This is a genomic window from Spongiactinospora sp. 9N601 (assembly GCF_044326295.1).
Lineage (GTDB): Bacteria > Actinomycetota > Actinomycetes > Streptosporangiales > Streptosporangiaceae > Spongiactinospora > Spongiactinospora gelatinilytica.
The window spans coordinates 55,246-101,105 of the sequence record NZ_JBIRBB010000026.1; the positions used below are offsets into that span (position 1 = coordinate 55,246).

The 45,860-nt window shown below is 71.9% G+C and carries 44 protein-coding genes and 1 pseudogene (1 of these 45 running past the window's edge); 19 read left to right on the plus strand and 26 right to left on the minus strand.

All coding sequences use genetic code 11. The features are described from left to right. Positions 1-392 carry the beginning of a gamma-glutamyltransferase family protein gene (locus tag ACH34R_RS40540; protein ID WP_397566927.1) on the minus strand. The gene continues 1,348 nt to the left of window position 1, outside the view, so the window shows 392 of its 1,740 coding nt (coding positions 1-392); its start codon is at positions 390-392; the stop codon falls past the left edge of the window. 144 nt (positions 393-536) lie between these two features. Between ACH34R_RS40540 and ACH34R_RS40545 the strand changes: the two genes are divergently transcribed. The 3 genes from ACH34R_RS40545 to ACH34R_RS40555 all read left to right on the plus strand — a co-directional run bounded on the left by ACH34R_RS40545 (position 537) and on the right by ACH34R_RS40555 (position 3,781). Beyond that, entirely contained in the window at positions 537-1,664 is a 1,128-nt protein-coding gene (locus ACH34R_RS40545) for a sensor histidine kinase (protein ID WP_397566928.1), read from the plus strand. Next, complete coding sequence (locus ACH34R_RS40550; RefSeq protein WP_397566929.1) at positions 1,661-2,329, plus strand: response regulator; 669 nt, start codon at positions 1,661-1,663, stop codon at positions 2,327-2,329. Before ACH34R_RS40545 ends, ACH34R_RS40550 begins: the two co-directional genes overlap by 4 nt. A gap of 75 nt (positions 2,330-2,404) precedes the next feature. After that, complete coding sequence (locus ACH34R_RS40555; protein ID WP_397566930.1) at positions 2,405-3,781, plus strand: tetratricopeptide repeat protein; 1,377 nt, start codon at positions 2,405-2,407, stop codon at positions 3,779-3,781. Here the strand turns inward: ACH34R_RS40555 and ald are convergent, their stop codons facing one another. Next, positions 3,782-4,897, minus strand: coding sequence for an alanine dehydrogenase (gene ald, locus ACH34R_RS40560; protein WP_397566931.1), 1,116 nt, complete (start codon positions 4,895-4,897; stop codon positions 3,782-3,784). It abuts the gene before it with no gap. A 329-nt stretch (positions 4,898-5,226) separates the two neighbouring features. Here ald and ACH34R_RS40565 point away from each other — a divergent pair, with 329 nt between their 5' ends. Genes ACH34R_RS40565 through rarD form a run of 3 tightly spaced genes read left to right on the plus strand, consistent with a single transcriptional unit; the run spans position 5,227 to position 7,958 of the window. Beyond that, entirely contained in the window at positions 5,227-6,576 is a 1,350-nt protein-coding gene (locus ACH34R_RS40565) for a M20/M25/M40 family metallo-hydrolase (protein ID WP_397566932.1), read from the plus strand. Beyond that, entirely contained in the window at positions 6,573-7,052 is a 480-nt protein-coding gene (locus ACH34R_RS40570; protein ID WP_397566933.1) for a DUF5946 family protein, read from the plus strand. Before ACH34R_RS40565 ends, ACH34R_RS40570 begins: the two co-directional genes overlap by 4 nt. A gap of 33 nt (positions 7,053-7,085) precedes the next feature. Continuing rightward, entirely contained in the window at positions 7,086-7,958 is an 873-nt protein-coding gene (gene rarD / locus ACH34R_RS40575) for an EamA family transporter RarD (RefSeq protein ID WP_397566934.1), read from the plus strand. Positions 7,959-7,964: 6 nt separating this feature from the next. Here rarD and ACH34R_RS40580 read toward each other — a convergent pair whose 3' ends face one another. Further along, on the minus strand, positions 7,965-8,111 hold the full coding sequence (locus ACH34R_RS40580) for a hypothetical protein (protein WP_397566935.1): 147 nt from the start codon (positions 8,109-8,111) through the stop codon (positions 7,965-7,967). Between the two features lie 27 nt (positions 8,112-8,138). After that, positions 8,139-9,035, minus strand: a complete 897-nt coding sequence (locus tag ACH34R_RS40585; protein ID WP_397566936.1) for a LysR family transcriptional regulator — start codon at positions 9,033-9,035, stop codon at positions 8,139-8,141. A 75-nt stretch (positions 9,036-9,110) separates the two neighbouring features. On the opposite strand from ACH34R_RS40585, the gene ACH34R_RS40590 reads away from it, so the two are divergent. Continuing rightward, the gene (locus ACH34R_RS40590) at positions 9,111-9,644 is read left to right on the plus strand and encodes a cysteine dioxygenase (RefSeq protein WP_397566937.1); all 534 of its coding nucleotides are present in this window, start codon (positions 9,111-9,113) and stop codon (positions 9,642-9,644) included. 1 nt (position 9,645) lies between these two features. Here ACH34R_RS40590 and ACH34R_RS40595 read toward each other — a convergent pair whose 3' ends face one another. The 6 genes from ACH34R_RS40595 to ACH34R_RS40620 all read right to left on the minus strand — a co-directional run bounded on the left by ACH34R_RS40595 (position 9,646) and on the right by ACH34R_RS40620 (position 16,733). Further along, positions 9,646-10,392: an SDR family NAD(P)-dependent oxidoreductase gene (locus ACH34R_RS40595; protein WP_397566938.1), complete on the minus strand. Its 747-nt coding sequence runs from the start codon at positions 10,390-10,392 to the stop codon at positions 9,646-9,648. Beyond that, positions 10,389-11,741 carry an FAD-binding protein gene (locus ACH34R_RS40600; RefSeq protein ID WP_397566939.1) on the minus strand — a complete coding sequence of 451 codons (1,353 nt, stop codon included), beginning with the start codon at positions 11,739-11,741 and terminating at the stop codon, positions 10,389-10,391. Before ACH34R_RS40600 ends, ACH34R_RS40595 begins: the two co-directional genes overlap by 4 nt. Then, complete coding sequence (locus ACH34R_RS40605; protein WP_397566940.1) at positions 11,738-12,640, minus strand: decaprenyl-phosphate phosphoribosyltransferase; 903 nt, start codon at positions 12,638-12,640, stop codon at positions 11,738-11,740. The genes ACH34R_RS40600 and ACH34R_RS40605 overlap by 4 nt, the downstream gene beginning before the upstream one ends. A 104-nt stretch (positions 12,641-12,744) precedes the next feature. Then, positions 12,745-12,969, minus strand: coding sequence for a hypothetical protein (locus ACH34R_RS40610; RefSeq protein WP_397566941.1), 225 nt, complete (start codon positions 12,967-12,969; stop codon positions 12,745-12,747). A gap of 309 nt (positions 12,970-13,278) precedes the next feature. Then, positions 13,279-15,510, minus strand: a complete 2,232-nt coding sequence (locus ACH34R_RS40615) for an acyl-CoA dehydrogenase (RefSeq protein ID WP_397566942.1) — start codon at positions 15,508-15,510, stop codon at positions 13,279-13,281. A 98-nt stretch (positions 15,511-15,608) separates the two neighbouring features. Beyond that, entirely contained in the window at positions 15,609-16,733 is a 1,125-nt protein-coding gene (locus ACH34R_RS40620) for a hypothetical protein (RefSeq protein ID WP_397566943.1), read from the minus strand. Positions 16,734-16,853: 120 nt separating this feature from the next. Between ACH34R_RS40620 and ACH34R_RS40625 the strand changes: the two genes are divergently transcribed. Next, a complete protein-coding gene (locus ACH34R_RS40625; RefSeq protein ID WP_397566944.1) occupies positions 16,854-18,011 on the plus strand; it encodes a S1C family serine protease in 1,158 nt (385 codons plus the stop codon). 3 nt (positions 18,012-18,014) lie between these two features. Here ACH34R_RS40625 and ACH34R_RS40630 read toward each other — a convergent pair whose 3' ends face one another. Together ACH34R_RS40630 and ACH34R_RS40635 are read right to left on the minus strand one after the other, a co-directional pair. After that, entirely contained in the window at positions 18,015-19,868 is a 1,854-nt protein-coding gene (locus tag ACH34R_RS40630; protein ID WP_397566945.1) for an ABC transporter ATP-binding protein, read from the minus strand. Next, positions 19,865-21,682: an ABC transporter ATP-binding protein gene (locus ACH34R_RS40635; protein WP_397566946.1), complete on the minus strand. Its 1,818-nt coding sequence runs from the start codon at positions 21,680-21,682 to the stop codon at positions 19,865-19,867. Before ACH34R_RS40635 ends, ACH34R_RS40630 begins: the two co-directional genes overlap by 4 nt. A 412-nt stretch (positions 21,683-22,094) precedes the next feature. Here ACH34R_RS40635 and ACH34R_RS40640 point away from each other — a divergent pair, with 412 nt between their 5' ends. Next, on the plus strand, positions 22,095-23,627 hold the full coding sequence (locus ACH34R_RS40640) for an SLC13 family permease (protein WP_397566947.1): 1,533 nt from the start codon (positions 22,095-22,097) through the stop codon (positions 23,625-23,627). A 193-nt stretch (positions 23,628-23,820) separates the two neighbouring features. On the opposite strand, the gene ACH34R_RS40645 is transcribed toward ACH34R_RS40640, so the two are convergent. The 5 genes from ACH34R_RS40645 to ACH34R_RS40665 all read right to left on the minus strand — a co-directional run bounded on the left by ACH34R_RS40645 (position 23,821) and on the right by ACH34R_RS40665 (position 28,298). Next, the gene (locus tag ACH34R_RS40645) at positions 23,821-24,414 is read right to left on the minus strand and encodes a YbhB/YbcL family Raf kinase inhibitor-like protein (protein ID WP_397566948.1); all 594 of its coding nucleotides are present in this window, start codon (positions 24,412-24,414) and stop codon (positions 23,821-23,823) included. A 184-nt stretch (positions 24,415-24,598) separates the two neighbouring features. Next, positions 24,599-25,615 carry an alpha/beta fold hydrolase gene (locus ACH34R_RS40650; RefSeq protein WP_397566949.1) on the minus strand — a complete coding sequence of 339 codons (1,017 nt, stop codon included), beginning with the start codon at positions 25,613-25,615 and terminating at the stop codon, positions 24,599-24,601. A 1-nt stretch (position 25,616) separates the two neighbouring features. Further along, positions 25,617-26,864 carry a formamidase gene (fmdA, locus tag ACH34R_RS40655; protein ID WP_397566950.1) on the minus strand — a complete coding sequence of 416 codons (1,248 nt, stop codon included), beginning with the start codon at positions 26,862-26,864 and terminating at the stop codon, positions 25,617-25,619. 19 nt (positions 26,865-26,883) lie between these two features. Further along, positions 26,884-27,171, minus strand: coding sequence for an FmdB family zinc ribbon protein (locus ACH34R_RS40660; protein WP_111171254.1), 288 nt, complete (start codon positions 27,169-27,171; stop codon positions 26,884-26,886). Positions 27,172-27,245: 74 nt separating this feature from the next. Continuing rightward, on the minus strand, positions 27,246-28,298 hold the full coding sequence (locus tag ACH34R_RS40665) for a substrate-binding domain-containing protein (RefSeq protein WP_397566951.1): 1,053 nt from the start codon (positions 28,296-28,298) through the stop codon (positions 27,246-27,248). A 55-nt stretch (positions 28,299-28,353) separates the two neighbouring features. Here ACH34R_RS40665 and ACH34R_RS40670 point away from each other — a divergent pair, with 55 nt between their 5' ends. After that, entirely contained in the window at positions 28,354-28,809 is a 456-nt protein-coding gene (locus ACH34R_RS40670) for a MarR family winged helix-turn-helix transcriptional regulator (protein ID WP_397566952.1), read from the plus strand. A 378-nt stretch (positions 28,810-29,187) separates the two neighbouring features. Then, on the plus strand, positions 29,188-30,528 hold the full coding sequence (locus ACH34R_RS40675; RefSeq protein ID WP_397566953.1) for an MFS transporter: 1,341 nt from the start codon (positions 29,188-29,190) through the stop codon (positions 30,526-30,528). A 45-nt stretch (positions 30,529-30,573) separates the two neighbouring features. Here the strand turns inward: ACH34R_RS40675 and ACH34R_RS40680 are convergent, their stop codons facing one another. From ACH34R_RS40680 to ACH34R_RS40715, 8 genes are all read right to left on the minus strand, one after another. Continuing rightward, a complete protein-coding gene (locus ACH34R_RS40680) occupies positions 30,574-31,806 on the minus strand; it encodes a Dyp-type peroxidase (RefSeq protein ID WP_397566954.1) in 1,233 nt (410 codons plus the stop codon). Then, complete coding sequence (locus ACH34R_RS40685; RefSeq protein WP_397566955.1) at positions 31,799-32,362, minus strand: copper chaperone PCu(A)C; 564 nt, start codon at positions 32,360-32,362, stop codon at positions 31,799-31,801. The genes ACH34R_RS40680 and ACH34R_RS40685 overlap by 8 nt, the downstream gene beginning before the upstream one ends. Positions 32,363-32,509: 147 nt before the next feature. Next, complete coding sequence (locus ACH34R_RS40690; RefSeq protein WP_397566956.1) at positions 32,510-33,073, minus strand: MFS transporter; 564 nt, start codon at positions 33,071-33,073, stop codon at positions 32,510-32,512. A 607-nt stretch (positions 33,074-33,680) separates the two neighbouring features. Beyond that, the gene (locus tag ACH34R_RS40695) at positions 33,681-34,286 is read right to left on the minus strand and encodes a GTP-binding protein (RefSeq protein WP_397566957.1); all 606 of its coding nucleotides are present in this window, start codon (positions 34,284-34,286) and stop codon (positions 33,681-33,683) included. Beyond that, on the minus strand, positions 34,267-34,617 hold the full coding sequence (locus tag ACH34R_RS40700) for a DUF742 domain-containing protein (protein WP_397566958.1): 351 nt from the start codon (positions 34,615-34,617) through the stop codon (positions 34,267-34,269). Before ACH34R_RS40700 ends, ACH34R_RS40695 begins: the two co-directional genes overlap by 20 nt. After that, entirely contained in the window at positions 34,614-35,039 is a 426-nt protein-coding gene (locus ACH34R_RS40705; protein WP_111171268.1) for a roadblock/LC7 domain-containing protein, read from the minus strand. Before ACH34R_RS40705 ends, ACH34R_RS40700 begins: the two co-directional genes overlap by 4 nt. Then, complete coding sequence (locus tag ACH34R_RS40710; RefSeq protein WP_397566959.1) at positions 35,020-37,422, minus strand: nitrate- and nitrite sensing domain-containing protein; 2,403 nt, start codon at positions 37,420-37,422, stop codon at positions 35,020-35,022. Before ACH34R_RS40710 ends, ACH34R_RS40705 begins: the two co-directional genes overlap by 20 nt. 317 nt (positions 37,423-37,739) lie before the next feature. Beyond that, positions 37,740-38,072: a helix-turn-helix transcriptional regulator gene (locus ACH34R_RS40715; protein WP_397566960.1), complete on the minus strand. Its 333-nt coding sequence runs from the start codon at positions 38,070-38,072 to the stop codon at positions 37,740-37,742. Between the two features lie 149 nt (positions 38,073-38,221). On the opposite strand from ACH34R_RS40715, the gene ACH34R_RS40720 reads away from it, so the two are divergent. Next, positions 38,222-38,593, plus strand: coding sequence for an STAS domain-containing protein (locus ACH34R_RS40720; RefSeq protein ID WP_397566961.1), 372 nt, complete (start codon positions 38,222-38,224; stop codon positions 38,591-38,593). 307 nt (positions 38,594-38,900) lie between these two features. Here the strand turns inward: ACH34R_RS40720 and ACH34R_RS40725 are convergent, their stop codons facing one another. Continuing rightward, positions 38,901-39,299 (minus strand): winged helix-turn-helix transcriptional regulator, encoded by a 399-nt coding sequence (locus ACH34R_RS40725; RefSeq protein ID WP_397566962.1) that lies wholly within the window; start codon positions 39,297-39,299, stop codon positions 38,901-38,903. A 182-nt stretch (positions 39,300-39,481) separates the two neighbouring features. Between ACH34R_RS40725 and ACH34R_RS40730 the strand changes: the two genes are divergently transcribed. From ACH34R_RS40730 to ACH34R_RS40760, 7 genes and pseudogenes are all read left to right on the plus strand, one after another. After that, a complete protein-coding gene (locus ACH34R_RS40730; RefSeq protein ID WP_397566963.1) occupies positions 39,482-40,207 on the plus strand; it encodes an alpha/beta fold hydrolase in 726 nt (241 codons plus the stop codon). A 263-nt stretch (positions 40,208-40,470) separates the two neighbouring features. Beyond that, entirely contained in the window at positions 40,471-40,953 is a 483-nt protein-coding gene (locus ACH34R_RS40735; protein ID WP_397566964.1) for an HAD family hydrolase, read from the plus strand. 103 nt (positions 40,954-41,056) lie between these two features. Next, positions 41,057-41,554: a hypothetical protein gene (locus tag ACH34R_RS40740; protein WP_397566965.1), complete on the plus strand. Its 498-nt coding sequence runs from the start codon at positions 41,057-41,059 to the stop codon at positions 41,552-41,554. A gap of 84 nt (positions 41,555-41,638) precedes the next feature. Continuing rightward, positions 41,639-42,322, plus strand: a complete 684-nt coding sequence (locus ACH34R_RS40745) for a hypothetical protein (RefSeq protein WP_397566966.1) — start codon at positions 41,639-41,641, stop codon at positions 42,320-42,322. A 412-nt stretch (positions 42,323-42,734) separates the two neighbouring features. Further along, a pseudogene (locus ACH34R_RS40750) lies at positions 42,735-43,505 on the plus strand (IS256 family transposase); the annotation flags it as partial. Positions 43,506-43,560: 55 nt separating this feature from the next. Continuing rightward, a complete protein-coding gene (locus ACH34R_RS40755) occupies positions 43,561-45,648 on the plus strand; it encodes an ISAzo13 family transposase (RefSeq protein ID WP_397566967.1) in 2,088 nt (695 codons plus the stop codon). Further along, positions 45,620-45,860 (plus strand): transposase (locus ACH34R_RS40760; RefSeq protein ID WP_397566968.1); only part of this gene is annotated, 241 nt, incomplete at its 3' end. The genes ACH34R_RS40755 and ACH34R_RS40760, both read left to right, overlap by 29 nt.

Sequence of the window (45,860 nt, forward strand, 5' to 3'; positions counted from 1 at the left end):
GACAGGCCGCTGGTGATCGCCTCGTCCGCGGGGATCGCCGCGCCGTTCTCCTGGAGGGAGGTCGCGGTCATGGCGCGCGGGGCGGTCTCCCTGCCGTCGATGGTGTGGACCCTGCCGCGGCGGGCGTCGTAGTAGAGGAGGAAGCCGCCGCCCGCCATTCCGGCGGAGTAGGGCTCGGTGACGCCGAGCGTGGCGGCGGCGGTGATCGCCGCGTCGATCGCGTTGCCCCCGCGGCGCAGCACCCCGACGGCCGCGCGGCTCGCGTCGAGGTCGACGGTGGCGACGGCTCCGCCGTACCCCTCGGCGACCGGCGTCTTTTCCGGCGCGGGGACGGTCGCCGGCCCGCCGAGCAGCAGCAATGCGGCGGCCGGTACGGCAAGGCGGGCGATCATAGGGCGCTCCTTCCCCGGCGGACCCTCAGCATGACCCAATCGGCGGGGCGACTCAACAGGGCACGCTCCTACACCCGATGGGGTATCGGGGCCTGCCCCCGTCGGCCGACGCGACCGCCGGGACCGTGGCGTACGGTTGCGCATGTGCGAGCACCGAACCGCTGGGCGGACATCGCCCCCGCCGTCCTGGTGGGCGTCTTCCAGCTCGGCACCGGGCGGGGCGCCTCGATGGTGCAGCCCGAGCGGGTGCCCACCAACGCCCTCGGCTTCGCGCTGCTGGCGATCGGCCCGGCCATGGTGTTGCTGCGGCGGGTCTGGACCACGCCCGCGCTGGTCGTCACGACGGTCGCGACCTGCCTGTACCTCCTGGCCGGGTACGCCTACGGGCCGGTGTTCGCGGCGCCGATCGTCATGCACTTCACGGCGGTCATCCGGGGCCACCGGCGGGCGGCCTGGCTGTCGGCGCTCGGGTTCTCGGCGTTCATCTTCGCCTACACGAGGTGGATCGCTCCGGCGCCGCACGTCGACTGGCTCCACAACCTGTCCGCGTTCGCGTTCGTGCTGCTGATCCTGACCGTCGCCGAGATCGTCAAGGCGCGGCGCGAGCGGCTGGCCGAGCGGCGCAGGGTGGCCATGGAGGAGAGCCGCCGCCAGGCCAGCGAGGAGCGCCTGACCATGGCCCAGGAGCTGCACGACGTGCTCGCGCACAACATCTCGCTGATCCACGTGCAGGCGTCCACCGCGCTGCACCTCATCGACGACCACCCCGAGCAGGCCCGTACCGCGCTGGCCACGATCAAGCAGGCCAGCAAGGACGTGCTCGGCGAGATGCGCTCGGTGATCAACGTGCTGCGCGAGGACGCGCCGCGCTTCCCCACCGCCGGCCTGGACCGGCTCGACGACCTCATCGCGCGCACCGGGCTCGACGTCACCAAGCATGTCGAGGGCGACCGGCGGCCGGTCCCGCCCAGCGTGGAACGCGCCGTCTTCCGCATCATCCAGGAGTCCCTGACCAACGTCGCCAGGCACGCGCCCGGCGCGAAGGTCGCCATCACCTTGGAGTACGGCCCGCGCGAGCTGGCCATCCGGGTCGCCGACACCGGATCGGCCGAGCCGGGCGCGCTCACCGACGCGGGCGGCGGCAACGGCATCCCCGGCATGCGCGAACGCGCCCACGCCCTCGGCGGCACGCTCACCGCCGCCCCCGACGCGGCGGGCTTCACCGTCGTGGCCAGGCTGCCGCTGCCCGCGGCTTCCCCGGAGGACCGATGATCAGGATCATTCTGGCCGACGACCAGGGGCTGGTCCGGGCGGGGTTTCGGGCGCTGCTCGACGCCCAGCCGGACATGGTGGTGGTCGCCGAGGCCGCCGACGGGGCCGAGGCGGTACGGCTGGCCCGCGAGCACCGCCCCGACGTCGTGCTGATGGACATCCGCATGCCCGGCACCGACGGGCTGACCGCGACCCGCACGATCGGCCGTGACGAGACGCTGGCCGAGGTGCGGATCGTCATCCTGACGACGTTCGAGCTGGACGAGTACGTCTTCGAGGCGGTACGCGGCGGCGCGGCCGGGTTCCTGGTCAAGGACACCGAGCCCGCCGAGCTGATCCAGGCCGTGCGGGTGGTGGCGGCGGGCGAGGCGCTGCTGTCGCCCAGCGTGACCCGCCGGCTGATCGCCGAGTTCGCCTCCCGGGCCAAGGAGCCCCTGGTCAAGGAGGAGCTGAAGCTGCTCACCGACCGCGAGCGCGAAGTGCTCGCGCTGGTGGCCGCCGGGCTGACCAACGACGAGATCGGGGCCCGGCTCTACATGTCGCCCGCCACGGCGAAGACCCACGTCAGCCGCACCATGACCAAGCTGCACGCCCGCGACCGCGCCCAGCTCGTGGTGATCGCGTACGAGTCGGGGCTGGTCAGGCCGGGTTGGTCGGCGGGCTAGCGGTAAGCGCGCGGATCGATTACTCTCTGTTGCCATACGCTTACCGCTCTCTTGGTGCGGGCGCGGGAGGGGCACATGAGAGAGCAGGCCGGCCTTTACGCCGGGGAGATCGAGCACGAGCTGCTGGCCGCCGCCAGCGGCGGCGACGCCGACGCGGCGCACCGGCTGGGCCGGGTGCACGCCAGGCGCGGCGACCAGGAGGGCGCGCGCCACTGGTGGGAGCGGGCGGCGATCACCGGCAACATCGACAGCGCCTACAACCTCGGCGTGTGGCACGAGCGGCACGGCACGTTCGACGAGGCGCTGCGGTGGTACGAGATGGCCGCCGGGCTGGGCGACGCGGAGGCGGCGGCCAACCTGGCCACCCTGCTGCTGGAGCGGCGCGGCGACGTGGCCGCGGCGCGGTGCTGGTTCGAGCGCGCGGCGCAGCGGGGGTCGCGTCCGGCCGCGCGGCGGCTCGCGCTGCTGTGCGAGCGCGACGGCGAGACCCGCACGGCCCGCGAGTGGCACCGCGAGGCGGCGCTGCGCGGCGACGCCGCCTCGGCGTTCGACCTCGGGTGCCTGGCGTACGAATCGGGCGAGGACACCGAGGCGCTGCACTGGTGGGAGGTCGCCGCCAGGGGCGGCCACACCGACGCGGCCTGCGCCACCGGCCTGCTGTTGCAGGCGACCGGCGACCCCGAGGGCGCGGAGGCGTTCTTCCGCCTGGCCGCCGCGGCCGAGCATCCGGCCGCCGCCTCCCATCTCGGCGGCATCGCGCTGGCCCGGCGCGACCTGACGAGCGCCCGCGCCTGGTTCGAGCGGGCGGCCGACGCCGGGCGGGTCGGCGACCAGCGGATGGCCGGGTTCGTCTGCGTGGAGCTGGGCGACGCGGCGGCGGCGAGCCACTGGTTCGGCCGCGCGGCGGCCAGCGGCGACGCCGAGGCCGCCTACAACTTCGGGCTGCTGCTGATCGCCGAGGACGGCGACCTCGCGGCCGGGCAGCAGTGGTTCCGCCAGGCGGCGCTCGGCGGGCACCACCGCGCCGCCCGCGAGCTGGGCACGCTGTTGTCCATCACCGGCAACGCCGAGGAGGGCGAGCGGTGGCTCGCCGAGGCGCCGCCGCCCGGCCTCGGCCGGGTGTGCGACACCGCCCTCGTGGCCAGGGCCGAGCTGGCCGCCACGATCACCGGCCGCCACGGGGACGCGCCGCTCGACGCCGGGAAGCTGGTCGAGATCCTCGGCACCTGGGACCAGATCACCAGAGACCTGCCCGACCACGCGGGCGCGGTGGCCTGGCTCGGTGATCTGGCGGTGCTGCCGGAGAGCGCGATCGACCGGCTGTCATCGGCCCGCGCGACGCTGCTGCGGCCGGGCAGCGCGCCCTGGCCGGGCCCCACGGAGATCGAGGAGGCCCTCGCCACCGCCCGGCTGCTGCGCCGGCGGCTCACCCCCGAAACGTGCGGCGGCTGATCAGCCGGTCAGCACCTCGGTCGTGGTGGTCCACGGCAGGCCGTGCGCCTGGGCCACCGGCTCGCTGGTCAGCACGCCGGCGTGGGTGCTGAGGCCGTGCGCGAGGGCGGGGTCGGCGCGCAGCGCGTCCCGCCAGCCCTGGTCGGCCAGCTTGACGGCGTACGGCAGGGTGGCGTTGGTCAGCGCGTAGGTGGAGGTGTTGGCCACCGAACCGGGCATGTTCGCCACGCAGTAGAAGATCGAGTCGTGGATCGGGAACGTCGGGTCGGCGTGCGTGGTCGGCCGTGAGTCCTCGAAGCAGCCGCCCTGGTCGATCGCGATGTCCACCAGCACCGAGCCCGGCTTCATCCGGGAGACCAGTTCGTTGGAGACCAGCATCGGGGCCTTGGCCCCCGGGATCAGCACCGCGCCGATGACCAGGTCGGCGGCCAGCACTTCCTGCTCGATCGTGTAGGCGGTGGAGACCACGGTCTTGAGCCGTCCCTGGTAGATCGCGTCGATCTCGCGCAGCCGGTCGAGGCTGACGTCCAGGATGGTGACGTCGGCCCCCATGCCGACGGCGATCTGCGCCGCGTTCAGGCCGGAGACGCCGCCCCCGATGATCACGAACTTGGCCGGGGCGACGCCCGGCACGCCGCCGGGCAGCACCCCGCGCCCGCCGTTGAACCGCATCAGGTTGTAGGCGCCGACCTGCGGGGCCAGCCGCCCGGCCACCTCGGACATGGGGGCGAGCAGCGGAAGGGTCCGGCCCACCTGGACGGTCTCGTACGCGACGGAGGTCACGCCACGGGTGAGCAGCGCGTCGGTGCAGGCGCGGGAGGCGGCCAGATGGAGGTAGGTGAACAGCACCTGCCCATCCCGCATCCGTGGATATTCCTCGGCTATCGGTTCTTTGACCTTGAGTATCATCTCGCCCTGCGCCCAGACTTCGTCGGCGGAGTCCAGGATCTTGGCACCGGCGTAGAGATACTCCTCATCCGGGATGTGCGAGCCCTTGCCCGCGCCGCGCTGGAGGTACACCTCGTGTCCGTGGCGTACCAGTTCATGGACGCCCGCAGGCGTGGCGGCGACGCGGTACTCGTGGTTTTTGACCTCGGCGGGCACACCGATCTTCATGGTGGTCCTTTCGTGGCGCGTACGGCGGGCACCCCGTTGGGCCGGCCGTGGGCGCGAATGGTCGGAGCTCTTCAAGTGTGCATCGCAACCACACCCCTGCCAAGGGAAAGCGTGGCATCAGTGTGAAAGAACTTCGGTAATCGTGGTATCTACATGTAACGACCACGGAATCCGCGTGAAGATTCCGCGCTGTAACCAAGCCGGTAACCTACCCGGCGGGGGCGTACGGCCGGTCCGCCGCCGCCTGTGATCCAATGAGCCGGGACGGCACAGCGGACCGACAGGCAAGATGAGATGACACATGTTCCGTTCCGACCCGGAGAGACGTCGTGACTCCTGACCAGATCGAGGGTGCCGTCGCCGCGGGCATGCCCCAGGCCGTGGAAGACCTCAGGCGGCTCGTCGCCATCCCCTCGGTGGCCTTCCCCGGCCACCCCGAGGAGCCCGTGTACGCCGCCGCCGCCCTGACCGAGGCGTTGCTGCGCGACGCCGGGCTGCCGGAGGTCCGCCAGATCCCGGTGGAGGGCAGCTTCCCCGCCGTCTACGGCGAGGCCCCCGCCCCGCCCGGCGCGCCGACCGTGCTCCTTTACGCGCACTACGACGTCCAGCCCGCGGGCGACCCCGCGCTGTGGAAGACCCCGCCGTTCGACCCCACGCTGATCGACGGCGCGCTGTACGGCCGGGGCGCGGCCGACGACAAGTCCGGCGTCATCTCCCACGTCGCCGCGCTGCGGGTGTTCGAGGGGCGGTTCCCGGTCGGCATCAAGGTCATCATCGAGGGCCAGGAGGAGTACGCGGGCGAGCGCCTGGAGGCGTTCGTCGAGCGCAACCCCGAGTTGCTGCGCGCCGACGCCATCGTGGTCGCCGACACCGGCAACCAGCGGCTCGGCGATCCCGCCGTGACCACCTCGCTGCGTGGCATGGGGGCGTTCACCATCGAGGTGCGCAGCCTGCACGAATCCGTGCACAGCGGGCAGTTCGGCGGCGTGGCCCCGGACGCGCTCGCCGCCCTGATCCGCATGCTGGCGGCGCTGCACGACGACAACGGCGACATCCGCGTCCCGGGGCTGCCGCGCGGCGCGTTCCTCGGCACCGGCCCCATGGAAGAGGACTTCCGGGCCAGCGCCGGGGTGCTCGACGGCGTCTCGCTGGTCGGCTCGGGGTCGATCGCCGACCGGCTGTGGGCCTCCTACGCGATCACCGTGACGGGCGTGGACGCGCCCTCGGTCGCGCACGCCATCAACGCGGTCCAGCCGGGGGCGCGGGCTCGTGTCACGGTACGCGTGCCCCCGGCGGGCGACCCGCGCCTGACGGTCGAGGCGGTCTGCGACTACCTGCGCCAGGTCGCGCCCTGGGGGGTGCAGGTATCCTTCGGCGACGAGATCTACGGCACCGGCTTCCTGGCCGACGCGGGCGGGCGGGCCCGCGCCGCGCTCAACAAGGCCATGGAGCACGCCTACGGCCGCACTCCGCGCGACATCGGCGCCGGTGGTTCCATTCCGCTGGTGTCCACGCTGGTCAAGCAGTTCCCGGCGGCGGAGATCCTGCTGTTCGGCGCGGAAGACGACAACGCCTCCATCCACGCCCCCAACGAGCGTCTCAACCTGGACGAACTGCGCCGCACCGCCACGGCCGAGGCCCTGTTCCTACAGCGGTACGCCGCCACCGCGCTGCGATGACCGGCGACGGTCCCCGCTGCGATGACTGCGGCGGTCCCGGCGGCGCGGAGTGGTGTGCGGCGCTGTTCGGGGAGCTGCTGACGCTCGACTACTCGCGGCGGGAGCCGTGGGGGCCGCTGCACGCGGTGTCGGTGGCCTGCTACCACTTCCAGCACCCGTCGCGGGCGGTCAGCGGGTCCGGCCCGTTCTACTGGTCCCTGCTGCACTTCTACCTGCGGGAGGGCCGCGATCCGCTGATCGCCGTCACCCAGCGGGCCCGCCGGTACAACACCCACCGCACCGGCGGGCGCAAGCCGGGCCCGGACGACTTCCCCGGCGCGCCGCCCTTCCCGTCGCCGGCGGCCCCGCCGGCCGTCTACGACACCACGATCGCCGACGTGGCCGTGGGCGGCGACTTCCCGGCCGAGGGCTTCGAGGACCGGGTCCGTTCCTGGGCCACCGCGACCCTCTCGGCCTGGGCCGCGACCGGCCCGTGATCCCGGGCGGCCCCCGGGGTTAGAGTTGCCGATGTGTCGGAGGCGCGGCGCGGGGCGGTGCTCGGGGCCGTGGCCTATGCGCTGTGGGGGCTTTCGACCCTGTACTGGCCGCTGCTGGAGCCGACCGGGCCGGTGGAGATCCTGGCCTGCCGGGTGCTTTGGTCGCTGGTGGCGATCGTCGCGCTGGTCAGCGTGCTCGGGCGGTGGGGGCGGGTGCGGGCGCTGGCGGGCGGCGGCGGGACGCTGCGGCTGCTCGCCGTGGCCGGGGTGCTGACCGGCGTCAACTGGGGGATCTTCCTTTTTGCGGTGCTGAACGGCCAGGTGGTGGAGGCGTCGCTCGGGTTCTTCGTGACGCCGCTGGTCAGCGTGGCGTTCGGGGTGGTGTTCTATCGTGAGCGGCTGCGGCCGGGGCAGTGGGCGGCGGTCGGGCTGGGGGCGGCGACGCTGGGGGTGCTCGCCGTGGAGTACGGCAGGCCGCCCTGGATCGCGCTCGGCCTGGCCGCGACCTTCGGCACCTACGGCCTGATCAAGAAGCACCTGGGGGTCGGCGCGGCCGAAGGGCTCTTCGTGGAGACGTCGGTGCTGTTCCCGTTCGCGCTGGTCTACACGGTCGCGTTGCAGTCCGCCGGGCAGGCGACCTTCGGTCACGTCTCCGCGCTCAACACCGCCCTCGGCGTCGGGGCGGGGCTGGTGGTGCTGGTGCCGCTGCTGCTGTTCAGCGCCGCCGCGCCGCGCATCCCGCTGACGGTGACCGGGATGCTTCAGTACATCGAGCCCGCCGTGCAGTTCCTGCTCGGCGTGCTGGTCTTCCGCGAGGCCATGCCGGGGCTGCGGTGGGCCGGGTTCGCGCTGCTGTGGGCGGCCCTGGCGATCTTGGCGATCGACGGGCTGCGGGCCGCCCGGTGAGCGGGTTCAGGTGGAGCGGCCATCACCGCTGAGCGCCGCGCCCCGGCCCTGCGCGACCCCGCGCGTCACGATGTAGAGCACGGCGGGCCCGGGCGTGAGCAGCAGCGCCAGGCTGGCCGCATAGAAGACCAGGAGGGTTGATGTATCCGGCATGTCGCGGATGTTAGGCCCGCGGGCGGATCATCGCATCGCGGTTTCCGGCAGGTGGACATCCTGACCGCACTCCGCGGCCAGCGCGGCGAGCAGCGCGACGGTGGGCGGCGGGTCGGGGGGCTCACCGTACCGGGCGGCGAGGACGCGGCGGGCCGCGCCGGGCAGTTCCCTGACCCGTACGCCGGGCGCGCGGTGCGCGGCCAGCGCCAGGCCGGGCAGCACGCTCGCGCCCATGCCCGCGGCCACCATCGCCTGCACGGCCACATAGTCGTCGCTGGTGAAGACGATGTCCGGGGCGAAGCCGGCCGCCCGGCACAGGTCCAGCAAGTGGATGCGGCAGCGTTCGCAGCCGGCGATCCACGGCCGGTCGGCCAGGTCGGGAAGGTCGCCGGCCTCCTCGCGGGTGAGCAGGTGGCTCGGGTCGTCCAGCAGGTGGGTGAGCCGGACGCCGTTGTCCTCGGGCGCGGTGTCGGCGTACCGGAAGATGACCGCCACGTCCACGTAGCCCGCCCGCAGCATCCGCAGCGCCTCGGGGGGTTCGGCCTCGGTGATCCGCAGCGCGAGGCCCGGGTGCTCGCGGGCCAGGCGGGCGGCGGCGCGCGGCACGAAGGTGCCGAGCGCGGAGGGGAAGGCGGCCAGCCGTACCCGGCCGGAGCGCAGGCCGATGTGGGCGGCGAGTTCGTGTTCGGCGGCGTCGAGCCGGCCGAGGATCTCCCCGGCCCGCTCGGCGAGCAGCCGCCCGGCCTCGGTGAGCCGGATGCCGCGGCCCGCCCGCTGCACCAGCTTGGCTCCCGTCTCGGCCTCCAGTTTGGCCAGGTGGTGGCTGACCGAGGGCTGGGAGTAGTGGAGTTCTCTGGCGGCGGCGGTGACCGAGCGGTGCCTGGCCACCGCGGCGAGCACGCGAAGCCGCACGATGTCGAGCATGTATCAACGCTATCTATAGGTCGGCGCGGATATCCGCATTGGACGTGATGTATCGCCGCTGGCGACCCTGAAGGTATGAAGACGACAGCGATCGCACGACCGGATCTGGCCGAGTTCACCCGCGCCGTCGGCGCGATCGTGGCCCGCGGGCTCGCGCCCCGGGACACCGCCCGCACGGTCGCGGCGCTGCTGCGCGAGGGCATGCCGCCGGTGTCCGCCCTGCTCACCGAGGAGCGGCGGGCGGGCGACCCGGCGGGGTACGTCTCCCACGTGCTGCACGCCCGGCCGGAGTTCTCCATCGCCGCGGTGGTGTGGCGGCCCGGCCAGGCCACGGTGATCCACGACCACGTCGCGTGGTGCGCGTTCGGTGTGCTCAGCGGCATCGAGCACGAGACCCTGTACCGTCTCGACGGCGACCGCCTGGTGGAGACCGGCCACGCGGACAACCGGCCGGGCGAGGCGGGCGGCTTCGCCCCGCCGGGCGACATCCACATGGTCCGCAACACCAGCGCGGAGGTCGGGGTGTCCCTGCACGTCTACGGGGCCGACCTGGGCAGGCTCGGCGGCAGCATCCGCCGGGTCTACGACCTGCCGGTCACCAGGCCCTGACCTATCGGGGCAGCCGCCGCCAGGCGGCGCGGGGCAGCAGGGTCAGCGCGGTGAACACCGGGCCCAGGAGTTTCGGGACCCACACGGTGGAGTCGCGCCCGGAGCGCAGCGCGGCCACCACCGCGTCGGCGACCTGGCCGGGGGTGCTGGACAGCGGGGCCGGGCGCATCCCGGCCGTCATCCGGCCGCGCACGAACCCAGGGCGTACCAGCAGCACCCGCGCGCCCGTGCCGTGCAGCGAGTCGCGAAGCCCCTGCGCGAACCCGTCGAGCCCGGCCTTGGCCGAGCCGTACACGAAGTTGGCCCGTCGTACCCGCACGCCCGCCACCGACGACAGCACCACCAGCGTGCCGTGCCCCTGCTCGCGCAGCCGGCGCGCGGCGCTCAGCCCGGCGGACACGTGGCCGGCGAAGTTGACCACGACGTCGGCCGCCGCGGCGGCCGGATCGGCGTCGTAGTCGCCCTGCCTGCCCAGCACGCCGAACGCGCCGATCACCACGTCCAGGTCGCCGACCAGCCCGGCCGCCGCCTCGATCACCCCAGGGTGGGTCTGCGGCCGGGCCGCGTCGAACTCCAGCAGGTGGACCTCGGCGGGAAGGTCCGGAGGCACGGCGTGCTCCGCGTCCCGGAGGGCGAGCACCACCCGCCGCGCGCCGCCCCGGACCAGCCGCGCCACGACGGCCAGCCCGATCTCGCTGCGCCCGCCCAGCAGCAGCACGGTGTCCACGCCGCCGAGTGAGTTCTTCACAGGTCGAGTCTCCTTGCCAGGTCGGACCGGAACACGCCGCGGGGGTCCACATCGTGGCGGATCCGCCGCCACTCGGCAAGGCGCGGGTACATGGCGGGCAGCAGGGCGGCGTTCAGCCGGGAGTCCTTGGCCAGGTAGACCCGACCGCCCGCGGCGGCGACCCGCTCGTCGAAGGCGCGCAGCAGCCCGGCCAGCCCGGGGCGGCCCACCGGGATGTCCAGGGCGAGCGTCCAGCCGGGCATCGGGAACGACAGCGGCGCGTCCGTACCGGGGCCGAACCGCTTGAGCACGGTCAGGAACGACACCACGCCGGCCCGCGAGAGCCGGTTCACGATGTGCCGCAGCGTCTCCTCGGCCCCGTCGGGCACCACGAACTGGTACTGCACGAACCCGCGCGGCCCATAGACCCGGTTCCAGCCCGCCACGGCGTCCAGCGGGTGGAAGAAGGGCGCGATGTGCTGGATCGTGCCGTGGGCCGCACGCGGCGCGCGCCGGTACCAGACCTCGTTGAAGGCCCGCACGGTCACCGGGTTGAGCAGCCCGCCGGGGACCCGCCTGGGGGCCGACAGCCGGGTGCGCGGCGCGAACGCCAGCGGGTCCGCGACCGCGCCGGGGAGGTCGGCGCGGCGGGCGTGGTCGCCCAGGGTGAGCACGCCGCGCCCGGTCCGCGCGCCCCCGGCCAGCAGGTCGATCCAGGCGACCGTGTAGCGGTGGCGGCCGTCGGCGGCGACCATCTCGGCGAGGGTGTCGTCCAGGCCGGTGGTGCGGCGGACGTCCACCAGCATCCGGGAGGTCTCCACGGGGACGCAGCCGAACTCGGCCTGCGCGATCACCCCGGTCAGGCCCATCCCGCCGACCGTGGCCGAGAACAGCGGGTCGCCCGGCCGCAGTGTTCGCACCGAGCCGTCGGCGGTGACCAGGTCGAGCGAGCGCAGGTGGGCCCCGAAGGAGGAGTCCACGTGGTGGTTCTTGCCGTGTACGTCGGCGGCGACGGCCCCGCCCACGGTGACGTGCCTGGTGCCGGGGGTGACCGGGACGAACCAGCCGCGCGGCACCAGCGCGGCCATCAACTCGTCCAGGCCGACGCCGGCGGCGGCGGTCACGACGCCCGTCGCGGGGTCCAGCCGCCAGGACGTCAGCGCGGTGCAGTCGATCACCAGGCCGCCGGCGTTCTGGGCGGCGTCGCCGTACGCGCGGCCGAGGCCGCGGGCGATCAGGCCCCGCGGGGCCGGGCGGGCGACCAGCGCGGCCAGTTCGGCGGTGCTGCGGGGCCGCCGGACGTCGGCCGGGGTGGGGGCGGTACGGCCCCAGCCGGACAGGAAGGCGGACGAGGGGGGCGAGGCGGTCATGTCAGATGAATCCCGAGCACGAGGAGGGCGAGCTGGACGGCGATGAAGATCTGCAACGGCCGGTCGCGCAGGGCCAGTTCCTCCGGCTCCTCTCCCGCGCCCTGGTCGACCAGGAGGTTGTGCCGGAGTACGACCAGCACGAACGGCACGATGCTGAGCGCGTGGAAGGGCCCGGGGTGATCGTTCAGTGCCCACAGGCAGTAGGTGACGATCATCGCGCCGGAGCACATGGTGCGGACCTGCGCGAGGTAGCCGGGGGTGTAGGCGGCCAGGGTCGCCCGGGTGGCCGAGCCGGCGTTCGCCCGTCGTTCGGCCTCGCGCTTGCCGGCCACGAGCTGGAGCGAGCCGAGCGAGATCACCACCAGGAACCAGCTCGTCACCGGGACCTCCACCGCGACGGCTCCGGCGAGGGCCCGGACGACGTGGCATCCGGCGACCGCGACCAGGTCCACGACCGGCTGCCGCTTCAGCCAGAACGTGTAGCCGAGAGTGAGGGCCAGGTACCCGGCCACCACGGCGGGGAGCCGCCAGCCGCCGGTCAGCGCGGCGACGGCGGGGGCGCTCGCGGCCAGCACCGCCCCGGCCGCCCTGGCCAGCGGGACGGAGATCAGGCCGGAGGCGACGGGGCGGTGCCGCTTCCTCGGGTGCAGCCGGTCGGCGGCGGCGTCGGCGGCGTCGTTGATCAGGTACGCCCCGGAGGCGGCCAGGCAGAACGCCGCGAAGGCGATCAGCGCGGCCCGCGCGCCGGTGGGGGTGAACAGTTCCCCGGCGGCCAGGGGGGCGGCGAGCACCAGCCCGTTCTTCACCCACTGCCGTGGCCGCAGGGCCCGAACCAGCCCGGCCGCCCGCGAGCGGCGGGATACGGCGGGCCGCCGCGTCAACGCCGGCCCGGCGCTCACCCGCGGACCGTCCGGGCGGAGAGGGATGTGCCTGGGGAGAAATGGGACACCAGCGGAGCTTATCGAGCTTGGCTCGACAACTCCGTTAAACCCGACATAACGGCTTATGATCCTATTTCCCACGCCCGGCCGTTGCACAGCGGCGGCCCGTACGTGTAGGTCCTGCCATCCCCTGCCGTCGCCACCAGCGAATTGCCCGGGGCACGCTCCTCGCACATCCACCCGGGAAACCTGATCGAGGTCCCCTCCCCCGGCCCCAGCACCGCGAACGGCCGCACCTGCAACCGCCCCCGCACACTGATCGTCCCCCCGGTGTCATTCGCGATCACCAACCCCTCCCCATCCCCCGAAGCACACCCCACCAACACCCCCACCCCGACCCCCCACAATCCCACCCACCACAGCCCCCGCCGGCCCCTCGCCACCGGGCGGACACCCGGTGCCACCGGTTCCACCAGGCGGGCCGGTGCACTGCGTACTGCACGCTTCACCGGGACCACCAGGTCGGCCGGTACCGGCGGCCGATGGGAGCCGGCGGGTGGGTGTTGGGCATGGTGGGCCTTTCTGGGCGGGGGGCTGGGTGCCCGCCGCCGTAAACGGCTCATTCCCTCCTGCCGGGTGGTGCCACTCCTGCCGGGTCAGCCGCCCGGTTCGGGGTCGCGGGGGAGGCCGAGCATGCGTTCGGCGATGATGTTGAGCTGGACCTCGGTGGTGCCGCCGTAGATGGTCATGGCGCGGGTGGCGAGGATCGCGCGGGTCCAGTAGCCGGCGTCGCCGAGTTTGGCGTCGGCGGCGGTCACCGCGGCCGTGCCGAGCAGCGTGACCGCGCACTCGGCCACGCGCTGGGCGTGCGCGGTGGACAGCACCTTGCGTACCGACGCCTCCGCGCCCGGCTCGCCGCCCGCGAGCTGCTTGAGGGTCACCCGCAGCGCCAGCGCCTCGATGGCGTGCGCCTCGCCGACCACCGCGGCGATCTCGGCGCGCTCGGCGGGGGACGGTTCGCGGCCGAGCCGCCCGACCAGCCCGAGCAGGTCCGGTACGGCCGCGCCGGACCGCCCCGGCCCCGACGACAGCAGCACCCGCTCGTTGGACAGCGTGTTGCGGGCCACCCGCCACCCGTTGTCCACCGCGCCGACCACCTGGTCGTCGGGCACGAAGACGCCGTCCAGGTAGACCGCGTTGAACAGGGCCTCGCCGGTCATCTCGGTCAGCGGGCTGACCGTCACGCCGGGGGACTTCATGTCCACCAGGAAGTAGGTGATGCCCTCCCGCTTGGGCTTGTCCGGGCTGGTCCTGGCCAGGCAGATGGCCCACTCGGCGGTCTTGGCGAAGGACGTCCAGACCTTCTGCCCGGTGAGCCGCCAGCCGCCGGGCGCGCGCTCGGCCCGGGTGGCCAGCGACGCCAGGTCCGAGCCCGCGCCCGGCTCGCTGAACAACTGGCACCAGGCCAGCTCACCGCTCAGCGTGCGCGGCAGGAAGCGCTCCTGCTGCTCGGGCGTGCCGTACGTCGCGATGGAGGGCACCACCCACGCGCCGATGAGCATGTGCGGCGTGCGCACCTTGGCGGCCCGCAGCTCCTGGGCGATGAGAACCTGTTCCAGCGGGCTCGCCGCGCGGCCCCACGGGCGGGGCAGGTGCGGCATGACGAACCCGGCCGCCGCGACCGCCCGGCGCTGCGCCGCGCCGGACAGGCGGGCGACCTCGGCGACCTCCTCGCGCAGCCGGGCCCGTACCGGCTCCGCGCCGGACGGCAGGTCGATCCGCATGGAACGGCTCACGCCGCCCAGCGCGTGCCCGGCCACCGCCGAGGCCCACCCCGCCGAAGGGCCGAGCAGCGCGCGCAGCGTCAGCGCGCGGCGGTAGTACAGGTGCGCCTCGTGGTCGTAGGTGTAGCCGATGCCGCCGAAGGTCTGGATGGCGTCGGCCGCGCAGCGGACCGCGGCGTCGGGGGCGGTTACCCCGGCCACCGCGGCGGCGAAGGCAGCCTCGTCGCTCTGCCCGGCGGACCTGGCCGCGTCCCAGACGGTGGCGCGGGCCTGTTCGAGCGCCACCAGCATCCGCGCGATCTTGTGTTTGACCGCCTGGAACTGCCCGATCGGGCGGCCGAACTGCTCGCGCGTCCTGGCGTGCCCGGCCGCCGCCGACACGCACCAGGCGGCGACCCCCGCAGCCTCCGCGCCGAGCAGGATCGCCGCGAGGTCGTCCATCCGGGCTCGGGTCAGCCCGTCGAGCACCCGCTCGGCCGGTACGACGAGCGAAGGCACCGCGACCATGGCCACGCCGCGGGTGAGGTCCAGGGCGGGCAGCGGCGTGACCGTCACGCTCTCCCGGGGCAGCGCCACCCACTCCTCGCCCTGCTCGGTGCGCACCGGCAGCACCAGCACGTCGGCCTGCGCGCCGCCCGCCACCGGCTCGGCCCTGCCGTCGATGGTGAGCGTGCCGTCGTCGTTCCTGGTGCCGGTGAGGCCGCCGCCGCTCAGCGCGACCGCGCCGGTCAGGCCGCCGCCGGCCAGGCCGGGCAGCAGCTCGGCGGGCGCCTTGCCGGTCGCGGCCCAGATCGCGGCGGAGGCCAGGACGGTGGGCAGGTAGGGGCCGGGGGTCAGGCGCTCGGCGAGGGCCTCGACGACGATGGCGGTCTCCAGCAGGCCGTAGCCGGAGCCGCCGTACTTCTCCGGCAGGTGCAGGCCGAGCAGGCCCTGACCGGCGAGGGAGTTCCAGAACGCGGGCCGCGCGGTCGCGTCCTCCGGCCCGGCCTCGGCGGAACCGGCGGCGACCGCGGCGCGGACCGCCTCGGCGGGGACGTGCCTTTCCAGCCAGCCGGACACCGAATCCCGTAGGGCCTGGTGTTCCTCGCTGAATCCGATCGCCATCGTCCACCTTCCCCGCGTGCTACTGCGGCCGGGCATACCGGCGCTCGCAGAATCATATTCTGGTGCGGGCTTCCCCGGGAGGCGTCCGGAAATCCCGCTCAGCCCGGTCTGACGCCGTTGACCACCTTAGAGATGTCCGGCCACAGTGCCTTGCGGGTGTCCGGAACGCTCATCAGGAGCATGCCGGGCCTGCGCTTGCCGGTGTCGGCCACGACGATCGCGGCGCGCGAGGTGTGCTTGGCGCCGCCCGTCCGGTAGGTCACCGTGTAGGTGAGCACCCATCCCTTGCCCGTGGTGAGCCGGCGCGAGCCGGTCCAGGCCAGCGTGGAGCCCGGCGGATGGTGGGCGCCCAGCGACCACCTGGCCCCGGCGGCGGCTGCCGCGCGCAGCGCGGCCTCCCCGGACGGCGAGGCGTGCGCGGTACCGGGGAGCAGGCCGGACACCACCATCGTGTAGGGCGCGCGCCACTTGCCCGCCCGCTGCGCCCGGGAGAAGGGAGAGGAGTCGGGGATGGCCCAGGGGGCGGCCAGCCGGGGATAGGCGAGCCCGGCCTTGGGGTCGTCCACCAGGCCGATCACCGTGCTGCCCGCTCCGGCGTGGGCCGGCAGGCCCTTGGACTTCGGAACCGGTGGCACGGGCGGCACGCTCGGCGAGGCGGCGGGCGTGGGGGACGTCGTCACCTCGGCGCTGCGGACCGTCGAGCGCCCGGCGTACTCGTCGCCGCCGAACACCACGAAGATCAGCACCACGACGATCACGGTCGCCACGGTGGCCGCGATCGTGTAGGCCACCCGCATCGGCAGCTCGGCCAGCCGGGCGAACGGGCCGGTGCGCCTGGCCCGGCCATCGTCGGCGGGGCGCTCGCGGGGCAGCAGGGAGTAGACCTCGGCGGCGGGCCGCGCGGGCACGGCGGGCGGCAGCCGGCGCGGGAACGATCCAGTCTGCTTCAGGCTGCGCAGGTCGGCCGTCGTGGTGAGGTCCTCACCGGGCCGCGCGATGGGCGGCTCGCCAGGACGCGCGGGCACCGGCCGACGCGACGGCTCGGCGGATCGCGCGGGCACCGGGCGGCTCGGCGGATCGTCGGGGCGGGGCGTGGGCGGCTCAGTGGAGCGGGCGGGCACCGGGCGGCTCGGGGGGTCGGCGGATCGGGGGCGGCCGGTGGCGGGCTCGCCATCGGCGGGTACCCGCGGCATGGGAGTGGTCGCATCGTCAACGTCCGCCATGGCCGCAGGTTACGTCACGCCTCTCGTCCGCGCAGCCCCACCCGCGTCACGATCTTGCCGTCTTCCCAGGTACGGACACCCGGCGGACTACCGGCCACCGGCTTGGGGAACGTACCAAGGATGGGGAACGTGACTCGGCGCCTGACGCTCGTCCTCTGCTCGGCCGCGCTCGCCACGGCCGCGGCGTGCGGCGGGCCGCCGGGCGTCGGCGGGCAGCCCGCGACCACTCCGACCGGCCCCACCCCGACCGGCACCGCCGCCCCCACCTCGCCCGCGCCCACGACCGCCTCCCCCGGCCGTACCCACCCGCCGGCGACCGCCGCCCCGGTGACCGCGCCCGAGGCGGCGGTCGCGGTGGAGCGGGCGTACGAGCAGGTCATCGCGGCGGTGCTGCCGTCGATCGTGCAGATCACCACGCAGACGGGCCTCGGTTCGGGGATCATCTACGACACCGCCGGCCACATCGTCACCAACGCCCATGTGATCGGCGACGCGCGGTCCTTCGAGGTCAGCCCGGCGACCGGCGGCACCCCGAGGACCGCCAGGCTGGTGGAGTCCTTCCCGATCGGCGACCTCGCGGTGATCAAGGTGGACGACGCCCGCGGCCTGGTCCCGGCCAGGTTCGGCGACGCGAGCAGGCTGCGGGTGGGGCAGATGGTGCTGGCCATGGGCAACCCGCTGGGCCTTTCCGGCAGTGTCACCGAGGGCATCATCTCCGCGCTCGGCCGTACGGTCTCCGAGCCCGAGGGCCGGGGCTCGCCCGGGGCGACCATCACCAACGCCATCCAGACCTCCGCCCCGATCAACCCCGGCAACAGCGGCGGCGCGCTGGTGAACCTCTCCGGCCAGGTGGTCGGCATCCCCACGCTCGCCGCCACCAACCCGGAGCTGGCCGGCGCGGCGGCCCCCGGCATCGGCTTCGCGATCCCGTGCAGCACGGTGACCGACATCGCCGGCCAGATCATCCGCGACGGCAAGGTCACCAACACCAGGCGGGCCGCCCTCGGCGTGACCGTCTCCGGGGCGGTCGGCGTGGACGGCCGCCCGGCGGGGGCGAACGTCATCCGCGTCACCCCCGGCGGCGGCGCGGACCGGGCGGGCATCCGCGCCGGGGACAGGGTGACGTCGGTCGACGGCATCGAGACGGCGACCGTCGCCGCCCTGTCCGAGGTGCTGGCCACCCTCAAGCCCGGCCAGACGGTCAAGGTCGAGATCACCCGCCAGGACGGCTCGACGGCGACGGTCGACGTCAGGCTGGACGAGCTGCCCGGCGATTGACCGTCACGCCAGGCTGTCCAGCCACGCCTGGTGCAGGTCGGCGAAGCGGCCGGAGGTGGCGATCAGCCGGTCGGGGGAGCCGTCCTCCACCACCCGGCCGTCCTCCATGACCAGCACCCGTTCGGCGATCTCCACGGTGGACAGCCGGTGCGCGATGATCAGCGCGGTGCGGTCGGCCAGGATGGTCCGCAGCGCCCGCTGGACCAGGCGCTCGCTCGGCACGTCCAGGCTGGAGGTGGCCTCGTCCAGGATGAGCACCGCCGGATCGGCCAGGAACGCCCTGGCGAAGGCGATGAGCTGGCGCTGCCCCGCCGACATCCGGCCGCCGCGCTTGCCGACCTCGGTGTCGTAGCCCTCCGGCAGCGACGCGATGAAGTCGTGCGCGCCGATGGCCTGCGCCGCGGCCACGATGTCCCGGCGTCCGGCCTGCGGGCGGCCGAACCTGATGTTCTCCGCCACCGTTCCGGTGAACAGGAAGTTCTCCTGGGTCACCATGACCACCGCGCGGCGCAGCGTGGTCTCGTCGAGGTCGCGCAGGTCCACGCCGTCCAGCAGTACGCGCCCGGCCGTCGGGTCGTAGAACCGGGAGATCAGCTTGGCGACGGTCGTCTTGCCCGCGCCGGTCGCGCCGACCACCGCGACCGTCTGCCCGGCCGGAATGCGCAGGTCCAGCCTGCGCAGGATCGGTACGTCGGGCACGTAGGAGAACGCCACCCCCTCGAAGGTCACCTCTCCCCTGGCCTCGGGCAGCGGCACCGGCGCGGCCGGTTCGGCCACGTCGGGCTCCTCCTCAAGGACTCCGGACAGCTTCTCCAGCGCCGCGCCCGCCGACTGGAGGGTGTTGTAGAACTGGCTGATCTCCTGCATCGGCTCGTAGAACTGGCGCAGGTACAGCAGGAAGGCGGCGAGCACGCCGACCGTCACCTCCCCGCCGAAGGCGAGCCACCCGCCGTACACCAGCACCACGGCGATGGTGACGTTGCCGATCAGCTTCACCCCGGGCATGAACATCGCGACGAGCCGCATGCTGTACGCGTTGGCCTCGCGGTAGCCCTCGTTCAGCTCCCCGAAGATCTCCTGGTTGCGCGGCTCGCGGCGGAACGCCTGCACCGCGCGGATACCGGTCATCGACTCCACGAAGTGGACGATCACCAGCGCCACCGCCTCGCGGGTCCGGCGGTAGGCGATGCTGGACTGCCTGCGGAACCAGCGGGTGAAGAACAGCAGGATCGGCAGCGGCAGCAGCGCCACCAGGCCCAGATGGACGTCCAGGACGAGCAGCAGCACCGCGGTTCCGGCGAGGGTCAGCACGGCGGTGACCAGGCTGTCGAACCCGGACGCGAGCATCTCGGCGATCGCCTCCACGTCGGAGGTGAGCCGGGAGATGACCCGCCCGGAGGTGTACCGCTCGTGGAAGGCCATCGACAGCTTCTGAAAGTGGTCGAACACCCGCCTGCGCAGTTCCAGCAGCGTCTCCTGGCCGATCCGCCCGGACAGGCCCAGGAACGCCCGCCGGGTCAGCGCCTGGACCACCGCCGCGGCCAGGGTCAGGCCGACGATGATCAGCAGCGTCCCCGGCCCCTGCCCGGCCACCATCGGCGGGATGCCCTCGTCGATGCCGATCTTGACCAGGAACGGGATGGACAGCGCCGCCGCGTTGGAGACCACGATGATCGCCACGAGCAGGGCGATGGACCTGCGGTGCGGCCGGAGCAGGTCGCCGAGCAGCCGCCGGGAACGGGCCCGCAGCAGCACGGAGACCTGCTCGGAGATCTCGTCCTGGGCTTCACTGGCGACGCCGCGCCAGCTTCCGGCCGCGCCGGACTCCGGCTCGGTCCCGGGTTCGGTCACCGTCATCGCAGCGCCTCCCGCTGGTCCTCGGTGTCGAGCCCGGCGTCCTGCGCGAGCAGTTCGCGGTACTCCGGCACCTGGGCGAGCAGGTCCTGGTGGCGGCCGACGTGGGTGATGGTGCCGTCGCGCAGCAGCGCCACCTTGTCGGCGAGCAGGACGGTGGAGGCCCGGTGGGCGACGATCAGGCCGGTGGCCTCGCGCAGCACGTTGCGCAGCGCGGCCTCCACCAGCGCCTCGGTCTCCACATCGAGCGCGGACAGGGTGTCGTCGAGCACCAGGATGCGCGGTCTGCTGAGCACCGCCCTGGCCAGGGCGAGCCGCTGGCGCTGGCCGCCGGACAGCGACAGCCCCTGCTCGCCGATCCGGGTGTCGAGGCCCCAGGGCAGGTCGTAGGCGAAGGTGGCCTGCGCGATCTCCAGGGCGTCGCGCATCTCCTCTTCCGTGGCGTCGCGGCGGCCCAGCGAGAGGTTCTCCCGCACGCTCATGGAGAACAGTGTCGGCTCCTCGAAGGCGGTCGCCACGGCCGAGCGCAACGCGGGCAGGGACAGGTCGCGCACGTCGTGCCCGTCGATGGTGATCCGGCCCGCGGTGACGTCGAGCAGCCGGGGTACCAGCGCGGTCAGCGTGGTCTTGCCCGACCCGGTGGGCCCGACGACGGCGACCGTCTCGCCCGGACGTACGTCCAGCCGGACGTCGTGGAGCAGCGGCCGGTCCTCTTCGCCGGGGAAGTGGAAGCCGACGCCCTCGAACCGCAGGTGCCCGCGGGGCAGTTCGACGGCGGCGGGGCCGCCGACGATCTCGGGTTCGGTGTCCAGCACCTCCATCACCCGGTCGGCGGCGGTCATCGCCTCCTGGCCCATGGCCAGGATGTGGCCGAGCGAGGCGATCGGCCAGACCAGGGAGAGCATCAGGGTGGTGAAGGCGACCAGGGTGCCGAGGGTCAGCGTGCCCGCGCCGACGGCGAGCGCGCCGAGCAGGAGCACCAGGGCCAGCGTGACGTTCGGCATGACGGTGAGGAAGGTGAAGAACTTGGCCGACAGCCGTACCTTGGCCATGGCGCTGCGGTACAGCGTGCGCGCGGACTCGTCGTAGCCTTCGTAGGCGTGGTGCCTGCGGCCGAAGGAGCGGATGGTCCGCACGCCGAGCGCGGCCTCCTCGACGAGCGTGGCGAGGTCGCCCTGCTCGTCCTGCACCTGCCGGGAGATGCGGATGTAGTGCTTCTCGAAGCGCAGGCACATGATCACGATCGGTACGGCGGAGCCCGCCACCAGCAGGCCGAGCGGCCAGTGCATCCGTAGCAGCAGCGCGGTCACGGTGACGAGCTGGATGATGTTCATCACCAGGAACAGCATCCCGAATCCGAAGAAGCGGCGGATCACCGAAAGGTCGGTGGTCACCCGGGACAGAAGCTGACCCGACTGCCAGTGGCCGTGGAAGCTCATCGGCAGGCGCTGCATGTGCTCGTACACGTCGTCGCGGATGGCGGTCTCCAGGCCGAGGACCGGCCCGATGGAGGTCCATCTGCGGAGGAAGGTGAGGAACGCCTCGGTGCAGCCGAGGCCGAGCGCCAGCAGGCCGAGCGGCAGCAGGCCGCCGGGGTCGCGGTGGGCGATGGGGCCGTCCACCACCTCCCGGCCGACCAGCGGGATGGCGATGCTCGTGGCGATGCCGAGGGAGGCGGCCAGCCAGAGGATCACCAGGCGGCCTGCGTAGGGGCGGAGGTAGGACTTCATCCGCCACAGGGAGTTGGCGGCGAGCCGGGTCCGGGTGGGAGGGAGGGAGGGGACGGAGGGCGCGGGAGATCTACTGTCGGAACTCATCGCTGGGCAGGGCACTCCTCATCGATGTAGGGGGCACGGACAGTCGAGGGTGTTCGGGGTCGGGGCCGCGCGACGCTGCGTCGCGGGCCGTACGGACGGGCGAATCGCGGCCATACGGGACGGGACGAGCACAAGCCGGGGCGGATCAGGCCGTACGCACATCACGCGCACGCCCAGCGCACACCGGGGCGGATCAAGGACCGTGCGGCGGGAGCGGATCGGGGCCGTTGCGGCAGAGCCCGCCTGGTTTCCCCCCTCGGCGGCCCCTCGAAGGGCGCTCTCGCCGTTCTAGGGTATTACCCCCTATCAACCCATTTAATGGACGCCGGGGACACATTGCCACCACCTGCCGACGCTGCGTCACGACACATTCCGCTTGCCGGGGCGCGCGGGCGGGCGGATGATCGCCGATGTGACCTACCGCACACTCGATGAGATTCGCGAAACCCTCAGCCCGGCCGAGGAGCGATTCGAGCGCGCCCGCCGTACGGCGGGGCTCTGGCTGGCGCCGCTCGCCGGCCTGGGGGTCTACCTGGCCACCCCCGGCCTGCCCGACGCGCAGCGGAAGCTGGCGGCCGTCCTGGCCCTGGTGATCGTGGCTTGGATCACCGAGGCCGTCCCGATCCCGGTCACCGCCGCCCTCGGGCTCGCGCTGTGCGCGCTGCTCGGGGTGGCCCCCGCGGCCGAGGTCTTCGGGGCGTTCGCCAGCCCGACGATCTTCCTGTTCATCGGCGGCTTCGTGATCGCCGAGGCGATGATGCGGCACGGACTGCACCGCAGGTTCGCGTTCTGGATCCTGTCGCTGCCGGGCGTGGCGGGCTCGACGTATCGCACGGTGATCGCGTTCGGGCTGGCCACGATGGCGCTCAGCGCGTTCATCTCCAACACCGCGACCACCGCGATGCTGCTGCCGATCGCGCTCGGCGTGGTGGCGACGCTGTCGGGGTTCGTGGCCGGTGGCACCGACCCGCGCCGGCTGCGGTTCGCCACCGCGATCATGCTGATGCTGGCCTACTCGGCGTCCATCGGCGGGCTGCTCACGCCCATCGGCTCACCGCCCAACCTGATCGGCCGCGGCCTGATCGAGGACGCCACCGGCACCCGGATACCGTTCTTCACCTGGGTCGTCATGGCCGCGCCCATCGTGCTGGCGATGTTCGCGGTGCTGTCGGTGGTACTGCTGTGGCTCAACCGGCCCGAGACCCGGCGGATCGAGGGCGCCGGCGCGTACGTCGCCACGGAGCGCGCCGGGCTCGGGCGGATGTCGGCCGGGGAGCGCAACACGCTCATCGCCTTCGGCGTCGCGGTGGCCTTGTGGATCACGCCGGGCGTCGTGGCGCTGGTGGCGGGCGAGGAGTCGGCCGTCTACAGGGCCGTGCTGGCCCGCGTGGACGAGGGCGTCGTCGCGATCGTGGCCGCCGCGCTGTTGTTCGTGCTGCCGGTGGACTGGCGGGCCCGCCGCTTCACGCTGACCTGGAACGAGGCCGTACGCATCGACTGGGGCACGATCCTGCTGTTCGGGGCGGGCATCGCGCTGGGCAAACTCCTGTCGGAGACCGGCCTGGCCGAGACGATGGGCCGCAACGCCGCGGCGCTGCTCGGCGTCTCCTCGCTGCTCGGGCTGACCCTGCTGGCCACCCTGGTGGCCATCGTGATCAGCGAGACGACCAGCAACACGGCCAGCGTGGGGGTCGTGGTACCGATCATCCTGCCGATCGCGACCGCCGCGGGGGTCGAGCCGCTCGTCCCCGCCCTGGCGGCGGTCTTCGGCGCGTCGTTCGGGTTCATGCTGCCGGTCTCCACGCCGCCCAACGCGATCGTGTACGGCTCGGGCATGGTGCCGATCACCCGGATGGTGCGCTCGGGGCTGGTCTTCGACCTGATCGGCGCGATCGTGATCGTGGCGGGCGTCATGCTGATGGCCCCGGCGGCCGGCCTCGGATGAACGCCCCTTGACGGTGACGGTCGGTGATCGAGACAATACGGCTTGAACATGCTTCGCGGCGTGCGGTGAACCACCACCGCGCGGCGTGAGGATCGGCATCACCCACGCGGGTGCCGCCCCCAACGGGGCCGGGCCGCCGCTCACCCAGAGCGGCGGCCCCGGTCCCGCGCGGGTCTCCGGCGCTCCGCGAGCCTCACGACAGGGCGGTGATCCTGGCCGAGCCGAGTGAGGCGTTGGCGATGACCTGCGCCGCGGTCCTGATCGAGGAGTTTTCGTTGAGTTCGGTCAGGGTCGCCCGGTTGAGCGCGTGGACCCTGAACTCATAGGTGTTGATCGAGCTGGGCGAGCACGGCCCCTGGTAGCCCCACAGGCTCGCACTGCCGCGGTAGTAGATCTGCCTGGACCCGGGAGGCACCGGTGGCTGGTAAAGGTGGGCGACGTTCTGCGGAAGCGACGTCGTGCTCACCGGAATGTCGTAGATGATCCAGTGCAGCAGATTGTTGTTGCTCAGGTCGCGCATGATGATCGCGTAACTCTGCGCGCCCGCCGGGGCTCCGGACCACGACAGCGGCGGGGACTCGTTCTTCTTACGCGCGTCCGGGGGCCTGGCGCTGGTGCACTCGTGCACGATGGGAATGGTCCCGCCCTGGGCGAACGCGCTGCTGGTGATGGTGAACGCGGCACGGTTCGCGCCCGGTTGCGCGGTCGCCGGGGAGGCGGCGGCGATCACGGCCGCCGCGGCGCAGACGGCGAGCGCGACGTGCGACACGACTCGTCTGATGGTCACAGTGGGCTCCTTAAATGGGGGTGACTGTGGTGCTCCATCCTTTTTCATGTGGTTTTTACGGTTGGTGTGGCACAGTGTACGGACGGTGCTTTTTCTTGCCTACCATCTATTCTTTTGGTATATCGCCCTATGGCGAAAAGGAGAGGCGGCCCCGGCGTACACCGTGACCGCCCCCGCTCCCGCGCTATGACGCCATCAGTTCGCGCAGCCCTTCGTCGATGAACCGGACGTCCTCGGGGTTGCTACCGTGCCCCGCGAAGTGCCCCCAGACGCCGGGGATGACCCGGAGCCGGGCGTTGGGGATGCGCTCCACGGCCCACGCCTCGTCCTCCGGCGGGAAGTAGAGGTCCTTCTCCGCCGGCATGACCAGCGCCCTGGCCTTGATGGAGGCCAGCGCCGCCTCGGTGTCGCCGTTGAAGCCGGGGGTCAGCCCCACGTCGGCGGCGTGCCAGACGCGCAGCATGGTGATCAGGTTGTTGGGATCTCTGTCGTCGAGGAAGAAGCCTTCCCAGAAACCGACCAGGAAGTCCTCCAGGGAGGTGTAACCCAGTCGCTCGTACAGGTGCTGCCAGTAGAACGCCTGGGAGAACCCCCATCCGGCGTAGACGCGGGCGGCGGCCCGCAGGCCGGTGGTCAGCCGGCGCTCGCCGTACCAGCCGCCGTTGAAGCCCCCGTCGGCGGTGAGCGCGGCCTGCACGCCCTCCAGGAACACCTTGTTGTGCGGGCTGGTGTGCGAGGAGCCGCAGAAGGGCGCAATCCGCTCCACCATGTCCGGGTGGCTGACCGCCCACTGGTAGGTCTGCCCCGCGCCCATCGACCAGCCGGTCACCAGGGCCAGGCGCTGCACGCCGAACCGCTCGGTGACCAGCCGGTGCTGGGCCGCGACGTTGTCGTACATCGTGACGCGCGGGAACCTGGCCCGGTCGTACGGCTCCGGCGTGTTGCTCGGCGAGCTGGACAGGCCGTTGCCGAACTGGTTGGGCACGATGATGAAGTAGCGTTCCGGGTCCAGGGTCATCCCCGGTCCGATCAGCCACTCGTTGTCCCAGTGCCGCCCGGAGTACCAGGTCGGGTAGACGATCACGTTGTCCTTCGCGGGGGACGGCTCGCCGTACGTCTTGTAGGCGAGCCGCGCCCCCCGCAGGGTCGCGCCGCTGAGGAAGGTGAAGTCCCCCAGCTCGAAGATCTCGTAGTCGGACATGTCAGCCACTGGTGGCGCAGGAGCCTCGGTCGGCCTTCCTCGGGCCCTCCGCGGTCGGGCGGATGTCGAAGTCGAAGATCTCGGTGGGCAGGTAGAGGGTGCAGCAGGCGTTCGGGATGTCCACGACCCCGCTGACCCGGCCCTCCACCGGCGCGGCCCCGAGCAGCAGGTACGCCTGCGCGCCGCTGTAGCCGAAGGTCTTGAGGTACTCGATCGCGTTCAGGCACGCGTTGCGGTAGGCGAGCGTGGCGTCGTTGTAGTAGTTGGTGTCGGTGTCGTGATCGACGGAGATGCCGATGAACGACATGAACTCCGAGTAGCGCGGCTCCACGTTGCCGGGCAGGAACACCGGGTTGGTGGTGATCCCGTACTTCGCCATGCCGCCCTTGATCAGGTCGACATGGAAGTCGATGAACCCGCCCATCTCGATGGCGCCGCAGAAGGTGATCTCGCCGTCGCCCTGGCTGAAGTGCAGATCGCCGCCGGAGAACAGGGCGCCGGGCACATAGACGGGGTAGAAGACGCGTGCGCCCCGGCTGAAGTTCTTGATGTCGTGGTTGCCGCCGTTCTCGCGGGGTGGCACGGTACGGGCCCCCTCGCGGCCGACGCGCTCCAGGTCCTGGCCGCCGAGCGGCCCGGCGAGCACGCCTTCGCCCAGCGGGGGCAGCGCCAGCGGCGGCACCCGCTGCGGGGCGGTGTCGATCAGGGCCTGCTCGCGGGTGTTCCAGCGGGCCAGCAGGTCCGGCGATGGAGCGGTGCCGAACAGGCCCGGGTGGGTGATGCCGGTGAACCTGACCCCGGGGATGTGCCGGGAGGTGGCCTGCTGGCCGTGGAAGTCCCAGATGGCCTTGTAGGCGTCGGGGTACTGGTCGGTCAGGAAGCCGCCGCCGTTCTGCTTGGCGAAGATCCCGGTATAGCCCCAGCCTTCGCCGGGGAGGCCGCCCGCCGCCTGCGGCACCGGGCCGATGTCGAGGATGTCGATGACCAGCAGGTCGCCCGGCTCCGCGCCCTCCACCGCGATGGGGCCGCTGAGCATGTGGCAGACCGACAGGTTCACATCACGTACGTCGTTGGCGGAGTCGTTGTTGCCGATCTGGCCGTCGGTCCACTCGCGGCACTCCACCCGGAACTCCGCGCCCGGCCGTACCGTGACCGCGGGCGGGATGTCGGGATGCCACCGGTTGTGACCCGGGGCGGCCTGGTCGCGCATGGAACGCGCCTGGTCGACGCTGAAGACGACTTCGGGCATGGCAGAGTCTCCCGTCAGATCAGGGTCGGGGAAGCTTGGCCCAACGCGGGTCGGGCGGGGGCGTCGCGCGCTTGGGGCGCGCCGGAACCCGCTGGGTGACCTGCGGCTCGTGGGCACTCGCCTGCGCGGCGTCCAGCGCCCTCACCAGTGCGGGCGCGGTGCGCGCCAGCAGCGGCGGGGTGTAGACGCGCACGGCGGGCTCGCCGCAGCCGACGCATTCCTCGGTCGCCGCCGCCTCGCCGATCGGCCGCCGTACTTCGAACGGACCACACACGGCACATCGGTAGGGATACGTCGCCACGATCATCAACCTCCCCAGTATTGCTTCATCAGAAAACTATTTTTCGGCGAAGCAATCGTCAATGGGGCGCGCGTCCGAGTTCAGAGGTCGGCGATCACGTCGAAGCGCAGGTCGTCGGCGACCGCGAGGAACATCCGCTGCTCCAGGTGCCTGGCCCTGACCTGTACCGAGCCGCGCGGCCCGTCGTACCCGAGCCCCTCCGACACCTCCAGCATCCGCCGCGCGCTCAGCTCCCCCGCCCTGCGCAGCAGCTCGGCCAGCAGGCGGACGCCCTCGTAGCAGGACTCCCCCAGGCTGTTCAGCATCGGCGCCCTGATCCCGAAGCGGTGGTGGTAGCGGGCGTCGAAGTCGAGCCCGGCGGCCGTCGGCAGCGCGGCGAAGTAGCCGGCCGCGGCGAACAGCCCGCGCGTCCCGCCGCTGCCGGTCGCCAGCAGCATGTTCTCCTCCATCAGCGGGCTGAACCGCAGCGCGTCGATCCCCGCCGCGCCGTACTGCCGGTTGAACGCCACCGCGTCATCGCCCACCAGCAGCATCAGCACCGCGTCGCAGGGGGTGGCGCGCAGCCGGCCGAGCACGCCGCCGAAGTCGCCGGTGCCCAGCCTGACGTAGATCTCGTCGGTCAGCGTGCCGCCCAGCTCGGCGAGATAGGACCGCACCTCGGCGGCCGACCGGCGCGGCCACACGTAGTCGTCGCCCACGATCGCCCAGCGGCGCACGCCCAGCTCGGTGTGGAACCAGCGCAGCGCGGGCCGGAGCTGCCGGGCGGGCGTCTCACCGGTCAGGAACACCCACGGCGCCCGCTCCCCGCCCTCGTACAGCGCGGTGTAGACGTACGGCACGCGCCCGGCGATCCGCGGCGCCACGACCTCGCGCACCGCGGAGATGTGCCAGCCCACCACGGCGTCCACCGCGCCGCCGGAAACCAGCAGGTCGATCTCGTCGGCGACCTGGTGCGGCGGGGCGCCGCCGTCCACCGTGATCAGCCTGATCTCCCGGCCGAGCACCCCCGCGCCCGCGTTGACCTCCTCGGCCGCCAGCCTGGCGCACAGCTCGCAGGACGGGCCGAATATCCCCGCCGGCCCGCGCAGCGGTACCAGGAGAGCGACGTCGATGGCCCCGGATGATGCGACCATACTTGGTATTAGTACCGGAATCTTCCCCCACCGAACGGTAATCTTCGAGTCACCGATGGAGACGACGACCGAATCCCCGGAACCGACGGGCGCCACCGCCCACGGGCTCGACCTGCCCCGCCTGCTCACCCTGGCGGAGCGGCGGGTCACCGCGCGGCTGTCCGCGGCCCTCGGCGCGGCGGGCGGCACCGTGGAGGAGTGGCGGGTGATGAGCCTGCTCGCGGACGGCGAGGGGCACCCCATGTCGGAGATCGCCGACCACGCGCTGCTGGCCCCGCCCACGCTCACCAAGATCGTGGACCGGATGGTCTCGGACAACCTCGTCTACCGCAGGGCCGACGAGACCGACCGGCGCCGGGTACTGGTGTTCCTGTCCGAACGCGGATACGACGCCCACCACCGGCTCTCCACCGCCGCGGCCACCGAACTGACCGCCCTCACCGCCCACCTCGGCGCCCCCGGCACCGGCCACCTCGCCACCCTCCTCACCCACCTCTCCACCCGCCGCTGAACCAACGCCCCGCCCCCCACGCCCGGCCAACGGTCGCCCTGAAACGCCCGGCCTCGGCCCACGGTCCAATGCGACGGCCCTGTCCGGCGGCCTCCGGCCGAGGCAGGCCGGCGGGCGCCCTCACTCTGGGCTCCGGCCGCCACCGCCGCCCAGGTCCCGACCCCACGGCCCCGCGACCGGTCAACCGGTCGCCCCTGAAACGCCCGGCCTCGGGCCAATGCGACGGTCTCGGGGCGGGCCGGCGGGCGGGTTCGCCCGGGGGCCGTGGTGGTGGTGCCGGAATATGTCGGTGGCCTGCTCTATGTTGGGGCCATTGTCATGTTGTCCACCTTGGGTGGCATTGCCGCCCCGTTTGGCCGTTTTGCCGGAGGCCCCTTCATGACCGAACCGACAGTCGCCGACGGTGGTGGCACCGCACGCTGGCTGCGCGGCCCGTTCCGTCCCTTCCAGCACGGCCAGTACCGCCTGCTCACCGGCTCCCTGACGGCCTCCCTCCTGGGCGAGGGGCTGTGGCTGATGGCCATGGTCTGGCAGGTGATCGCGCTCGGCGGCGGCGCCGTCGACCTGTCGATCGTCTCGACCGGCACCGCCGTGGGCATGGTGGCGACCGCCCTGCTCGGCGGCGTGGTCGCCGACCGCGTGCCACAGCGCCGCGTTCTGCTGGTCACCGAGACCGTTCTGGCCACCGCCGCCATCGCCATCGCGGTGCTCGCGCTGCTCGGCGTCGTGCAGATCTGGCACCTGGCCGCCGTCGCGCTGATCCGCGGCCTGGGCAGCGGCTTCTACTACCCCGCCTACTCCGCGATGCTGCCGTCGATCGTCCCGGCGAGCCACCTGCTCGCCGCCAACGGCTTCGAGGGCATGCTGCGGCCGGTGGTCCTCCAGGCGGCGGGCCCCGCGCTGGCCAGCTTGATGGTCGCGGCCCACTCCCCCGCCGCCGCGCTGACCGTGGGCGCGGTCGCGCAGGTGGCCGCGATGGCCTTCCTGATCCTGCTCCGCCCGGTCGCGCTGCGGCGCGACCGCAGCGCCGAGGCGGAGGGGCATCCCGTCCGCTCGATGCTGGCCGACCTGCGCGAGGGCTTCGTCTACATGCTGAAGACGCCCTGGCTGCTGGCCACGCTGATCTTCTCCGCGCTGATGGTCCTCCTGGTGATGGGACCGATCGAGGTGCTGATCCCGTTCGCGGTCAAGGACGGCGCGGGCGGCGGCCCGAAGGACCACGCGATCGTGATGGCCGCCTTCGGCGTCAGCGGCGCGCTCGCGTCCCTGATCATGGCCTCCCGCAAACTGCCCAGGCGCTACCTGACCGCGATGAACGTCATGTGGGGCCTGGCCTGCCTGCCGTTCGTGCTGATCGGGGTGGCCAACCAGATCTGGCTGATCGTGGTGGCCGCGTTCGTGCTGGGCGCGCTGTTCAACGCCCCGATGGTGATCTGGGGCACGCTGTTGCAGCGCCGGGTGCCGCCCGCCCTGCTCGGGCGGGTGTCCAGCCTCGACTTCTTCGTGTCGCTGGTCTTCATGCCGATCTCGATGGCGCTCGCCGGTCCGGTGAGCGAGGCGGTCGGCCTGACCCCGACGTTCGTGATCGCGGGCCTGCTCCCGCTGCCCATCGCGATCGCGGCGATCTTGCTGGCCCGCATGCCCGCCGACGAGATCGCCCACCCTCTCGACCATCCGGACGAGGACGCCGTACCGGAGACGGCCGCCACCGCGCGCTGATCGGCGGGGCTCCCCTCCCCGGGTGGGAGAGGAGCCCCGCCGGGGTCAGGCCAGCAGGCTCTGGCCGATCCAGCCGTCCGGGCCGCAGCCCGGCGGCACGGCGAAGACGGCCGAGCCGATCGGGGTCGTCCACTCGTTCAGCAGGTCCGCTTCGGCCAGCCGGCGCTGGACGGGCACGAACTGCCGGTCGATGTCGGCCTGGTACGACGCGAAGAGCAGCCCGGAGTCGGCGCTGCCGCGCGCGGAGACGCCCTCGTCGTAGTTGTAGACCCGGCGGAAGATCCGCATCCCTGGATCTTCGACCCGGGCCCTGCGGATGTGGGCGTACTCCGAGATCATCGGCAGCCCGGCGGCGGTGAGCCGGGCGAAGTCCGGCTCGTCGTGCTCCTGCCTGCCGGTGAGCGGCGCGCCGGTGTCCAGGCGGCGTCCGACGGTGAACTCCTTGGCCACCACGTCGGCGGCGTCCCAGCTTTCCAGCTCGGCGCGGATCCGGCGCAGGACCAGCGTGGTACCGCCGTGCAGCGGGCCGCCGCCGGTGATCCAGACGGCGCGCTCGAAGTCCGGCGTGCCGGGAGCGGGGTTGACCGTGCCGTCGAGCTGGCCCATCACGTTGCGCTGGGTGAGCTCGGGCCGCTGGGTGTGCGCGGCCCGGCGGAATCCGCGCTGGGTCCAGCGGACGGTCGCGAACGACCGCACGTCCTTGACGATCATGCGCAGTGCGTGCGCCACGGTGAGCGGGTCGTCCGCGCAGATCTGGACCAGCAGGTCGCCCCCGCTCCAGCGGTCCTCCAGCTTGTCGATCTTGAAGGCCGGCAGGTCCTTGACCGGGGGCGTACGGCCGGGCCCGCCGCCCACGGCCGCGAACAGCCCGGGGCCGAAGCCGAAGGTGACGGTGAGCCGGGCGGGCAGCGCCGCCAGCTCCGGCTCGGTGTCGGCCAGCGCGGGCCGGCCCTGCGTGAGCCGGCGGGCGTCGTCGGTGAGCAGCCGCATCATCCGCGAGACGCTGTCCCGGTCGGCTCCCCGCCGCAGGTCCAGGCCGAGGAAGACGGCATGGGCCTGCGGCCGAGTGGCGATCCCCGCCTGGTGCGGCCCGTGAAACGCCTCGACGGCGGTACCGTCGGGCGTACTTTCCGCCTGCGCGGCCGTCGCCCGCCCGGCGGTGGCCATCACCCCGGCCACCGCCGCGGCCCCACCGTACAGAACACCGCGCCGGCTGACCCCGGCCCGAACACCCGCAACGGCCTCCCGCCGGCCGGGGGCCTCTGGGGGGTTACTCATGGCCGTCGCCCTCGTTCATCCCCTCCATGCCCGGCTGGTAGTTCTCCTTTGCTCCGGCGAAGTCCTTGCCCACGGCGGTGAAGGAGAAGGTGCCGCCGCCCTGGAGGGTGAGGGTGAAGGGGACCTCGGCGCCCGGCTCGACCTTCTCGGCGACGTCCATGAGCATGATGTGGTCGCCGCCGGGCGTGAGCTGGTGGGAGCCGCCTGCGGGGATCACGAAGCCGCCCTCCTTCGGGCGCATGATCATTTTGCCCTTCGACTCCACGACCTCGTGCAGTTCGACCTTCGGTGACAGCGGCGTGCTGCCGGCGACGACGGTGATGTCCGCGCCGCTGTTGTTGACCAGGGTCCCGAACGCGGCGGTCATGCCCTTGCCCGCCGTCTTGACCCACGGGTCGGTGATGCTGAGCGCCGCGCCCGGGGCCTCGCTGGACGCGGGCGCAGACGCGGGCTGGGAGGCAGGGGCGGACGCGGGGGCCGCCTGGGTGGTACCGCACGCCGTGGTGAGCGCGGCGACGGCCAGGCCGACGGTGGCGATGGTGACACGCGAGAACATGAATTTGAGCCCTTCTATCCGGCTTGCGCCGGTACTGGTGCCATGGCACTGCTTCGAGCCCGGCGGGCGTTTCGCGCACGCCGGGGGCACCCCTGCCGGGCAGGGGCGTTCGAGAATCGGGAACACCCGGCCCGGCGGACGGCCGGATCAGGCGGACACGGTGCGAAGGGCTCCAGGGGGCCCGCGGCGGCCCATGCCGTGGCCGAGCCGGAGCGAGTACCGGGGCACCGGGTGCTCGGCCGGGATGAACGCGATCGGCCGGCCGTACGGGACGGGAGAGACGATCAGGACCGGCGCGAGCCGTACCGCGAACCGCCGGATCAGCGCCCACAGCAGTGCCTCGCCGCGGGCCAGCCAGATCGCCGCCAGGACGACCGCCCAGCCGTGCATGACCAGCATGCCGAGGTCGATCGTGATGGCGGCGGAGTGGGCGTGCCCGTGGGCGGCGGCCGGCGGCTCGATGGCGTGCGCCGCCGAGAACAGTACGTGCAGCCCCGCCTGCGAGGCGGCGAGCGTCGGCAGGATCACGCCGAGCGGTCGCTCCCGCCCCGCCAGCGCATGCGCCGGGCCGAACGAGAACAGCAGCGCCACGAACGCCGACAGCGCCGAGACCGCCCCGCCCGCGAACGCGTGCGCGCCGACGCCGAGCACGACCGAGACCGCGGCGAAGGCGGCGGCCCGCAGCAGGCGCAACGGCGACGTGGCTGACATATCGCCATCATTCTGGCATCGCCCCCCGTCGCCCGCCGCAGCGCTCCCGTGGACGTGACCTTGACACCCGCACGGACGTCGTGAAATCGCGCAGCGGCTTCGTACCGTGGCCGGGAAGGTAAAGACGAACGGGGGCGTCCGGTAGTCGTCACCCGGCGGCGATCCGACGCTCAAGGATTCGCCGCACACTCCCGTCGAGCCGAGTGGCGTCACCCGGCCTCGCTGCTCCGCCGCCGGAGCAGCGAGGCGCTCAGGCGGTGAGGCGTTCCGCCTCGTGGTGCAGGGCCTCAATGAGAAGAAGCTCCACCAGCGTGTCCTTCTCCAGGCCGTCGAGTACTTCCATCGGGCCTCCCTCAGTAATCGACGCCCGGGGAACCTCGATCGTTGACAGACCCGCGACGGCGCGCATGAATCCCGGCGCACGGCCATGACACCGCGGCCCGCCCGCAACCCGCAAAGCCGGGCGAGACTTTCGCGCTTGGCGCCTCGACCACCGGCGGGCCCACCTCCGTCTCCCGCAGGCCGGACACCTTGGAGGTCTGGTGGGTCGGACCCGACGGCAGGGCTCGCCTGGCGGACCGCCGCGCCACCTCGCGGCGGTCCGCCCTCAGGCGAGGTGTGACGAAACGGCCTGGCCGCCCTCCACGGCGTACCGCACGAGGGTGGTGAGCACCTCCTTGACCGACACGCGCTCGCGTACGTCGCACAGCACGACCGGGATGGTCCCCGCGAGGCCCAGCGCCCGCCGTACCTTGGCCGGGTCGTAGCGGCGGGCCCCGTCGAAGCAGTTGACGCCGACGACGAAGGGGATGCCGCGCTGCTCGAAGTAGTCCACGGCCGGGAAGCAGTCCTGTAGCCGCCGGGTGTCGGCCAGGACGACCGCGCCGAGCGCGCCCAGGGCCAGTTCGTCCCACATGAACCAGAACCTGTCCTGGCCCGGCGTGCCGAACAGGTACAACCACAGCCCCTCACGGATGGTGATCCGGCCGAAGTCCAGCGCCACCGTGGTGGTGATCTTGGCCTCCACGCCCGAGGTGTCGTCCACTCCGACGCCCCGCTCGCTCAGCAGTTCCTCCGTGTGCAGCGGCCGGATCTCGCTGATCGTGCCGACCATGGTGGTCTTGCCGACGCCGAAGCCGCCCGCGATGAGGATCTTGATGGCCAAGGCCGGGGCGACGGCGGTCGTGCCCGGCTCAGAGGCTGCGTAGTCCATGCAGCACTTCCCTGTAGATACGTTCGTCGATCGTCTGCGTCGCGGGACGCGGGCGCTCGATGGTGATGAAACCCTCGCGCCGCAGGTCGCTCAGGATGACCCGGGTGATGTTGAGCGGCAGTGCGAGGTGGGCCGCGACGTCCGCCACCGGTGTCGGCCTGCGGCACAGCGAGAGCACGGCGCGATGCTCCGGAATGAGGTCCGCGGGCTCGTAGGAGCCGCCGACCGTCCGGACGATGGCCACCAGGTCGAACGCCTCGCCCTGGGGGCGCGCCCTGCCCCCGGTCAGCCCGAACAGCCGGATCAGCGGCCCTGGATCCTCGCCTGTCACGGTCTCCCGCCGTTCCAGGCGGGTGCCGGCGCCGCTCCCCTCGGCTGCGTGGAAAGGTGCTCGCCGACCCGCTTGACCAGGAGCGCCATCTCGTAGGTGACCATGCCCAGCTCGGCGTCGGCGGCGGCCAGTACGGCCAGCCGGGCGCCCTGCCCGGCCGCGGTGACGAACAGGAAGCCACCCTCCATCTCGATGATCGTCTGACGTACGCCGCCGAGCGCGAAGTGCCGTCCCGCGCCCATCGCCAGGCTGTGGCTGCCTGCGGAGATGGCCGACAGGTGCTCGGCGTCCTCTCGGGTGAGCTCCCGGGAACCGCCCATGGCCAGCCCGTCGGCCGACAGCACGATGGCGTGCCGGATGCCGGGCACGCGCTGGGTGAGGTCGTCGAGCAGCCAGCTCAGTTCATTTCTGGGGTCGGGCATCGGGATGGTCGTCCTTTCCGTTCCGCGCATCTTGTCCCTGCTCGGCCTGACGCCGGCCCTGCTGCCAGCCGCGTTGCATGGAGGACATCAACTGGGCGAGCTCTTCAGGCGAGCGCACGGAGACCGCCCGCCGTTCCGTTGGGCGGGCGGCGCGAAGCTGGGGGGCCATGCTGGCCTGGGGGACCCGCATGGGCAGCCCGTCGAGGTCCGCGTCGGCCTCCTGGGCGGGCACGGTAACGCTCCACCCGCTCGCAGGGGCGGGAGGCGGCACCGGCGCGGGGGCCGGGGCCGGTCGGCGCCGCCGCTGGGGGCGTGAGGGCCCGGCCTCGAACCAGGCGGTCCCGTCCGGTCCGGGCTCACCGGTGGCCGGGCGCGGGCCCGGCGGCCGGTCCGGGGCGACGGCCACGGCCGCGGTGCCGAGCGCGCGCAGCACCCGCCCGCCGGTGCGCGCGACCGCCGCGTGGTCCGTCTCGGACGGCGGGCCGGCGACCGCCTCCGTCTCGGCCAGCAGGGCGGAGGGCAGCAGCACGATCGCGGTGGTCCCGTCGTACGGCGAGCGCCGCAGCATGATCTTGATGCCGTGCCGGGCCGCCAGCCGGGACACCACGAACAGGCCGAGCCGGTCGCTGTCGGCCAGGTCGAACTCCGGCGGGGTGGCGAGCCGGGCGTTGAGGTCGTCGAGGGTGGCCTGGTTCAGGCCGAGCCCCCGGTCCTCGATCTCCAGCGCGAATCCGTTGGCCGCCGTCATGCTGCGGATCTGCACCATCGTGTCCGGGGGCGAGAAGACGGCGGCGTTCTCCACCAGCTCGGCGACCAGGTGGATCACGTCGGTGACGGCCGCGCCCACCAGCAGCGGGGCGTTCGGCATGGGGGCGATGGTGACGCGGGTGTAGTCCTCGACCTCCAGCACCGCCGAGCGTATGACGTCGAACACCGGCACCGGGTCGCGCCACCGGCGCGCGGGGGCCGAGTCGGACAGGATGATCAGGTTCTCCGCGTGGCGTCGCATGCGGGTGGTCAGGTGGTCGAGCTTGAACAGATCCTCAAGGATCTCCGGCTCCTCCACCCGGCGTTCCATCGTGTCGAGCAGCGCGAGCTGGCGGTGCAGCAGCGCCTGGTTGCGCCAGGCCAGGTTAAGGAAGACCTGGGAGACGCCCTTGCGTAGGGTGGCCTGGCCGACGGCGGCCTCCACCGCGGTACGCCGTACCGCCGAGAACGCCTGCACCACGCGGTCCACCTCGGCGGTGTCGGCGCGGTCGGGGGCGGGCGCCTCGGTGGCGGGGTCCACGTCGTCGCCGCGGCGCAGCCGCTCCACCAGCCTGGGGAGCCGCTGTTCGGCCAGTTCCGTCGCCGACGCCTGCAACCGCCGCAGCTCGGCCATCAGCGAACGGCCGAACCGGAAGGACAGCGCGATCGACACGACCACGGCGGCCAGGCCCAGCAGCACGACGAGGCCGGCCCGCCAGTAGGCCGCGGTCTTCTGCGCCTGCGTCTCGGCCATGACGCGGACCAGTTCGCGCTGGGTGCCGCGGTTGATCACGTCGAGCATGTGGCCGGCGTCGCTCTTCCACCGGGCGGGGTCCACCGGCGGCGCGTAGCCGCTGGTGTCCCACGCGAACAGCTCGTCCTCGGCCGCGAGCAGCCGCTTGTAGGGGTCGCTGCGCACCAGTTCGTCGAGGTTCGCCCGCAGTTCGGGGCTCGCGTCGCGTTCGGCGTTGGCGAAGATGGTCCGGCGGCTGTTGAACGCGGCCACGAACGCGGCGCGGTCGATGGGGGTCATCTTGTCGCGCACGATCGTGCTGGTGATGATCGCATGCTCGCGGCCCAGGTACTCGGCGCTCGAAGTGTAGGCCGCCATGCCGCGTATCGCGCGGTAGGCCGACACCTCGACCGGCGGCGCCTGGTCGCCCAACTGCTTGTTCGCGACGTCGATCAGGCCGTCGTAGGCGGCGATGATCTTCATCGGCGGGGTCAGCCCGCCCGAGTCGGCGGAGGCGCGCAGCGCCTGGAGTCCGTCCAGCGCCCGTACCAGGGCCTGTACCTGGGCCGGGGTCTCCGCGCCCGCCGACTCCAGGTCCAGCGTGCCGATCACGTCGCGCAACCGCTCGGCCTTGCCGTCGGTGACCCGCCGCTGCTCGGCCAGCGGCGCGTGGGAGCCGGTACCACGCGGCGCCTCCGCGGACAACTGGCGCTCCCGCTGCAACTCAACCATCAGTTGCAGCACCGGCGAGCCGATGGCCTCCCAGCGGTCCTGCGCCTGCGAGACCGTGGCGATCTCCGCGACGCTGGAGTACGTGATGAATCCCCACAAGGCGACCATGGAGATCAACGGCAGGAGCAGAATCCGGAGCAGCTTGGACCGAATCGGCGGGGGCGAACTCATCCATCATGTCCAATTTTGCTCGTGGTGGTGCAATCGGGCAGTCGTGAGCCCTGAGCCGCCCCCGACACTGCCCGTTACGGCTGGTGCCTATGGTGCGTCCACTATGCCGATGGGGCACATGCACTTCAAGCGACCTATGTGAACAATCATAGGAATTGTTCTGTCTGAGCGCGGGTGTATGCACAGTGAGTGACCGTTGTACCCGGCTTCTCGCACACAGTGATGATCGACCGGCGCGGAGCGCACACCCCGCCGGCAGGTCTCGTCCAGCCGGGACACCGCCGATGATCAGGCCGCCGAAGACGAAGGCAACCGCCTCAATGCTCGGTGCCGGATCGTCCGGCGTGCTGGTGACGGGTGAAGATGTCCAGGAGCACGCCGATGGGCACGTCCGCCTCGGTGGGATAGCGGAAATACCGGCCGGGATTGATCGTGTAGTGGTTGCGGCGGCCGATCCTGGAGCGGGTCAGGTAGCCCGCCTCGTGCAGGTCGGAGACGATCCCCTGGGCCGCCCGCTCGGTGATGCCGATGGCCGCCGCGATGTCGCGCAGACGGGCCTGCGGGTCGCGGGCGACCTCCAGCAGGACCCGCGCGTGGTGGGTCAGGAAGGTCCAGGAGGAGGACTGCCGGTCGGGGCTGGTGCTGGCCACGTCACATCTTCCTGCAGGGCGAAGCGGCAGCGCTCCGCGGTGGCGGCGTCAGGAGAAGAACTATATCGGAAACACTTTTCATGTATCGCTGTTCCGACGTACGCTGGGCACCGCTAGTCAGACGTCCATCCGCGAGCAAGGGGAGAATCATGGTTGTCACACGCCACACCAGTCCGTGCCGCGTGTGGACCCAGTCGGCCGACGCCGTGATCTACCTGGACGGCATCCTCCGCATCACCTACACCCCCGCACCACGTTGCGGCCGAGCCCTCCTGGTCGGCGAACTCGACGCGACCAACATCCCGGCGGTCGCCCCCATCCTGGCGCAGACCGGCGCCGAGGACACCCTGACCATCGATGTCGGCCTGCTGGAGTTCGTCGACATGGCGGGCCTGCGCATACTGACCGGCCTGTGCCGCGACGGCGCCGCCCGCCTCACCAACATCCCGACCGGCATGCGCCGCGTCCTCGCCCTCCTGTCCGAAGCCGAGGCCGACGACCTCCTCCCCGACTGCGCCTGACCCCCGGAAACGGCCGCCGCCCACTCCCGGCGCGCAGCCCACCATGACCATCCCGGAAGCGGGAGGCTTCCTCGGCCTGGCCTGGGGATCCTCCTACGACGCGGCGAAGCGGGGCGAGGTCCCCACGATCCCGGTCGGCCGACGAGACGACCTAGCCTGCGACGCCTTCTCGCCGCCCAGGCCGGGGGTATCACCACGTCACCTCCCCGGCGGGCAGGGGTCTTACGCGAAAGCCATTGCCGGGCCTGTCGCGTAGCCGTACCGTCACGCAAGGTGGGGTTGCCGGGCGACATCGACTCGCCGTCCGCTACGAGGCCACTGGTGTGTCCGTGCGGGCGTCGTAGGCGGCGCGGGCATCGTCGATCCGGGCGAGGTGCGCGACGCTCCATTCGAGCAGGGGCGCGGTGGCCTCGCGCAGGGTGATGCCCATCTCGGTGAGCTCGTAGCTGACATGCGGGGGCATCACGTTGTGGACGGTGCGTGTCAGGATTCCGTCACGCTCCAGGCTGCGCAGCGTCACGGTGAGCATGCGCTGGCTGATTCCGTCAATGGCCTTTTTGAGCTCGGTGAAACGGCGCGGTCCGTTCCTGAGATTGCGCACGACCAGCAGCGACCACTTGTCGCCGACGATGTCGAGCACCACGCGGGTCCGGCACGCGTCGCTGGGCCGCGCCGCCGGCCGCGGATCGCCGTGTGCCACGTCCATGGTTACCTCCAGAGAACCGGGGCATCGAAAAGTGCCTTATTGCCTGCGGCGCGTCGCGTGCACCAGCATGCTCTTGGTACTCAAACAGTACCGAGGCACGAATGGTAACCGTCAGAGCCGCGAACCGGCGGCATGCGCGTGGCCGTGCTCTTCTGCTTCTGCGAAGGAAGATTGATTCACTCATGTCCACATTTCTGCTGGTACACGGTGCTTGGCACAGCGGACGGTGCTGGGAGCGGGTGGTGCCGCTGCTGGAGGGTGCCGGGCACCGGGTGTTCGCGCCGTCCCTGACCGGCTATGGCGACAAGGTGCACCTACTCGGTCCGGAGGTGGGGCTCGATACGCACGTCGACGACGTGGCCGGGCTGATCATCGAGGAGAACCTCAGCGACGTCGTACTCGTCGGCCACAGCTACGCGGGGCTGGTGATCTCCGCCGCGGCCAACCGGATTCCGGAACGCATCGCGCACCTGGTCTACCTCGACGCGATGGTCCCGGAGGACGGCGAGTCCGCGGTCGACGTCCAACCCGTGACACGGCAACTGATCGAGCTCGCCGAGAAGTCCGCGAGCGGCTGGCGCGTACCGCCGCTACCCGAGCAGCCCGCGCCCTTCGGCCTGTTCGGCGTCACAGACCCGGCAGACGTCGCCTGGCTGCGGGGGATGCTCTCGGACCAGCCGGTGCGCTGTCTGCAGCAGCCGGTGCGGCTGGACGACCCGGCCGTGAACGCGATCCCGCGCACGCACATCCACAATGTCGGCGCCATGCCGGCGGGCGTCACCCGTCGCCCCGTCCCCCCGATCCAGCCCAACGGCACCGCCGCGCAGGTCTGGGAGCTGCCGACCGGCCACGACTGCATGATCACCATGCCGGCCGAACTGAGCGAACTGCTTCTCAAGCTCGCCTAGAAGGATGTGCCCTGCTCGGTGGCCTCGTAGCGGACAACGAGCTTGTCCTAGCGAGTGGCCACCGCGCGGTGTCGCTTGAGCTTGCTGATCCCGCGCTCGACCGCGTGACGCTGCTTGTAGTGCGTGGTCTCGAACGCATACTCGCACCCGCCACGCCGGCCTCGCTCATGCCGCTCGGGCCGCCTGGTCGGCCTTGATCGGGATCGTGCCGCCGGTTGCGGGCGCGGAACCTGGACCAGGCGACGTGAGCACCCGACTGGCAAATGGGCTGCGGTCGCGAGGTACTTGTTGACGAGACTCGCGAGTACGGCGCGTGGGCGGACTGGCCCGGCGTTCCTCGCCACACCTTCAGCGCCGTCTTCGGGGCGGTCATCGCCCAGGGTCTCGACTACCGGGAGACGTTCCAGGTGTTCCGCCCCGGCCTCGACCTACACCCCGAACGCGAGGCGCGAGCCGACGCCGGCCGGCCCTCCCCAGCCACAGGGCCGGACCCGGCGTCCTTCAAACGCGTCGCCGAGGTAACCCCGTTCTCCGTTGAGGAGATCCTGTACGTCGGCGACCGCCTCGACAACGATGTCCGCCCGGCGACAGAGGCGGGCATCCGCGCGGCGCTGGTCCGGCGTGCCCCTTGGGGAGTGATACAGCAGCACGCCCGCCCCGGATGCCGCCACCGTCCCGGAAGAGTGCGGGACTTCAAGGCCCTCCGCACGGGTCCGTACAATACGAGGAAAGGTAACTGTACGTAACTGGGCCCCGCTAGCAACGGAGACGTTTCCAAAGAAGTAGCTTCTGACCTGGATCGATACGGCCCCCTGTGGTTGAGGTCTCGATTCGCTTACGGTGTTGACCATGAGCGACGACAGCCGGGGTTCGGGGCCGGGGCGTGCGCTCGGTGTGACGGCGGCCATCCTCGTCGCGCTGACGCTGGGCCTGGCCTTCGCCCACGCCATGGAATGGCCTGTCAAGATGCGCTACGACGCGGTGACCTACACCGCGATCAACCGGTCCCTCTACCGCTACTACGCGGTCGTGGGCGGCCCGCTCGAGGTCGCCGCCGTGCTCGCGACCGCCGTGCTCGCCTTCCGCTCTCGCGGGCGGCCTGGCTTTCGTTCCTACCTCGCGGGCACCATCGGCACCGCTGCCGCCTTCGCCGTGTGGCTGGGCGTCGTACAGCCGGCGAATGCCGCCTACGGCTGGGCCGTGGCGGCGATTCCGGCCGACTGGGAGCGGTGGCGCACCCAGTGGGAGACCGCTCACGCCGCCCGCGCCGTCCTGCTCCTGCTCGCCCTCGTCCTGATCCTCGCCGGCCTGACCCGTTCGCCACGCGGCGGCGACTCGATCTCCTAGCCCGGGTTGCGCCGGCCCCTTCATGAAGCCCTGGCACCGAGCTTCCGTTCCGACGTAAAGAAGTGTTTCTGCGAACGACATCGGGTGCTGGAGATCGGCACTGGCACCGCTGGACCGCTGCCCTGCTGCCCCATCGCGTCGGCGCGCCGTACGTCACCCCAATCGAGGTGGACGCCGCGCTCGCCGAACAGGCCGCGAAGAACCTCGGCGACACCGGGGTACACGAGCGGCGCACCCGACCACGCGCCCTACGATCGGGCGCATGTCACCTGCGGTATCCGCACCGTGCCGTACACGTGGGTGGAGCAGACCCGGCCCGGTGGCCGCTTCGCCGCCTACATGATGATGCGGTCCCAGCGCATCGCCCCCCGCACGATCACGGAAGCGCCGCCGGGTGCGGCGTTGGCGATACCGGCGCTCACCGGGCTCTTCCTCAGCACCGGTCAGCAAGACGGCCGCTTCTTGACGTGGGTGACAGCCCCGGCGGCTACCCGCTTCGGGATGACCGTCACCCGGGACGCCCCAGCAGGTGATCAGCTCGGGACCGGGAGCGGGTTCCGCAAAGTAGCAGATGACCATGGCCGACGTCTGCTTCAGGCAGCAGGTGGCCCTTCGGACGCGCCCTGTCTCACGATCCCGGGGAAACTGTCGCGGTCAGGGTCGAGGCTGGACGCGGCAACGAACATGTCCCGTAGTCGATACCGTCGATACGCTTGCGCCGTCCGCCCACGGAACCACTCGTCCTTTCACCGAGAAGCGATTCCGTGAACCCAGGTCCAGGCCATGGGTGACGTCCGCCTCCAAGCGGGCGTGTGACCATGAACGCGAAACCGCCCCCCCGGCCCGGGTGGGTCAGAGGCGGTTCGTAGATGTGGAGGTGGCGGGAATTGAACCCGCCATTCCATGGCCTCCTACCAGCGGCTTTCCCCATAGCGCCAGGTAAGGCCGGATGGTGTCCGACGAAACGACACAGAACATCACGGGACCGAACGGCCGGTGCCCCCACGGAGGGCACCGATGATCTTGATCGATGATGCCACCGGACGGGCCTCCTGCTGTGAGGTTGCGTCCACGGAAGTGGTGTACGAGTTTGACCAGGTCACAAGCGTGGCGGCCCGACATGAAGTCGGCCATCGCGTGATCCTTCGAATGCTCACATCAAGATCGAAGGAGAACGACGATGGCCGCAGACAGCAGTGTGCCCACCCCGCAGTGGCTCGCGCAGCAACTACAGACCGATGACCCCGACATGTTGCGCTCCATGGTGAAGACCATGGCCGAGGCGTTGATGTCGGCCGAGGCCGACGGCCTGTGCGGCGCCCCCTACCGTGAACGCAGCACCGAGCGGGTCAACTCCCGCAACGGCTACCGGATGCGGGAGTGGGACACCCGCGCCGGCACCATCGACCTGGCCGTCCCCAAACTCCGGACCGGGTCCTACTATCCGGACTGGCTGCTGGAACGCCGCCGCCGCGCCGAACAGGCCCTGATCAGCGTCGTGGCCACCAGCTATCTGCTGGGGGTATCGACCCGGCGGGTGGACAAGCTCATCGAGCAGCTCGGCATCAAGCACATCTCCAAAAGCCAGGTCTCGATCATGGCCAAGGCGCTGGACGAGCAGGTCGAAGCCTTCCGCACCCGCGCACTGGACGCCGGCCCCTACACCTTCCTCTGGCTGGACGCCCTGACCCAGAAGGTCCGCGAAGGCGGCCGGATCATCAACGTGCACGCGCTGATCGCCACCGGCGTGAACGCCAACGGCCATCGCGAGATCCTCGGCATGGAGGTCACCTCCGCCGAGGACGGCGCGGGCTGGCTGGGGTTCCTGCGCGGGCTGGTCGCCCGCGGCCTGACCGGGGTGCAACTGGCGATCTCTGATGCCCACCCGGGGCTGGTGGACGCCATCGGCGCCGCCTTGCCGGGCGCGGTATGGCAGCGCTGCCGCACGCACTGAAGTCGTCAAGAAATAGGGCGTCGCTTTCTGATCATGGACTCGTTGAAGTGGTATGGCGATCTCCAGCGAGGTTCACGAGCAGCTCGCGGCGCGGTGTGAGGTGCTGCTGCCGCACCTCAACGAGCGTCAGCGGCGTCTGATGCTCGGTCAAGAAGCGCGGTTGCTCGGGCATGGCGGGGTTCGGCTGGTGGCAGCCGTGGCAGGAGTATCGGAGACGACGGTTCGCGCTGGGGTGGCCGAACTGGAAGCGGGCGAAGAGCCTCTGCCCGATGGTCGTGTGCGACGGGCCGGAGGTGGCCGCAAACCGGCCGAAGCTCTCGATCCCGACCTGATCACCGCCCTGTTGACACTGGTGGAGCCGGACGAGCGCGGCGATCCGACCTCACCCCTGCGCTGGACGACCAAGTCGCTGCGGAACCTGGCCGGGGAACTCACCCGGCAAGGCCATCCTGTCTCCGCGCCGACAGTGGGCCGGCTGTTACGCGGCCAGGGCTTCAGCCTTCAGGCCAACGCCAAGACTCTGGAGGGCACCCAACATCCTGATCGCGACGCCCAATTCCGGTATCTCAACGAGCAGGTCAAGCAGCACCAGGCGGCCGGCCAGCCGGTGATCAGCATCGACGCCAAGAAGAAGGAGCAGCTCGGGCAGTTACCGAACCCGGGGCGGCAATGGCGCCCGAAGGGCGATCCGGTGCAGGTGGAGGACCACAGCTTCTACTTCATCGGCCCGGACGTTGAGGTGGCCATCCCGTTCGGCATCTACGATCTGACCCGTGATTCCGGCTGGGTGAACGTGGGCACCGACCATGACACCTCGGTCTTCGCAGTGGAGTCGATCCGCCGCTGGTGGCGCGCACGCGGACACCTCGACTACCCCAGCGCCGACCGCTTGCTGATCACCGCGGACTGCGGCGGTTCCAACAGCTACCGCTACCGGCTCTGGAAGGCCGAACTGGCGGCGTTCGCCGCCGAGACCGGCCTGACGGTGACCGTCTGCCACTTCCCTCCGGGCACCTCCAAGTGGAACAAGATCGAGCACCGGCTGTTCTCCCACATCACCCTCAACTGGCGCGGCAGGCCACTGACCAGCCATGAAGTCGTGGTGAACAGCATCGCGGCCACCCGCACCCGCACCGGGCTGCGCGTGCATGCCGAGCTGGACACCGGCGCCTACCCGACCGGAATCTCGGTCAGCCGCGACTACCTGCGCTCACTTCCGATCACCGCCCATGAGCACCGGGGAACCTGGAACTACACCATCGCGCCCACGGGCCCAGGCAGCATCGCCTTGAGCACCGGCGAGCGCGAACAGTCCCGCACCCGCACCTTGGCCATACTGGCCGATCCCCGGCTGACCGGCATGACCAGCGAAGATCTGGATGCCTTGTGCCGTCTGCTGGCACCCGCGCAAGCGGCCCAGGCCGAGCAGCGCAAGTTCCAGACACGCGGCCGCCGACGTCTCAAGGCTCCGGGTAACCACGGCCGGCCTCTGCTGACCCATGCCGACCGTGTCCTGGTCACTGTCATCTACCTGCGTCAGGTCTGCCCACAGAAAGCCCTGGCCGCTCTACTCGGCACCAACGCTGTCACCATCGGCGAGGCGATCCGGGAAACCCGCGCCGTCATGGACGAACAGAAGATCACGCTGGGCCAGACGACACACTACTTTTCCCAGGCCCAGGACCTGCGTGACTGGCTCGACCACGGCGCGGTCACCAGTCAGATGCACATCTTCCAGGCGCTGACTCACCCGCAGCTGACCGGCATGCCTCTCCGCGACTTCCATGCCCTGGCCGAGCGGCTCGCCATTCCCTACCAGGCCCTCCTCGAACAGCGCCGCCACCAGAGCCGCGGCGGCGACCGACGACCGGGAACGCGCCGTGGCGTCTTCCCGCAGAAGATCACCGACATCGACCGCATCCTGGCCACCGTCCTGGCCCAGCGCCACCTATGCAATCAACAGACCCTGGTCGATCTGTTCGGCGTCAGCCGGGGCACCATCCGCAACGCCGTCGATGACGTCCTTCCCCTGCTCAAACAGGAGGGGCATCTGCCCGAACCAGCCACCCGTCACTTCGCCACAGCTGCAGACGTTCTTGCGTTCGTCACCGGTGTTTCCGGCGACGAAACGCGGATTTGAATTTTCACGGCTCCACTACCTGCGTAATCTGCTCACCCGGGTGCCGAAGTCGGCTCAGCCGTGGGTGGCCACCCTGGTGCGCACGATCTTCGACCAGCCCACCGCCGAGCAGGTCCGCGCCCAGCACGCGTGGGTCATCGACGCGTTGAAGACGCGGTATCCGGCCGCGTGTGAGCATCTGGACGCCGCTCGTGAGGACCTGCTGGCGTTCG

Bases quoted from the DNA above. Each gene is read 5' to 3' on its own strand.
- ACH34R_RS40550 (WP_397566929.1), top strand. From the start codon at position 1,661: ATGATCAGGATCATTCTGGCCGACGACCAGGGGCTGGTCCGGGCGGGG.
- ACH34R_RS40555 (WP_397566930.1), top strand. From the start codon at position 2,405: ATGAGAGAGCAGGCCGGCCTTTACGCCGGGGAGATCGAGCACGAGCTG.
- ald (WP_397566931.1), bottom strand. From the start codon at position 4,897: ATGAAGATCGGTGTGCCCGCCGAGGTCAAAAACCACGAGTACCGCGTC.
- ACH34R_RS40570 (WP_397566933.1), top strand. From the start codon at position 6,573: ATGACCGGCGACGGTCCCCGCTGCGATGACTGCGGCGGTCCCGGCGGC.
- ACH34R_RS40580 (WP_397566935.1), bottom strand. From the start codon at position 8,111: ATGCCGGATACATCAACCCTCCTGGTCTTCTATGCGGCCAGCCTGGCG.
- ACH34R_RS40585 (WP_397566936.1), bottom strand. From the start codon at position 9,035: ATGCTCGACATCGTGCGGCTTCGCGTGCTCGCCGCGGTGGCCAGGCAC.
- ACH34R_RS40590 (WP_397566937.1), top strand. From the start codon at position 9,111: ATGAAGACGACAGCGATCGCACGACCGGATCTGGCCGAGTTCACCCGC.
- ACH34R_RS40600 (WP_397566939.1), bottom strand. From the start codon at position 11,741: ATGACCGCCTCGCCCCCCTCGTCCGCCTTCCTGTCCGGCTGGGGCCGT.
- ACH34R_RS40615 (WP_397566942.1), bottom strand. From the start codon at position 15,510: ATGGCGATCGGATTCAGCGAGGAACACCAGGCCCTACGGGATTCGGTG.
- ACH34R_RS40620 (WP_397566943.1), bottom strand. From the start codon at position 16,733: ATGGCGGACGTTGACGATGCGACCACTCCCATGCCGCGGGTACCCGCC.
- ACH34R_RS40625 (WP_397566944.1), top strand. From the start codon at position 16,854: ATGGGGAACGTGACTCGGCGCCTGACGCTCGTCCTCTGCTCGGCCGCG.
- ACH34R_RS40630 (WP_397566945.1), bottom strand. From the start codon at position 19,868: ATGACGGTGACCGAACCCGGGACCGAGCCGGAGTCCGGCGCGGCCGGA.
- ACH34R_RS40635 (WP_397566946.1), bottom strand. From the start codon at position 21,682: ATGAGTTCCGACAGTAGATCTCCCGCGCCCTCCGTCCCCTCCCTCCCT.
- ACH34R_RS40650 (WP_397566949.1), bottom strand. From the start codon at position 25,615: ATGTCCGACTACGAGATCTTCGAGCTGGGGGACTTCACCTTCCTCAGC.
- fmdA (WP_397566950.1), bottom strand. From the start codon at position 26,864: ATGCCCGAAGTCGTCTTCAGCGTCGACCAGGCGCGTTCCATGCGCGAC.
- ACH34R_RS40660 (WP_111171254.1), bottom strand. From the start codon at position 27,171: ATGATCGTGGCGACGTATCCCTACCGATGTGCCGTGTGTGGTCCGTTC.
- ACH34R_RS40665 (WP_397566951.1), bottom strand. From the start codon at position 28,298: ATGGTCGCATCATCCGGGGCCATCGACGTCGCTCTCCTGGTACCGCTG.
- ACH34R_RS40670 (WP_397566952.1), top strand. From the start codon at position 28,354: ATGGAGACGACGACCGAATCCCCGGAACCGACGGGCGCCACCGCCCAC.
- ACH34R_RS40675 (WP_397566953.1), top strand. From the start codon at position 29,188: ATGACCGAACCGACAGTCGCCGACGGTGGTGGCACCGCACGCTGGCTG.
- ACH34R_RS40680 (WP_397566954.1), bottom strand. From the start codon at position 31,806: ATGAGTAACCCCCCAGAGGCCCCCGGCCGGCGGGAGGCCGTTGCGGGT.
- ACH34R_RS40685 (WP_397566955.1), bottom strand. From the start codon at position 32,362: ATGTTCTCGCGTGTCACCATCGCCACCGTCGGCCTGGCCGTCGCCGCG.
- ACH34R_RS40690 (WP_397566956.1), bottom strand. From the start codon at position 33,073: ATGTCAGCCACGTCGCCGTTGCGCCTGCTGCGGGCCGCCGCCTTCGCC.
- ACH34R_RS40695 (WP_397566957.1), bottom strand. From the start codon at position 34,286: ATGGACTACGCAGCCTCTGAGCCGGGCACGACCGCCGTCGCCCCGGCC.
- ACH34R_RS40705 (WP_111171268.1), bottom strand. From the start codon at position 35,039: ATGCCCGACCCCAGAAATGAACTGAGCTGGCTGCTCGACGACCTCACC.
- ACH34R_RS40710 (WP_397566959.1), bottom strand. From the start codon at position 37,422: ATGAGTTCGCCCCCGCCGATTCGGTCCAAGCTGCTCCGGATTCTGCTC.
- ACH34R_RS40720 (WP_397566961.1), top strand. From the start codon at position 38,222: ATGGTTGTCACACGCCACACCAGTCCGTGCCGCGTGTGGACCCAGTCG.
- ACH34R_RS40725 (WP_397566962.1), bottom strand. From the start codon at position 39,299: ATGGACGTGGCACACGGCGATCCGCGGCCGGCGGCGCGGCCCAGCGAC.
- ACH34R_RS40730 (WP_397566963.1), top strand. From the start codon at position 39,482: ATGTCCACATTTCTGCTGGTACACGGTGCTTGGCACAGCGGACGGTGC.
- ACH34R_RS40735 (WP_397566964.1), top strand. From the start codon at position 40,471: ATGGGCTGCGGTCGCGAGGTACTTGTTGACGAGACTCGCGAGTACGGC.
- ACH34R_RS40740 (WP_397566965.1), top strand. From the start codon at position 41,057: ATGAGCGACGACAGCCGGGGTTCGGGGCCGGGGCGTGCGCTCGGTGTG.
- ACH34R_RS40755 (WP_397566967.1), top strand. From the start codon at position 43,561: ATGGCGATCTCCAGCGAGGTTCACGAGCAGCTCGCGGCGCGGTGTGAG.